Below are 56,547 nucleotides of genomic sequence, written 5' to 3'. Positions count from 1 at the left end.
TCTCCTGGACGAACACCCTCAAGACCAAGATTCTGATGGGCGTCTGGGGTGAGTGCCCAGCGCTCGACCGTTTCTATATTGCGGCATGCCGCGATCTGTTCCCCCGCCGCTCCTCAATCACCAATGCCAGTGGCAAAGGCCTGGCGGCATTGGCGGAACTGGTCGAGGAACTCGCCGTCCCTGCCCTGCCCCTGCGCACCGGACGCCTTGGGCTGCAATACCCCACCGCGCGGATCATGGACATGGCGATGTTTCAATACGGGATCGAACTGGAGCAGGGCTTCAACGATCAAGCTGCCGTGGCGGCTCAGGGCTGACAACACGCTGCAACCCCACCTGACGCAGTTACCGTAACAACCGCTCAGAACACCACCGAGCGGCGATGCTCGGCCGTCGCCACCACCCTGCCGCGCTTGAGCACCATCAGCCGCGCCGGCAGGTCGAGGATCACATCGCTGACACGGTGGGTATCCATCAGCACCAGGTCCGCGTCGTTGCCCACCGCCAGGCCATGGTTCTGCAACCCCAGGGCCTTGGCCGGGTTGCTGGTGAGCATCGGCAGCACCGTGGCCTGGTCGTCCGCCCCGCCCAGGTGGCAGGCGGGAATGGCCAGTTGCGCGATGTGCAGCAGGTCGCCGGTACCGTAGGGGGTGAAGGCATTGCGGATGTTGTTGGTGGCCAGGCACACGTTCACCCCGCCATCGCGCAACGCCCGCACCGGCGTCAAGGTGCGGCGCACATTGTGGCTGTCGCCGCGGGCGCCCAGGTGCAGGTCGGTGGCAGGCAGGCACATCACGCTGATGCCGGCTTCGCGCAGCAGCGCGATGATGCGCGCCTGGCGCGCTGGCTCCACGGCCGCCAGGCTGGTCAGGTGGCCGACGCTGACGCGTCCTTGGTAGCCCGCGGCGAGGGTCCGGCGGGCGACGTACTCGATGCTCATGTGCTCGGCGTCGTCGGCGAAGTCCTGGTGCAGGTCGATGTCCTTGCCGTAGCGCTGGGCCAGGTCGAAGACGAAATCGATGTGCTCCAGGGGCGATACGTCATTGTAGGGAATGCCGCCGACCACATCGGCGCCCCTCTCCATGGCATCGACCATCATCGCTTTCATGCCGGGCAGTTTCAGGATGCCTTCCTGGGGAAACGCCACCACCTGGATATCGATGACATCACGCAAGGTTTCGCGCAGCTTCAGGACCACGTCCAGGCCGGTAAAACCCTGGGCCGGATCGAACTCGGCGTGGGCGCGCACATGGGTGGTGCCGGCCTGCACCAGGGCGCGCAACACCTGCACAGAGCGCTCGCGAATATCGTCGCGGGTCAGGGTGGGCTTGAGCGCGGCGGTGACGGCGATCGCTTCCTTCAAGGTGCCGGAGCGGTTGGCCTTGCGCTGCATGACATTGGCTTTTTCCAGGTGCAGGTGGGCTTCGACGAAGCCGGGGACCAGGACATTGCCGTTGCCCTGGATTTCCTGGTTTGCCGTTGCCGTGATCGTCTGGGCGATATCAGTGATCTTGCCATTGCGCACGGCCACATCCATCAAGGGTTTTGCATCGTCGATGCGGACATTTCTGAAGATCAGGTCCATGCCGTCACTCCTGATAGGGGATCATTAGCGAGCGGCCCGGCCGTCTTGCTGCGGTCGGGCCACTCCCCTAAGGGCGAATCAGAACGGTTTGGTCGGCAGGTACTTGCCATCCAGGGTGATCACCGCGCGGGAACCACCTTCCGGGTCGTCGACCTTCTTCACGTCGAGCTTGAAGTTGATGGCGCTGATGATGCCGTCGCCGAACTTCTCGTGGACCAGTGCCTTGAGGGTGGTGCCGTACACCTGCAGCATCTCGTAGAAGCGATAGATGGTCGGGTCGGTCGGCACGCCGCCTTGGATGCTGCCGCGCAGTGGCACGGTCTGCAGCAGGGCAATGCCATCGGCGTCCAGGCCGAGCTTGTCACCCACCACCTGGGCAGCGCTGGCCGGCAGCGGGTGCTGGCCCAGCAGCGCGGCAGTGACGAAGGCTTCGGACAGCCCGGTGCCGTCGGTGATCTGGGCGAACGACAGGTCCTTGCGGGCCTTGGCCAGGAGGATGACTTCGCTCAGGGCAAGGCGGGCGTTCTGGCTGATTTGCGACTGGATCATGGTGTATCTCCTTGGGTTTGAAAGAGGTTCAGGCAACGTGCCTGGAGGGGTGGGAAACGGCGTTGACGTCAGGGTTCTGCGCCAGGGTCACGAACTGGCCGGTGCGCCCATCGAAGGCATCGATGCGGCCGCTTTCGATGTCGTAGATCCAGCCATGCAGGCGCACGCGGCCCTCTTCCAGGGCCAGGCGCACCGAGGGGTGGGTCTGGATGTTGGCCAGCTGGGCGATCACGTTCTCGCGCACCATGGCCTCGACCTTGGCTTGCGGGCTGTGATGCTGGCGCGCCTCGTTGACCACTCGGGCGGAGTCGGCGTAACGCAGCCAGCCGGCCACGGCAGGCATGTGGTCCAGGCACTTGCAGGTGGCGATGGCGGTCATGGCGCCGCAGTCGGAGTGGCCGCAGATGACGATGTCGGCCACCTGCAGGGCGGCGACGGCATATTCGACCGAGGCCGATACGCCGCCGGGCTCAGGGCCGTAGGAAGGCACGATGTTGCCGGCGTTGCGGATGACGAACAGGTCGCCCGGCTCGCGCTGGGTGACCAGCTCGGGCACCAGGCGGCTGTCGGAGCAGGAGATGAACAGCGCCCGGGGGCTTTGCTGGGTGGCCAGGTCCTTGAACAGCTTGACCCGCTCGGGGAAGGCGTCGCGCTGGAACTTCAGAAAACCGTCGATGATGTCTTTCATGGCTGCTTGCCTCAATGTCGCGGTGTGTTGAGGCAAAGGTTACGCAGCGCATTACATAAGGTAAAAGTCTCATTTATGATGAAGCGCATCAGATTATCTTATGGAAACAGTCATGCTTGCCCGGCACCTCCAGTACTTTCTCGCAGTGGCGCAACACCACAGTTTCACCCGCGCCGCAGCGGCGCTGCATGTCTCCCAGCCGGCGCTGTCACAACAGGTCAGGCAACTGGAGGAAAGCCTTGGCGCGCAGTTGTTCGACCGTTCCGGGCGCAGCACGCGGCTGACCGATGCCGGGGAGGTCTACCTGCGCTATGCCAAGCGGGCGGAACAGGAACTGCTGGAGGCCAGGCGCGCCATCCATGACGTGGGCGACCTGAGCCGAGGATCGCTGCGGGTGGCGGTAACGCCGACCTTCACCAGCTATCTGATCGGCCCGCTGGTCGAGGCCTTCCATGCGCGTTACCCCAACATCACCCTGAACCTGCGCGAAATCGCCCAAGAGCGCATGGAGGAGCTGTTACAGGCCGATGAGCTGGATGTCGGCATCGCTTTCGATGAGGTCCACAGCCAGGACATCGACAGCCGCCCGCTGCTGGTGGAAACCCTGGCGTTGGTGGTCGGTCGCGCACATCCGCTGGCCACTGCCCGCAGCATTGGCCCGCAGGCGCTCAACGACGAGTCGCTGATACTGCTCAGCGCCGAGTTCGCCACGCGCGAGCAGATCGAGCGCTATTTCCGCCAGCACGGTATACGCCCACGGGTGCGGATGGAGGCCAACGCCATTGGCGCAGTGATCGAAGTGGTGCGCCGTACGACACTGTCGACCCTGCTGCCCGCCACCATCGCCCTGGCCCATGACGACCTGGCCGCCATTGCCCTGGACCCACTGCGCCTGCAGCGCACTGCGGTGTTGATGCAGCGCAGGGGCGCCTACCAGAGCGCGGCGGCGCGGGCTTTCATCGAAGTGGCAACGTCAGTGGCGGCACGCCTGGAAACCGGCGACCGCGCAGCCGATACTCAGCTCAGCTGAGCGATCAACACCGCATTGGTGTAGATCAGGCTGCCATCGCTGGCCCGATGCCCGACCAGGTGAAACTGGCCACGCTCGTCGTCGCTCAGATAGACGCGCAGGCGGCAGTCCGACAACGGGCCGTAGCCCTCGGGCAACACCAGGTTCAGGCTATCCATGTCGACATCCACCATCGCCTCGGGCTCGTGGCTCTGTTGCAGGCGCTCCTCGGCCTGCTCCAACTTGCGGTGGTTCACACCCTGGATGTCGAAGTGGATATCACCCACCGGGGTGGACCTGCGATCACCCTCAGCTTTGAACCAGCCTTCGATCGTCAGCGTACTCATGGCGATTCCTCATGCTGTGGAGCATTTTCGATCACTGCTGAGGGGGTTGACCCTGGCGTGGCTGAGAACGTTCCAATCGGTCGCCCGACCGCTCAAGTGCCTTGCGCCAAAGCCGCCTCCATTGCCCTGGCCTGCACCCGCAGCGCCTGGCAGAACGGCTCCAGCACCACTGACGCCGGCCGCAGCTCTGGCCGAATCAGCATCACCTGGTACGGCACCGACAGGCTCAGGCGGCGGATCGCCAGCCCAGCCTGCCCCGCTTCCAGCCCGCTCAGCGGGTTGATGATCGCCACCCCCAGCCCCTGGCGGACCATGGCGCACACCGAGGCGGCGCTGGTGGTCTCGATGATCGTGCGCCGGTTCACGCCGGCCTCGCGGAAATGCCGGTCGAGTTGCTGGCGGTAGCTGTCCAAGCTGGCAAGGTTGATGAAATCGACCTCATGGAAGTCCTGCAACTGGAGTACCGGCTTGGCCAGCAAGGGGTGCTGCGCGGGCAGCACACAGACCATGTCGGCGTTGAACAACAGCTCGCCGACCGCACCCCGCGGCACTTGCGCGGTCTCGGTCAGGCCGAGGTCGTGCTGCTGGGCGACCAGCGACTCCTCCAACAACGGCGACTCCTGGGCGGTGATGCTCAGGCTGACCCCAGGATGGTGCTGGTGAAACGCCTTGCAGGCCTTCGGCAGCAGGGTTTGCGAGAACAACGGCAGGCAGGTGACGGCCAGCCGGCCCTGCTCGAAATTGCGGATGGCCTGGGCGAAGCGGTCGATGCGCTCGAGGCCGACGAAGGCACGCTCGACTTCCTCGATCAGCAACAAGGCCTGGGCACTGGGCACCAGGCGCCCGCCTTCGCGCTCGAACAAACTCAGGCCGGTGACCTGCTCCATGCGCGCCAGCTCGCGGCTGACCGTGGGCTGTGAGGTGAACAGCAGGCGCGCGGCGCCAGTGACACTGCCGGCGGCCATGATGGCGCGGAAAACTTCGATATGACGAATGGAAAGTCGCATGGCTGCAACAAGACCTGTGCGTAACCAGAAATCTGGAGGGGTTGTTACATATCAGATATGAATTACCTTCAGAACAATAGCTATTTTTCTGAATCACTAAAACTGCCTCACCATCGGCGTATCCAAAACAAGGAACGCCACCATGACCACCACCCTCCTGGCCGATGCCGTCCGCCAGCACGGCTCGCCGCTGTGGGCCTACGACGCCCAGACCATCCATCAGCGCATCGACCAGCTCAAGCAGCACTTCGACACCGTGCGCTTCGCGCAGAAGGCCAACCCCAACCTGCACGTGCTGCGCCTGATCCGCGAACGCGGCCTGGTGCTCGACGCGGTCTCCCTGGGAGAAATGGAACGCGCCTTCGCCGCTGGCGCATCGGTGGGCGGCGAGCCGGCCGGCGTGGTGCTGACCTGCGACGTGCTGGACCAACCAACCCTGGCGCGGGTCGTGGAGACTGGCATCGAGGTCAACGCCGGCTCCATCGACATGCTCCGCCAGCTCGGCGAGCGCTCCCCCGGCCACCGGGTGTGGCTGCGCATCAACCCCGGCTTCGGCCATGGTCACAGCCGCAAGACCAACACCGGCGGCGAGAACAGCAAGCACGGCATCTGGCACGAACAACTGCCCGAGGCGCTGGCCTGCGTGAAAGAGCACGGCCTGCACCTGGTGGGCGTGCACATGCACATCGGTTCGGGGGTGGACTACGCACATCTGGAGCAGGTGGCCGGAGCCATGGTCGGGCTGATCGGCCGCCTGGGCATGGACATCGAGGCCTTCTCCATCGGTGGCGGCCTGTCCACCCCCTACCGCGACGGCGACCAGCCGGTGGACCTGCAGCGCTACGCCCACACCTGGGCGGTGGCCCGCTCGGAAATCGAGGCGATGCTCGGCCACTCCGTGCGCATGGAGATCGAGCCGGGGCGCTTCCTGGTGGCCGAGTCCGGCTACCTGGTGGCCGAGGTGCGCGCGGTCAAGCAGATGGGCGAGCGCCACTACATCCTGGTCGACGCTGGTTTCAACGACCTGATGCGCCCGGCCATGTACGGCGCTTACCACCGCATGAGCCTGTTCGATGCCGTGGGCCGACCAGTGAGCCGCCCGCTTCAACCGACCGTGGTGGCGGGGCCGCTGTGCGAGTCGGGAGATGTGTTCACCCAGAACGACGAAGAGCTGACCCCCCAGGACCTGCCCCAGGCCAAGGTCGGTGACCTGCTGGTGATTCACGATGCGGGGGCGTATGGCGCGTCCATGTCGTCGAACTACAACAGCCGGCCGTTGTTGCCTGAATTCCTGCTCGATCAGGGTGAATTGCGCATGATTCGCCGCAGGCAGACGGTAGAGGAATTGTTGCAGCTCGAGCGAATGAACTAGCCGGCAAGGGCAAGCGATTGTTCGCGGCGGGTCGCCGAAAGGCGATGCGCCGTCGAATAAATGTCAAAATGGTGGCTCAAAAACAGATGTGAGATACTCAGCCCGAACTATCGCGTTTTGATGCAGAAGGCCACACAGGATACGCCACAAGGCGCAAGGAGCGCGTTTGCAACCCCACGGCGACGCTACTTCACCAAATCGCATGCCTTCAGCATCCGGATGCGCCACATGCCCACACGGCCACGCCCCAAGCTCACCCTGCGCACGCTGCTGCTGGCCTTCGCGCTGATCTGTGCCATCGCAACCCTGGCCAATACGTTTGTGGTGATGTTCACCACCCAGAAAGCCGAACTGGTGGAAAACGCCCTCCAGACCAACGAAGCCTATGCTGCCCGAATCGCTACCAGTGTGGAGGAGGTATTGAGCTCCGAGCTCGATCGCCTGGGTTTTGCATCCACCGTCATCGGTCGCGCCTTCACAGACCGATCTGCCCTGCACGATGAGGCGCACCGCCTCCTGAGCCAGGACCACAGCTTCAACTCGGTACTGATAGCCAACGCCGAAGGAAAGATCATTGCTTCTGCCCCCAGCAGCCTGCAACTGGACGGCCAGGTGCTGCAACGTCGCTCGCCGCTGACGAGGCGAGAGCCGATGATCAGCGACGCATTCAAGTCCCTTGCCGGCAACCTGGTCGTATTCGTCTCCCATCCCATTTTCAGCCGCAATGGTGAATACCTTGGGCTTGTGGGCGGCAGCATCCGCCTGGAGCAGAAAAACACGTTGCAGGCGCTCATGGACCTGAACATCCGCGAAGATGGCGCGCATGTCTATTTAGTCGACAGCCATCGGCAAGTGCTGTACCACCCTGACCCGGAGCGCATCGGTACGATCCTGGCAACCGACCCTATCGTCGAGGCGGCGCTCCAGCACAGTCACGGCTCGATGCGAGCGATGAACAGCAGTGGCAACGAGATGCTCGCCGGGTTCGCCAGTATCCCCAGCAGCCGTTGGAGCGTGATTTCACAGCGGCCGCTGTCGAACATTGAGGCAACGCTGGAGGCGACGACGATCAAAGTTGCCAAAGGCATCCTCCCACTCGGTGTGTTCGGCCTGCTGTTGATCTGGTGGCTGGGCGTGAAAATTTCCGTCCCGCTTTCCCGTCTGGCGGAGAGCGCCAAGCGTCTGGATGCACCTGAAAGCTACGAGCGCATCCTCGCGGTACCTGCGGATTATTTTGAAAGCTGGCAGATCCGCCGCGCTCTGCTGCTGGGGGCCAACCTTCTGCAAGAAAAGATCGGGCGGCTCAATCAACAGGCACACAGTGACCCGTTGACCGGACTGGCGAATCGCCGGGCGATGGAAGAAACCTTGGCGTTGTGGCAGCAAACACTGAAAACCTTCGCTGCGATCGCAGTGGACATCGACCATTTCAAACGGGTCAACGATACCTACGGCCATGCCGTCGGCGATGAAGCCCTGCGCACCGTGGCCCAGTTGATGAGGCAGGCCTCGCGCCCAGACGATTTGGTCTGCAGGGTGGGCGGCGAGGAATTCCTGCTGCTGCTGCCCAACGGTTCAATTGCTACTGGCGCGGAGGTTGCCGAGCGGCTTCGAACCGTGATCGAAGCCGCGGAACTCGATACCGTCGGGCATATCACGATTTCGCTGGGGGTTGCCCTGTGGAGAGCCGGCGAATCGATATCGGACACACTGGAAAGATCGGACCGGTTGCTCTATCAAGCCAAGGCGCAGGGGCGCAATCGGGTAGTAACGGAAAAAGAACTATCGGCAGTTGCCCAATCATGATCCCATCGCCCGGCCTGTTCACGGGTCGGACGGCGCCACCAGCCGGTATCCCACGCCCGCCTCGGTGACGATGAATCGCGGCGCGGTGGGGTCGTCGCCCAGTTTCTGGCGCAGGTGCCCCACCACGATGCGCAGGTAGTGGGTGTCGTCGACATGGGTCGGCCCCCAGATGTCCTTGAGCAATTGCTGCTGGGTGATCACCCGCCCGGGGTGCCCGGCCAACTGCGCCAGCAGCGCGTACTCCTTGCGCGTCAAGGCTATCTCTATGCCATCCAGGGTAACCTTGCGAAAGGCGAAGTCCACCACCAGCGGCCCGAAACTCGCCGCCGAGGCGAGGTTGCCCACCTGGGGCGCCTGGCGCAGCAATGCCCGCACCCGGGCGAGGAATTCCTGAATACCGAACGGCTTGGTCACGTAGTCGTTGGCCCCGCCGTCGAGGGCATCGACCTTCTGCACTTCGCTGGCACGCACCGACAGCACCATCACCGGCACCGTGCTCCATTCACGCAGCTCGCGCAGCACCTGCTGGCCGTCCATGTCCGGCAGACCGAGGTCGAGTACCACCAGGTCGGGCTTGTTCAAGGCGGCCTGGGCCAGGCCATCGCTGCCGGTGCCGGCCTCGATCACCTTGTAGCCCTGGGACGCCAGGCTGATGCGCAGGAACTTGCGGATTTGCGGCTCGTCGTCGATCACCAGCAGGGTGGCGGCTTGGCTCATGGGGCTTCACTTTCAGTATCGGGTTGGGTCGGCAGCGGCAAGCATAGAGTGATGCGGGTGCCGTGACCATCGATGCCGTCGTCGACCAGGATCCGCCCGCCATGGGCACCGATCATGCCCTGGCAGATTGCCAGGCCCAGGCCGGTGCCCTGCCCGCCCCGATCGCCGCGGGCGGCGGTGTAGAACATGTCGAAGATCTTCTCGCGTTCATCCTGGGGGATGCCGGGGCCTTCATCGGCCACGGCGAAGCACAGTTGCTCATCGCGCACCGAGACCTGAAGTTCCAGGCGGCCTTGCGTTGGAGAGAAACGCGCGGCGTTTTCCAGCACGTTGATCAGCGCCTGCTCGATCAACGCCGCGTGCACGAACAGCAGCGGCAGTTCGGGCGGGACGTCGGTGTGCACGCGCAGGGGGGCCAGCACCACGCGCAGGCGATTGAGGGCGCTGCCGACGATATCGGCCGGGGCAACCCAGTCGCGGGCCAGCTTGAGCGTGCCATGGCCCAGGCGGGTCATGTCCAGCAGGTTCTGGATGTAGCGGTCCAGACGCTCGGCTTCGTTTCGGGTGCCTTCGAGCAGTTCGCGGCGGTCATCCGGGGGGATGGCGTCGCCCAGCGCCAGCAGGCTGTCGATACTGCCGCGCATCGACGTCAGCGGCGTGCGCAGGTCGTGGGACACCGAGGCGAGCAAGGCGCTGCGCAGTTGCTCGGTTTCGCCGTGCAGACGGGCGGCTTCCAGTTGCTCGCCCAGGCGGGCACGGGCCAGGGCCTGGGCCAGGGGTTGCGCCAGGGCCATCAACAGCCGACGGCGCTGGTCGCTCAAGGGCTCGCCGTCGCATGGGCGTATGCCGAGCAGTGCCAGGGGCTGTTCCTCCACGGCCAGCGGCCACCACCACCAGCGGCCGTGGGGCAATGTGTCACTGCCGAAGCCCGCGGCCTGGCCATGTTGCCAGGCCCATTCGGCGGCGGCGCGTTCATTGTCGGTGAAGGCGGGAGCGCCACCGCTGGCCACCTGCAGCAGGCCCTCGGCACTGCGTTCGAGCAGACACACCTGCACGCCCTGCCAGCCATCCATATGCTGGCCGGCAGCACTGAACACCGCTTGGCGGTCGGTGGCAACGGTCAGGCGGCGCGACAGGTCGAGCAACTGGTTGGTCTGCGCCTGGGTTTCGCGCAAGGCCTGCAGTTGGCGACGCTGGCGAGCGGCGAGGTTGCCGGTGAGCGCGGCCATCAGCAGGAAGAACACCAGGGTCAGCACGTCCTCTTCGCGCTGGATGGCGAAGGAGAAGTTCGGCGGGATGAACAGGAAATCGTAGGTGAGGAACGACAGCGCCGCGCACGCCAGGGCCGGCCCCAGGCTGCTGCGCACTGCCACCAGCAGCACGGCGGCTAGGAACACCAGGGAGATGTTGGGCAGCGCCAGCACGCTCGACACCGCCCAGGACAAGCCCGCCGCCAGCGCGGTGGCGAGTAGCGCGAGCAGGTAGTGGCGCCACACCCATACACGCTTTACCGCCGTACGCGCCGCTGGCGGCTGGGCGTCGCGGTCGAGCACGTTGATCTCCAGGCCGTGGCTCTCACGCAGCAGGCGCGCCGCCACGCCGGCGCCGAACAGGCGCCGACGCAACAGGTCACGGGACTGGCCCACCAGCACCAGGCTGGCGCGGCGCTCGGCGGCGTGCTGGATCAGCGTGCGCGCCACTTCGCCGGCGCGCAGCAGCACCACTTCGCCGCCGAGGCGCTCGGCCAGTTGCTGAGCGGCCTGCAAGCGATGGCGGGCCGTCTCGTCACGCAGGCGGCCGTTGTCGACATGGACCACGCTCCATGGCAGATGGCGACGCTGGGCGACGCGACAGGCATGGCGCACCAAGCGTTCGGCCTGCTCGTCGCCATCGATGCCCACCAGCAGCCGGCCGCGCAGGGCCGGGGCTTCCTGACCGCGCTGGCGATAGCCGCTGGCCAGGTCCGCGTCCACCTGGGCGGCGGCGGTCTGCATGGCCAGTTCGCGCAGGGCGGTGAGGTTGGTCTGGGAGAAATAGGCCTCGATGGCCGCCCGTGCCTGTTCGGGTACGTAAACCTTGCCCTCGCGCAGGCGCTCGAGCAGTTCACGCGGCGGCAGGTCGATCAGCACCAGTTCGAAGGCTTCCTGCAACACCCAGTCGGGCAGCGTCTCGCGCACCTGCACGCCGGTGATGTCGCGGACCTTGTCGTTGAGGCTTTCCAGGTGCTGGACGTTGACCGTGGTGTATACGTCGATGCCGGCGGCGAGCAGTTCCTGCACGTCCTGCCAGCGCTTGGCGTGGCGGCTGCCGGGGGCGTTGGTGTGCGCCAGTTCGTCGACCAGCACCAGCGGTGGCGCGGCCTTGAGCAGGCCGTCGAGGTCCATTTCCTCGAGGATCACGCCGCGGTATTCGCTGCGCAGCAGGGGGTGTTGGGTCAGCCCGCCGAGCAAGGCCTCGGTCTCGGCGCGGCCGTGGGTCTCGACCACTCCGGCCACCACGCGTACGCCCTGGCGTTGCTGGGCGTGGGCGGCCTGGAGCATGGAAAAGGTCTTGCCGACCCCGGGCGCGGCGCCGAGGAACACCTTGAGCCTGCCGCGGCCTTCCCGGGGCAGGCCGGCCAACAGCGCGTCGGCGCGGGTGGGGTTGCTCATGCTTCATCCTTCAAAATGTAACAAATGAGGGCCTGCTGCGCAGGCCATCGCCGACAAGCCGGCTCCCACAAAGAACCGCACCTGGCACCCTGTGGGAGCCGGCTTGTCGTGGCGACGAACCGCGGCGATGGGCCGCAAAGCGGCCCCGGCTTCAGTGGCTCGGAGCAAGGCGTTCAAGCGCCTGGTTCAACGCCAGCACATTCACCACCGGCGGCCCGACCAATGGCCGCAGGGTGGCCCCATTCACCAACGCTTGCAAGCGCTCCTCAGAGACCTGCCGAGCCGCCGCCACGCGCGGCAGCTGGTAGGCGATGGCCTCAGGCGGCAGGTGCGGGTCCAGCCCGCTGCCAGAGGTGGTCAGCAGCGCCTGGGGCACCGGCCCCTGCTGCGCCTGGTACTGCTGGGAGGCGTCAGTCTTGACCCGCTCGACCAGCGCCGGGTTGCTCGGCGCCAGGTTGCTGGCGCCACTGGCCACGGTGGCATAGGCGCCCGCCGAAGGCCGCGACTGGAACCAGGCGTCGCCCTTGAACTCCTGGGCGATCAGCGCCGAACCGCGCACCTGGCCACGGTCATCGCGCACCAGACTGCCATTGGCCTGTTCAGGGAAAGCGACCTGGGCAATGCCGGTCACCGCCAGGGGGTATAACGCGCCGGTGACCAGGGTCATCAGCAGGACCAGGCTCAGGGCCGGGCGTATATAAGCGGTCATGTCAGTCTCTCCTCAGACCAGGTGCAGCGCAGTGAGCAGCATGTCGATCAGCTTGATCCCGACGAACGGCACGATGATGCCGCCCAGGCCGTAGATCAGCAGGTTGCGCCGCAGCAAATGGGCGGCGCTGGCCGCCTGCACCCGCACCCCACGCAACGCCAGGGGGATCAGCACGATGATAATCAGCGCGTTGAACACGATGGCCGAGAGGATCGCGCTCTGCGGGCTGGCCAGGTGCATCAGGTTGAGCACGCCCAACTGCGGGTAGATGGCGGCGAACAGCGCCGGCAGGATGGCGAAGTACTTGGCCACGTCGTTGGCGATGGAGAACGTGGTCAGCGCGCCGCGAGTGACCAGCAGCTCCTTGCCCACCTGCACCACGTCCAGCAGCTTGGTCGGGTCGCTGTCCAGGTCGACCATGTTGGCCGCCTCGCGGGCCGCCTGGGTGCCGTCGTTCATGGCCATGCCGACATCGGCCTGGGCCAGGGCCGGCGCGTCGTTGGCGCCGTCGCCGCACATGGCCACCAGGCGGCCGTCGTTCTGTTCCTGGCGGATCCGCGCCAGCTTCTTCTCCGGAGTGGCCTCGGCGAGCACGTCATCGACACCCGCCTCGGCAGCAATGGCGGCGGCGGTCAGCGGGTTGTCGCCGGTGACCATCACGGTGCGGATGCCGAGCTTGCGCAGTTCGGCGAAGCGCTCGCGGATACCGGGCTTGACCACGTCCTTGAGGTGGATCACGCCGAGCAGGTGCTTGTCGACGCACACCAGCAGCGGGGTGCCGCCGCTCTGGGCGATGCGCTCCACTTCACGGGCCAGCGCGGTGGGCAGCTCCAGGCGTTGCAGGCCGCAGAAGGCCAGTACCGCGTCGACGGCGCCCTTGCGGTAGCGGCGCTGCTGGAAGTCGATACCCGACAGGCGCGTCTCGGCGCTGAAGGCGATGGCTTCGTAGTGGTTGGTCGCAGGTTCCGCGAAGTCGTGCAACTGGCGCAGGTACTCGACGATCGACTTGCCTTCGGCAGTGTCATCGGCCAGCGAGGCGAGCAAGGCGCCCTCCCCCAGCTCCTTGGCGGTCACGCCGGAGGCTGCGTGCAGTGCGCTGCAGCGACGGTTGCCGAAGGTGATGGTACCGGTCTTGTCGAGCATCAGCGTGTGCACGTCGCCTGCCGCTTCAACGGCGCGGCCGGAGCGGGCGATCACGTTCAGACGCACCAGGCGATCCATGCCGGCAATGCCGATGGCCGACAACAGGCCGCCGATGGTGGTGGGGATCAACGTCACCAGCAGCGCGGCGAGGAAGATCAGCGGCAACTCGCCACCGGCGAAACGGGCGAACGGCTGCAGGGTCACCACCACGATCAGGAAGATCAGGGTCAGGCCGATCAGCAGGATGTCGAGGGCGATCTCGTTGGGGGTCTTCTGCCGCTTGGCGCCTTCGACCAGGGCGATCATGCGGTCCAGGGTCGACTCGCCGGGGTTGCTGGTGATGCGGATCAGCAGCCAGTCTGAGACCAGGCGGGTGTTGCCGGTAACGGCCGAACGGTCGCCGCCGGACTCGCGGATCACCGGCGCGGACTCGCCGGTGATGGCCGCCTCGTTGACCGCGGCGATGCCTTCGAGCACCTCGCCGTCGCCGGGGATCAGCTCACCGGCCACAACGCGCACTACGTCGTCCTTGCGCAACTGGGTGGCGGCGACGGTCTCGAACGTACCGTCACTCTTGCGGCGCTTGGCGGCCAGCCCCTGGCTGCCAGCCTTGAGGCTGTCGGCGCGGGCCTTGCCACGGCCTTCGGCAAGGGCTTCGGCGAAGTTGGCGAACAGCACGGTGAACCATAGCCATACGGTGATCTGCACGGCCACTGAAGTGCTCACGCCACTTTCAGGGGCGAAGCAAAGCACGGTGGTCAGCATGGCAGTGAGGGCCACCACCAGCATCACTGGGGCGCGTTTGAGCTGGCGCGGGTCGAGCTTGACGAAGGCCTGCACCAGCGCCGGGCGCCACAGGGCGGCGAAACGGGTCTGGTCCTTGGCGCTATGACGCGCCTTCACTTCGGGAATGGGCATGTTCATGGTGTGTTCCTCAGAAACCCAGGCTCAGGTGTTCGGCAATCGGCCCCAGGGCCAGGGTCGGCAGGAAGGTCAGGCCACCGACCAGCAGGATGGTCACCAGCAGCAACGTGGTGAACAGCGGGCCGTGGGTGGGGAAGCTGTTCAGGCCTTGCGGCGCGCTCTTCTTGGCGGCCAGGCTGCCGGCCAGGGCCAGCACCGGCAGGATGTAGCCGAAGCGGCCGATCAACATGGCCAGGCCAATCATCACGTTGTGGAACGGCGTGTTGGCGCCGAAGCCGGCGAAGGCCGAGCCATTGTTGGCGGTACCCGAGGTGTAGGCGTACAACAGTTGGCTGAAGCCGTGGGCACCGGGGTTGGTCACCGCGCCGGCAGGCCCTGGCAGGCTGGCGGCGATGGCGCCGAGCACCAGCACGCCCACCGGCATCACCAGCAGGGTCGCCACCAACAGCTGTACTTCACGGGCCTGCAGCTTCTTGCCCAGGTATTCCGGGGTGCGGCCGATCATCAGGCCGGCCAGGAACACGGCGATCAGCACGAACAGCAGCATGCCGTAGAGGCCCGCGCCGACACCGCCAAAAATCACTTCGCCAAGCATCATGTTGACCATCGCCACCATGCCGGTCAGCGGGTTGAGGCTGTCGTGCATGGCGTTGACCGAACCGTTGGAGGCCGAGGTGGTGGTCACCGTCCACAGTACGGAGCCGGTAGTGCCGAAACGGCTCTCCTTGCCTTCGAGTGGCGCGCTCTGCTGCACCTGGGCGCTTTCCAGGGCCGGGTTGGGCTGGTGTTCCGACCACAGCGCGGTGCTGCCGCCGATCAGGAACAGCGCGAGCATGCAGGCGATGATCGCGCGGCTCTGGCGCAGGTCCTTCACGTAGTGGCCAAAGGTGAATACCAGAGCCACCGGGATCAGGATGATCGAAGCCACTTCGAACAGGTTGCTCCAGGCCGTGGGGTTCTCGAACGGGTGCGCCGAGTTGACGCCGAAGAAACCACCACCGTTGGTGCCCAACTGCTTGATGGCGATCTGGCTGGCGGCTGGGCCCAGCGGGATGGTCTGGTCGGTGCCTTGCAGGGTCAGGGCGTGGACGTAGTCGGCAAAGGTCTGCGGCACGCCTTGCCAGACCAGCAGCAGCGCCAGCACCAGGCAAAGCGGCAGCAGGCCGTAGAGGGTGGCGCGGGTCAGGTCGACCCAGAAGTTGCCCAGGGTGCTGGCCGAACGGCGGGCGATGCCCCGGCACAGGGCGACCAGCACGGCAAGGCCCGTGGCGGCGCTGACGAAGTTCTGCACGGTAAGGCCGATCATCTGGCTCAGGTAGCTGACCGAGGCTTCACCGCTGTAGGCCTGCCAGTTGGTGTTGGTCATGAAGCTGACCGCGGTGTTGAACGCCAGCGACCATTCCTGGCCCGGCAAGTGCTGCGGGTTGAGCGGCAGGCTGCCCTGCAGTTGCAGGACGCCGAACACCATCAAAAAACCGGCCAGGTTGAAGGCCAGCAGGGCCAGGGTGTACTGCTTCCAGCTCTGCTCCTGGTCGGCGCGCACGCCGGCCACACGGTAACAGCCCCGCTCCACCGGGCCCAGGAGCGGCGATAGCCAGGTACGCTGGCCCTCCATGACCTTGAAGTAGAAGCGCCCAAGCCAGGGCGCCGGCAGCAGCACGATGGCGAAGAACGCCAGCAGCAGCAGGTAATCGTAACTGTGCATGGTTGCCCCTTAGCCGCGATCGGCGCGCAGCAGCGCCACCAGCAGGTAAACCGCCAACGCCACCGCCAGAAGCAGTGACAGCCCGTCGAGCATGTACATGTGCAATCTCCCCTAGTTGCGGCGTGAAGGCCGCTTTGGGGAAATTGTCCGAGGGAGGGGCGTAAAGGGGCGAGATGGGGGGTCGGGTCAGGACATAAAGAAAGCGTAAAGATCGCTGATGTATCGCGGGGCAAGCCCGCGATGGAGATCAGCGCTGCGGCGTGTGCTGCGCGGTATTGCGGCTCCAGTCCAGCAGCAGGCTGTACCCCACCGCCAGCAAGGTCGGCCCGATGAACAGCCCGATGAAGCCGAACGCGATCAGGCCGCCGAACACCCCGAGCAGCACGATGACCAGCGGCAGGTTACCGCCGCGGCTGATCAGGTATGGCTTGAGCACGTTATCCACGCCGCTGATGATGAAGGTGCCCCAGATGCCCAGGAACACCGCCATGCCGTAGTCGCCCTTCCAGACCAGCCAGGCGGTGGCCGGTATCCATGCCAGTGGTGGGCCCATGGGAATCAGGCTGAGCATGAAAGTCACCAGGCCCAGCACAATGGCCCCCGGCACGCCGGCGATCAGGAAGCCGATCAGCGCCAGCAGGGCCTGAGCCGCCGCAGTACCGATCACACCATTGACCACCCGCTGCACGGTGCCGGCGACCAGGTCGACGTAGTACTCGGCGCGCTCGCCCACCAGCCGTTGCAGCAGGCGGTGCACGAACGCCGCCAGGCGTGGCCCGTCGCGGTAGAAGAAGAACACGAACACCAGGCTCAGGGTCAGCTCGAGCACCCCGCCGCCGATCTGCGCGCTGCGGGCCAGCAACCAGTTGCCGACCTGCCCCAGGTATGGCTTTGCCGAGGCGAGCAAGGCCGCGCCCTGCTGGTCGAAGGACTCCCACCAGCCAATCAGGCGCTCGCCCACGAATGGGATACCAGCCACCCAGGCGGGCGCGTCCGGCAGGCCATCGACCTGCACATCGCGAATGAACGCGGTGGCATCACGCACATGGTCGGCCAGGTTGAAACCCAGCCACACCAGCGGCATGGCCACCAGCAGGATCCACACCGTGGTCAGCAGACTTGCGGCAAGGGTTTCCCGGCCGCCCAGCACGCGGGTCAACAGGCGCATCAGCGGCCAGCTGGCGAAGGCCAGGATGGCGCCCCACAGCAGCGCCGAGATGAACGGCGCCATCACCCACAGCGCGGCGCCCAGCAAGGTGAGCAGCAGGATCTGGATCAACAGGCGGTCATTGTTGGCCATGGTGGCCCTCACTCAACGGATCAGTTCCAGGTGCAGGCCTTCGGTCGGAGCATCGCCCACCTCCAGCCGGGCGCTGCGCACGCCGGCCTTGACCAGTTGCTCGCGCCAGGCTTCGGCGCCCTTGCCACTGAGGCTGGCGCGCAGGGTGCTGTCGAGGTTCAGGCTGCGGGCCAGCAGCGTCGCCCAGGCGGCCTGGGGCTCGGCCAGGTCAGGGTAGTCGAGCTTGCCGGTGTCGCGCAGTTCGCGCAGCACCGTGGCGGCGGTGGGCAGCAGCTCGCCCAGCGGGTTGCCGGCGACGAACTCCTCGACATGCAGGTAGGCGCGGCGGTTGCCGCGCGTCACGCTGTACAGCGCCACCAGGGTGTCGGCTTCTTCGGCGGAGCGGCGCAACAGGATGAATGCCTGCTGTTCGTCACCACCATTGAGGCGGGCGTTGGCGAACACGTCGTTGGCCCACAGGCTGGCCTCGCCGCAATCGCGGCCCTGGCACCAGAACAACGGGTAGCCACCGTCCTGCTGCAACGCCTCGCGGGCGCTGGTGAAGGCTTCGCGGGCGCTGCGCTCGACCGGTAGCTCGTAGGTCACGGAACTCACCTGGCCGCGACTTTCGACTTTGTCCTCGACCCGTAGCCGGCCGCTGATCTTGCGCAGCGGACCCATGGGGTAGACACGCTCCTGCTCCACTGCCGGGCGTTGGTCAACCACCTTGGCGTCGGGTGGTACCGGCAGGCTGCCGGCCCAGAGCAAGGGGCTGGCGATGGCGAGGCAGGCGGCGACGGCGCCGCGAACGAAAACAGGTGCGCTCATCGACCGCCCTCGCAGGTGGCGGGGCAAGGTGCGTGGATGTCTGGCATGTACATGGTTGTCTCCCTTTCAACCCGCCAAGCCTCGACACTTGTCCGGTGCAAGTCAAGGAATGCCAAAGAAGCGATTGAAACAGTCTGCGACAAGGGCCGCGCCCTCGGCGTCGTTCAGGTGCAGATGGTGCCCGCCCGGCAGGATCACCTGCTCGAAGGGTAGCTGCTCCAGCAAATCCGTGTGGCGCGCCAGCATGCCGTCGGCGGCCACCACCAGGCAGGCCGGGCAGGCGATACGCTTGACGAAGGCCATGGCCTGGTCCTGGTTCAGTCGGGTTGGTGAAGGCAAGGTAAGGCGGCTGTCGCTGCGCCAGCTGTAACCGCCGGGCACCGGCATCAGGCCGCGCTGGGCCAGCAGCTCGGCGGCTTCGCGACTGACCGCGACCATGCCCTTCATGCGCGCCTCGACGCCCTCCTCCAGGGTCGGGTACACCGACTTGCGCTTGCCCTCCAGGCGCAGCTGCGCCTGCAAGGCCAGCCCCAGGCGCTCGGCAGCGTCCTGTTCGCTGAGCGTCGGTGGGATCACCCCGTCGATCAACGCCAGCTGACTGACCCGCTCGGGCAAGGCACCGGCCAACTGCACCGAGATGATCGCGCCGAGCGAATGGCCGAGCAGGCCGAAGCGCTCCCAGCCCAGTTGCTCGGCAACCCGCAACACGTCGTGGGCGTAGTCGGCCAGGGCATAGCCGGCACCGACCGGGCGATGCTCGGAGTAGCCATGCCCGGCCAGGTCCAGGGCGACGATGCGCAGCCCCTTCAGTTGCGGCGCCAGACGGGCGAAGCTGTTGGCGTTGTCCAGCCAGCCATGCAGGGCGATCACCGGCAGGCCGTCGGCCGGGCCGAACAGGTGCGCGGCCAGCTCGATATGGCCAAGTGTCAGGCGGATCTCCTCGACCTGGGCGCTCATGCCTGGCTCCAGCGCTCGAACAGGCCCTTGATCAGGCTGGCGGTGTCGGTGGGCCGCTCCAGCGGGAACATGTGCCCGCCCGGCAGGCTGTGATACTCGCCCATGGCCATGCCGCGCACGGCCAGGGCGTGGTGTTTGCGGATCACCCGGCTCTGGGCGCCACGCACCATCGCCAAGGGCACCTGCAACTGGCGAGGCCTGGCTGGGCTGACATGCGGAATGCTGCGGTAGATGCTGATTTCGGTGGCCGGGTCGAAGCGCAGGCGCAGACCGTCCTCGTCCTGCGCCAGGCCATGCTCCAGGTAGGCTTCCAGGCACTCCGGGTCGAAGTGGCGGAACAGGGTCTTGCCGGTAAAGTAACGGCGGGCACTGTCGCGGTCGGGAAAGGCCTCGCGCCGGCCCAGGGTACGCCCGGCCGGAGTGATGCGGTCGATGAAGCCCAGGCGCTTGGCGGCCTGGATCAGCCATTCGTCGGCGCGGGTCAGCACCGGAGAATCGAGCATCACCACCCCGCGGTAGAACTCCGGGCAACGCAGCGCCGCATGCAGGTGCAGCACGCCGCCGAGGGAGTGGCCGACGCCCCAGACCGGCGCATCCTGCTGCTCAAGGTGATGCAGCAGCTCGTCCACCAGGTTCTGCCAGTTGTCGTTGACCGGAAAGCGCGGATCGTGGGCGTGCTGTTCCAGGTGATGCACCTGGTAATCCGGCGCCAGCGCGGCAAACAGCTTGCCGTAGGTGGCCGAAGGGAAGCCGTTGGCGTGGGCGAAGAAGATCTGCTGCGACATGGCCGCCTGCTCTGCACGGGGATGGATGGCCCATTGTCGGCAAGCGATCGGCTGGCGGCAACGTCCTGAACGGTCATCGCCAGTGACGATCAGGTCATCGCGACTAGAAGCTGGCCATCGAACGGTGCAGGCAGGCACGCATGTAGGCCAGTTGCCACTCGAGGGCTTCGCGGGCCAGCTGGCAGTCCTGCTGGGTTTCCACCAGCCGGCGCAGCGCCAGGCAACTGGATTGCAGCAGGTGCGCCATGCGGATGCCGGACTGGCGCAGTTGCTCGAGCTCGTACTGGCCTTCGAAGCGGCGCAGCAGCTGGTCAAGCTTGGCATCGGCACAGTCGCGCAACAGGCAGTACTCGGCGAAGTCCAGCGCAGCGGGGCTGTCCAGCTTGTCGATCACGCTCTGGGGATTGACGGAGCGCACCAGCTCCAGGCGTTGCCTGCTCATCCATGATTCCTTGCGCGGCGTTGCGATCATGCACGCCGCCACGCTAAGGCCCGCACCACCCGAACGGCAACTGGCATAAATGCCAGTTGCCAGGTGTCAGCCAGCGTGGTTGAGGCTGCGCAGGGTCATCAGGCCGGCCAGTGGCCAGTCGCCCTCCAGCTCGGCCAAGCTGGCCGTGCTCAACGGTGCAGGTTGCTGGCCATGGCCGTGCTCAAGCTGACCAACCAGGTTGCCCACCAGGGGTTGGTGGCTGACCAGCAGGACATGCTCGAGCCCCAGGCGCTCGATCTCGCCGATCACCTGCTGCACGTCGCTCTCTGGCGTCAGCCACGGCACGGTACACACCGGCTCAGAAAAACCGAGGGCGCCGTGCACCAGGGCGGCGGTCTGCTGGGCACGCACATAGGGGCTGGCGATGATTGCCTGCAACGGCTGGCCCAACAGGTGCGCGGCACTGCGCAGCACCTGCTCGCGACCGTGCGCTGTCAGGCGCCGCTCGGCGTCGCTGTTGGCCCTTGGCTCGGCCTCGCCGTGACGCAGCACCCAGAGCTTCACAGCTTGGGCTCCTCGTCACGCACCGGGTGTGGCGCCGGGGCGACGGCGTGGGGCGCTTCGCCTTCCGGGGTGCGCGGGGTCGGCCAGTCGGCGAACGGCCAGGGTTTCTGGTCGCTATGGAAAGTGCCGAAACGGCCGATCTGTGCCAGGTACTGGCTCAGGCTGTCACCGAAGTTCATCAGGCTGGCGCTGGGCGCGCCGTAGATCAGGCGGTAGATCAGTTGCACCAGCACCAGGCCGCCAAGCAGCAGCTCGGCCAGTTGCCAGGCCACCAGGAACACCAGCATCCACAGCACGCGCAGGATGATCGACTCGCGCTGGGCGCGCTCCGGGGTATCGTTCATACGTTTCTCCCTCAGTTGAAACCGCTGGTGGAAATGAAATCGACATCGGTCTTCGGCTCGGCGCGCATCAGGTGCTCGATCACCTGGTTGAGCGTGCGGCCTTCGAACAGGATCGCGTGCAGCCCCGCCACCAGCGGCATGTATACGCCCACTTCCTGGGCCTTGGCCTTGAGCACCTTGAGGGTGTTGACGCCTTCGGCCACCTCGCCCAGGCGGCTGACCGCCTGCTCGAGGCTCAGGCCCTGGCCTAGCGCATGGCCGACCTGGTAGTTGCGGCTCTTGGGCGAGGAACAGGTGACGATCAGGTCGCCAACCCCGGCCAGGCCGAGGAAGGTCATGGGGTTGGCGCCCTGGCTCACGGCGAAGCGGGTCATCTCGGCCAGGGCCCGGGTAATCAGCATGCTCTTGGTGTTCTCGCCCATCCCCAGGGCCACGGCCATGCCGGCGATGATGGCATAGACGTTCTTCAACGCGCCGCCCAGTTCGACGCCGAAGCGATCGCTGCTGGCGTAGACACGGAACGTGCGGCCATGCAGCACGGCCTGCACCTGCTGGCACAGCGTTTCGTCCTCGCTGGCGACCACGGTGGCGGTCAACGCATGCTCGGCAATCTCGCGGGCCAGGTTGGGGCCTGACAGCACGCCGATGCGTGCCTGGGGGGCGATCTCTTCGAGGATCTGGCTCATCAGCTTGAAGGTGTTCGCCTCGATGCCCTTGGTCAGGCTGACCAGGCCCTTGCCACGCAGCAATTCGGCGTGGGGCGCCAGCACGCTGCGCAAGGCGCTGGAGGGCAAGGCGACGAAGATCAACGCGCTGCCCTGCAGGGTGGCGAGCAAGTCGTTGACCGGTTCGACGCCGTCATGCAGGCGGATGCCCTTGAGGTAACGCGGATTCTCGCGGTCGACGCGCATTGCCTCGGCTTGCGCCGGGTCGCGCATCCACTGCCGCACCGGATGGCCGTTCTGTGCCAAGAGGTTCGCCACGGCGGTGCCGAAGCTGCCGCCTCCAAGAACTGCAACAGGTTGCTGTTCAGTCATATCCAATCCGTTAACCAATAAAGTAAGTGGCGACGTGCGCATTATACGGCGCGCATGCGCCAGAGCCAGTGGCAGTACCCGCCCATTCGCAGGGCGGGCCTGTCATGGTGTCGCGGTCACTGGCAAAAGCCGCACGGTCGGTTAACATGCCTGATTCATTTCTGAAACAAGGCCGTTTCGTGTTCCCTGGCACGCCCCCGTACCCCCGCCTGCTGTTGCTGACTGCCCTGCTCGGCGGCCCGGCCGTGGCCGATGACCTGTTCATCGACAACCAGGATCTGCCGCAGGTTCTGACCGCCACGCGCCTGAAACAATCCCCGGCGGCGGTTCCGGGCAGCATGACCGTGCTCGACAACGAGCTGATCCGTGCCAGCGGTGCCCGCGACATCCCCGAGCTGCTGCGCCTGGTACCGGGCATGATGATCGGCTACGGCGCCGGCAACCAGCCGACGGTCAACTACCACGGCAGCAACGTCAGCGACGCCCGGCGCATGCAGGTGCTGATCGATGGCCGCTCGGTGTACCGCGCCGGCCTGGCCACGGTGGACTGGAGCGACATCCCCGTGGCCATCGAGGATATCGAGCGCATCGAGGTGTTCCGCGGCCCGAACACCGTCAGCTACGGCGCCAACGCGCTGATGGCGGTGGTCAACATCCTCACCCGCAACCCGGCCGACAGCCACGGCACGCGGGTCAAGCTGACCCGCGGCCAGGACGGCATCAACGATTACTACGCAAGCCAGGGCTTCGGCTGGGACAGCGGCGACCTGCGCCTGTCGCTCTCCGGCCAGCAGGACGACGGCTTCGACCAGGACCAGTTCGGCCGCGACTACCGCGACAGCCGCCGCGCCAATCGCATCAACATCAATGCCGTGCATACCCTGGCGCCTGACCAGACCCTGGAATGGCAACTGGCGGCCAAGGAAGGCAGCAACCAGCGCCCCTACACCTACCAGCCGGTGTTCGGCAACTACCGCGCTGGCGACAACGCCGATGTCAACGCCAAGGACTACGCCGGCTCCGTGCGCTGGAACCTCGACCTCAACCCCGAGCACAGCCTGTATGTGCAGGGCTCGGCGCAGCATTTCGACCGCCAGCAGGTGTGGCGCGCCTGCGATGCGGCAATTGCTTTCAGCCCCGAACTGACACGCCTGTGGCAGCTCGACCCGAACTTCGCCGAGAAGGTCGCGCGCAACCTGTACACCGGCAACCTGCCCAGCACCAGCGATCCCGTGCTCGGCTCGCTGATGGGCCAGGTGCAGAACCAGTGGGCCAGCGGTGGCCGCAACACGATCTGCGGCGACGTCGACCAGAGCACCCGCGAAACCCGCTATGACCTGGAAATCCAGGACACCCTGAGCCTCACCGACAGCCTGCGCCTGGTCAGCGGCATGAACTACCGCTACGACCGCGCCGATTCGCAGACCTATTTCAACGGCAGCATCGACGACCAGACCTGGCGCCTGTTCGGCCAGCTCGAATGGCGCGCCGACGAGCACTGGATCCTCCAGGGCGGCGCCATGTACGAACACTCGCAGCTGTCGGGCAACTCGCTGACCCCGCGCGTGGCGGTGAACTACCTGATCACCCCTCGCCATGGTTTGCGCGCGGTGTATTCCGAGGCCATTCGCTCGCCGGACATGTTCGAGAACAATGTCAACTGGAGCTACACGGTCAAGAATCTCTCGCCCAATCTGTACGGGCTGCAGAACGGCGAATATTTCGTCAAGACCCGCGGCCCCGGCAACCTCGACCAGGAACGCATGCGTTCGCGAGAACTCGGCTACAACGGCGCCTTCAGCGACATCGACCTGAACGTCGACGTGAAACTGTTCTACGACGAAATCACCGGCATGATCAGCGAGCCGTTGAAAAACAACCAGTTCATCGCCAGCAACGCCAACAAAGCCCGTTTCAGCGGCAGCGAGGCGCAGTTCGACTGGCGCGCCACCCAGCGCGACCGCCTGCGTCTAACCTATGCCTATGTCGACGCCTGGGCCAGCAACCCGGCCGATCGCCGCCTGAGTGCGCGCAACAGCGGCTCGGCCGGCTGGTTGCGCGACTGGGGCGAGGGCTGGTCCAGCGCCCTCTTCTATTACGGCGACGATGCCCTCAACCAGTACCGCTACGAGCGGGTCGACCTGCGCGTGGCCAAGCGCTTCAAGATCCACGGCAGCAACCTGGAACTGGCCGCGCTGTGGCAGCAGCGCCTGGATGACGAACCGGTCACCCTCGAGCAGAACCGCTATGACAGCCGCCACCGCCTGAGCGTCAGCGCGGAGCTGGAGTTCTGATGGTGCGCCTGCTGCGCCTGCTGCTGTTGTGCCTGTGGCCCTTGGGATCGCTGTCGGCCAGCGAGATCCTGCTGGTCGGCGGCGAAGACCAGCCCGGCATCCGCAGCTTCGTCGCAGCCCTGGAAAAGCGCAGGCCCCACGACCAGGTGCGGTTCCAGACCGTCGAACAGTTGCCTGGTCCGGGCAAGCTCAAGGCCGACACCCGCCTGGTGCTGCTCGACATCCCGGCCCTGGAATGGCGCCTGACGGAGGCAACCGGGCCATCGGCACTGGCGCTGCGCATCAGCCGGGTCCAGGCCGAACAACGCCTGGGCGTGTCGCGCCCCGCCTACCTCACCTTGCTGTGGAGCGACCCGCCCCTGGCCCGGCAACTGCGCCTGGCCCGCTACCTGCTACCGCAGGCGCGGCGCATCGGCGTGCTGTATGGCGAACACAGCCGCTTCCTGCTCGACGAGCTGCGCCAGGTCGCCCGCCCGCTGGGCCTGGAGATCGTCGCCCAGGACTGGCCCGACGTGCGCGACAGCCGCCCCTTGCAGCAGTTGCTGAACAACAGTGATGTGCTGCTGGGGCTGGACGACCCCGAGCTGTACAACTCCAAGTCGGCCAAGAACGTGCTGCTCAGCAGCTATGGCCGGCAGATGGCGCTGATCGGCCCGAACGTCGGCTTCGTCCGCGCCGGCGCCCTGGCCAGCACCTACAGCGACCAGGACGATTGGCTGGCGGTGCTCGAGCAGTTGCTCGACCAGCCACCGGCGCGCTGGCCGCGCAGCCTCTACCCCACGCACTTTGGTGTCAGCGGCAACCAGCAAGTGGCCCGCGCCCTGGGCCTGGAAGCGATCGACCCGGACGCCGCCGCCCTGGCCCTTGCCGAAGGAGCCCCCACCCCATGAGCAAGCGCCTGAGCTGGGACATCCACACCCGCACCCAGATCATCAGCCTGGGCCCCGCCCTGTTGCTGACCCTGCTGCTGATCAGCTTCTTTACCTTCGTACGCATCCAGGACTTGCGCCAGGAGCTTAACCACACCGGGCAACTGATCGCCAACCAGCTGGCACCGGCGTCCGAGTACGGGGTGATCTCGGGCAACAACGAGGTGCTCGAGAGCCTGATGCGCGCCACCTTGAGCATTCCCCACGTGCGCTTTCTCGAGGTGCAGGACAGCCGCAACCATATCCTGGTGTACGTCGAGCAGCCCGATGAAAGCCTCAGCCGCGCCCAGCGGGTCGAGGTGTTCCAGGCACCGATCCGCCTGCAGCAGATCCGCCTGGACAACGACTTCCTGCAAGGCAAGACCCCGCCGCCAAACATCGGCGACGACTACCTGGGGCGGGTGATCGTCGGCATGTCCGACGATGCCTTCAGCCAGCGCCAACAGGAGATCGTGATCAAGGCCGCAATCCTCGCATTGTTCGCCCTGCTCTTCACTTTCCTGCTCGCCCGGCGCCTGGCCACCAGCCTCTCCAGGCCGATCAGCGAAATGGGCCATGCGGTCCGCGCCATCCAGCAGGGCGACTTCAACGCGCCCCTGCCGGTGGTCGACGACAGCGAGCTGGGCCACCTGGCCCAGCACATCAACAACCTGGCCAGCGCTCTCGACCAGGCCGCTCATGAACAACAACAGGCCATGGGCCAACTGATCCAGGCTCGCGAAGAGGCCGAGCAGGCCAACCGCGCCAAGTCGGACTTCCTGGCGATGATGAGCCACGAGCTGCGCACCCCCATGAACGGTGTGCTGGGCATGCTGCAGTTGCTGGAAACCACCGAACTGACCGGCGAGCAGGCCGAATACACCGCGGTGGCCAGCGAATCCACAGGGCACCTGCTCAAGGTGATCAACGACATCCTCGATTTCTCGCGGATCGAACGCACCACCCTCGAGCTTGAGCACATCGATTTCAACCTCGGCGACCTGATCACCAGCAGCGTGCAGTCATTCCTGCACACCGCCCAGCAGCGCAACCTCGACCTTCGCCTGCAACTGGCCCCCGGCATGAACCAACTGCTGGTGGTGGGCGACCCGACGCGGATCCGCCAGATCCTGCTCAACCTGGTGGGCAACGCGCTGAAATTCACCGAGCGTGGCGAAGTGGCGATCGAGGCGCGCTGGCAAGTGCTCGACCGCCAGTTGATCTGGCTGACCTGCACCGTGCGCGACACCGGCATCGGCATCGACAGCAACCGCCTGGAGATGATGTTCGTGGCCTTCCAGCAGGCCGACAACACCATCTCCCGCCGCTACGGCGGCACCGGCCTGGGTCTGTCGATCGCCCGCACCCTGGCCGAACGCATGGGTGGCCAGCTGCGCGGCGAAAGCCGTGAAGGGCTGGGCTCGACCTTCACCCTGGAAATGCCGCTGGCACTGGCTGGCGCCGCTAACGCCCTGACCGGGGCCGCGCCAGCGCAGAGCCCTGCGGCTGAAGGCGGCGGGCGGATCCTGCTGGTGGAGGACAACCCGGTCAACCAGAGCGTCATCGAGGCCATGCTGCGCAGCCTGGGCTTCGAGGTCAGCCTGGCCATGGACGGCGCCCAGGCGATCGATCTGGTCGACCAGCAACGGTTCGCCGCGGTGCTGATGGATTGCCGCCTGCCCCAGGTGGACGGATACGAGGCTACCCGTCGCATCCGCCTGCTGCCCCACGGCGAAGGACTGCCAATCATCGCCCTGACCGCCAGCGCGCTGCAGGGCGACCGCGAACGCTGCCTGGCCGCCGGAATGAACGATTACCTGAGCAAGCCGTTCAAACGTACCGATCTGCAGCGCATCCTGCGCCGCTGGTTGCCCGGTCAGGCAGTTGCGACTGGCGATAAATGCTAAAGTGCGGCAGTCTTAAAGACTGGACAGGACCGCCCCAGGGCCGGAAAATAACATTTCAGTGCACACCTGTACTTCTTTTGCCAGGTGCGCTGTGACTTTCACCACAACGCAATAGTCTACCTGTAGGCTGCCGCCTCGAATGCAACGCGCTTCGGGCCGGCCGGGAAGATTCGTCCCCTGCCGCAGGGGGTTATTGAGGAGCTCGCATGACCAAACAACACGCCTTTACTCGGGAAGACCTGCTGCGCTGCAGTCGCGGTGAGCTGTTCGGACCCGGTAATGCGCAACTGCCCGCCCCGAACATGCTGATGGTCGATCGCATCACTCATATCAGCGAGGAAGGCGGCAAGTTCGGCAAAGGTGAATTGGTCGCCGAGCTGGATATCAATCCGGACCTGTGGTTCTTCGCCTGCCACTTCGAAGGCGACCCGGTGATGCCAGGCTGCCTGGGCCTCGATGCCATGTGGCAACTGGTCGGCTTCTTCCTCGGTTGGCAGGGCCTGCCGGGCCGTGGCCGTGCGCTGGGTTCGGGCGAAGTGAAATTCTTCGGCCAGGTACTACCCACCGCCAAGAAAGTCACCTACAACATTCACATCAAGCGCGTCCTCAAGGGCAAGCTGAACATGGCCATCGCCGATGGCTCGGTCAGCGTCGACGGGCGCGAGATCTACACCGCCGAAGGCCTGCGGGTCGGCGTGTTCACCTCCACTGACAATTTCTAAGGGTTATTCGCATGCGCCGCGTCGTTATCACTGGTCTGGGCATCGTTTCGTGCCTGGGCAATGACAAAGAGACCGTCACCGAAAACCTGCGCAACAGCCGTCCGGGTATCCGTTACAACCCGGAATATAAGGAAATGGGGCTGCGTAGCCAGGTTTCCGGTTCCATCGACCTGAACCTCGAAGAGCTGATCGACCGCAAGGTCTACCGCTTCGTCGGCCATGCCGCGGCCTACGCCTACCTGGCGATGCAGGACGCGATCAAGGATTCCGGCCTGAGCGAAGAGCAGATCTCCAGCCCGCGCACCGGCCTGGTTGCCGGCTCCGGCGGCGCTTCCACCCTGAACCAGATGGAAGCCCTGGACACCCTGCGCGAAAAAGGCGTCAAGCGCGTCGGCCCCTACCGTGTCACCCGCACCATGGGCAGCACCGTGTCGGCGTGCCTGGCCACCCCGTTCAAGATCAAGGGCATCAACTACTCGATCTCGTCGGCCTGCGCCACCTCCGCACACTGCATCGGCACCGCCATGGAGCAGATCCAGTGGGGCAAGCAGGACATCGTCTTCGCCGGCGGCGGTGAAGAGGAGCACTGGAGCCAGTCGTTCCTGTTCGATGCCATGGGTGCCTTGTCGACCAAGCGCAACGAAACCCCCGAGCTGGCCTCGCGCGCCTACGACGCCGACCGTGACGGTTTCGTCATCGCCGGCGGCGGCGGCATGGTCGTGGTCGAAGAACTCGAGCACGCCCTGGCCCGTGGCGCCAAGATCTACGCCGAGATCGTCGGCTACGGCGCAACTTCGGACGGCTACGACATGGTCGCCCCAAGCGGCGAAGGCGCAATCCGCTGCATGCAGCAGGCACTGTCCACCGTCGACACCCCGATCGACTACCTGAACACCCACGGCACCTCTACCCCGGTCGGCGACGTCGCCGAGATGAAGGGTGTGCGTGAAGTGTTCGGCGACAAGGCACCGAAGATCAGCTCGACCAAGAGCCTGTCCGGTCACTCGCTGGGCGCCGCAGGCGTGCACGAGGCGATCTACTGCCTGCTGATGATGGAAAACAACTTCATCGCCGGCTCGGCCAACATCGACGAGCTGGATCCGGAAGTCGCGGACCTGCCGATCGTGCGCAAGACCGAAGACGCCAAGCTCACCACCGTGATGAGCAACAGCTTCGGCTTCGGCGGCACCAACGCCACCCTGGTGCTCAAGCGCTGGGAAGGCAAGTGATCGGCTGACACGCTGAACGAGAACGCCCCGACTTAGGTCGGGGCGTTTTTGTTTGTGCCCCGCGGGGGGGCTTACACCGAGAAGCGCTGCACCAGGGTATTGAGGTCCACCGCCAGCCGCGACAGGGCCTGGCTCGCTGCAGACGTCTCCTCGGCCCCCGCCGACGACTGATGCGCCAGGTCGCGGATGGTGGTCAGGTTGCGGTCCACCTCGCGCGCCACCTGGGCCTGCTGCTCCGAGGCACTGGCAATCACCAGGTTGCGCTCGTTGATCTGGCCGATGGCCGCGGCGATCGCCTCCAGCGCCTGGCCTGCGGCATGGGCACCGTCGAGGGTCGAACGGGCCTGGGCATCGCTATGCTGCATGCCCTGCACGGCCCGCTCGGCACCGCTGCGGATGGCCACGATCATCTGCTCGATCTCCTGGGTCGAACTCTGCGTACGGTGGGCAAGCGCCCGCACCTCGTCGGCGACCACGGCGAACCCGCGCCCGGCCTCGCCGGCCCGCGCCGCCTCGATGGCCGCGTTGAGCGCCAGCAGGTTGGTCTGCTCGGCGATCGAGCCGATCACATCCAGCACCTTGCTGATGTCGTGTACCTGCTGGGCCAATTGTCCGACCTCCTCGGCATTGCCTGCCACGCCAGTGGCCAACGCCTCGATGGCGGTAACCGTGGCTCGCACCTGTTCGCGCCCGCGCCGAGCGATCTGGTCGGACTCGCGCGAGGCCTCGGAGGTGGCCACCGCGTTGCTCGCCACCTCCTCCACCGCCGCCGTCATCTGATTGACCGCCGTAGCGGCCTGCTCGATTTCCATGCTCTGTTGCTGCAGGCCACGGGTGGCATCCTCAGTGACCGCACTCAGCTCTTCGGAGGCCGAAGCCAGCTGGCTGGCCGAGTCGGAGATCCGCCCGATGGTCTCGCGCAAGCTCAGTTGCATACTCTTGAGCGCCGCCAGCAGGCGCGCCGGCTCGTCATCCCCCTGCACGGTGATCTGCGGGGTCAGGTCGCCGGTGGCAACCGTCTCGGCGACCTTCAGCGACTGGCCGAGCGGCCGCACGATGCTACGGGTCAAGGCCAGGGCGAGCACCACGGTGAGGCTCAGGGCGATCACCAGCAACACGCCGACCCATACCTTCGCGCCGTTGTACACGGCCTCGGCCAGGTCGGTGGCTGAGTTGGCCTGATGATTGTTCAGTTCGATCAGCTCGTTGAGGGTCGCCGTCATCTGGTCGGCCAACTGGTTCATCTCACCGTTGACCAGCGCCGCCGCTGCCTGGACATGCCCATCGGTTGCCAGTTGCACCACCTGCCCCTGCAAGGTCATGTATTGACGCTCGAGGCCCTGGTAGCGGTCGAACAACGTTCGCTCCTCAGGAAGCACGATCAAGGCATCGTAGTGACTCTGAGCCTTGCTCAGGCCACCCTTGACCTCGTCGATGCGGGCACGGTTCTGCTGCTGGGCGGCCGGGTCGGTGTTGACCAGCAGGCGCAGCGTCAGGGCGCGGATGCGCAGCATGTCCTGGGTCATACGGCCCACCGAGATCACGCTCGGCAACCAGTTGTTGTCGACCTGCTCGGACTGCTGGCGCATGTTGGTCATCTGTTGCAGCGCGAAGCCGCCCAGCGCCACTACCAGCAGCGCCATGATGCCAAAGCCAAGGCCGGCGCGCGGCGCGATATTCAAGCGTCTCAGGCTCATTTCCAGGATCCCTCCCAAGCGTGATATTCCGTTGCTTAAAAAAGGTATCGGGCCGCCTGGAAATTGCGTAAGACGAAAAGGCGATATCAAATCGCTATCTGCGCATGAAACTCGTTATTTCGCGCTTTTTGGCAGCAAATCGACAAAATTCCTGCGGCTCACCCGCTCTGCCACCGCTTCTGGCAACGCATCGAGGAAGGGATCGAAAGCGTGCATCTGTTCGCCGATGCTGCCGAAGCGCCCCACCACATCGGAACCGAGCATGAAGCGCTCGGGAAAGCGTTGGACCAACTCGACCCAGGCCTTGCGTGGCACGCCCTGCTCATCCAGCAGGTAGGGCTCGAGCACGCTCCAGGACAGGTCCACGTATAGGTTGGGATAATCCTCTAGCAATCGTGTGAGCACCGGCAGGAGAAAGTCCATGCGTTCCTGATGCCGGTGAATCTCCATGCTGCTGCCAGCATGAGCCCAGATGAAGCGGGTATGCGGATGGTTGCGCAACGGTTCTTCGATTTCCGCCAGGTACAGCGGGTTGCGCTCGCGCTTGGAGGTGATGTTCGAATGCAGCAGCACAGGGAGGTCGCGCTCGGCCGCGAGGTGGTAGACACGGGTCATGGCCTCGTTGTTGGCCCGCGGCGTATCGCCGCTGGTCAGGGCGGTGAGATCGTCATGACGGGTGAACACCTCGCCGATGCCCTGCCACAGCCCCGGATAAAGCTCGAGCATGCGCTCGATATGGTTGACCGCATTCTTGTCCACCGGGTTGAAGCCGGTAAGGAACGGATGAAAGCGCCTGCGCTGCTCGGCAGGCAGTTTCTCCAGCGCGGCGGCGACGTACAGGTCGGTGGCGCTGTACCAGTAGGCATCGGCATCATCGCCTGCGTAGTAGCGCGGGCGCTTGGGCTCGTCCTCGTGCCATTTCTTCGCCACCGGAATGCCGGAGATCATCGACTGTTCCACCCCGGCCTCGTCCATGGCCTTGAGCAAAGCCGGCATGCCCTCGGTTTCCTGGAAGAAATCCACGTAGTGCAGATGGGCGTCGCTGTAGCGGTAGTCGCGGGCTTGCGCAGTGTCGAGCAGGCTTGCGCTCAACAGCAGGCAGGCCAATGTGCGGGCAATCATCTCAGGCTCCTTTGCCGGTACCGCAAGAGTAGACCGGGCAGCGCGCGCGACGGTTCAGCCACGGACGGCAAAACGCTATGCTTGCAGGCATCCCTCAAGGAGTGTCGCCATGAGCAGCCCCCTGGTCATCCGCCCACGCGCCGAATCGGTCGAGGGCCAGCCGATCCTGCGTCCGCTGCCCTCGGCGCAGTGCCGCAGCGTAGGGCCTTTCGTGTTCTTCGACCATATGTTGGAAACCGACTATGCACCGGGTCATGGCATGGACATTCGCCAGCACCCGCATATTGGCCTTTCCACCCTCACCTACCTGTTCGAGGGTGAAATCCAGCACAAGGACAGCCTCGGCTCGGACCAGCGCGTGCGCCCGGGAGACGTCAGCTGGATGACCGCCGGAGCGGGCGTGGCGCATGTCGAGCGCACGCCGGCCGAGGTGTTCGAGCGCGGCTCGCGCCTGCATGGGCTGCAGGTCTGGCTGGCCTCGCCGAAGTCCGATGAGCAGGGCCCGGCAAGCTACAGCCATCATCCGGCCGACAGCCTGCCGGCCAGTGACAGCCTCGGCGTGCGGATCCGCATGATCGCCGGCACAGGTTTCTGCCTGGCCTCACCGGTACCGGTGCTCTCCCCTACGCTCTACGCTCATGTGCACATGCAGGCGGCCACCACCCTGATCGTGCCGACGGAACACGCACAGCGCGCACTGTATCTGCTCGAAGGCGAGTTGATGCTGGATGACGAGGAAGTCGAGCCATGCAGCCTGATCGTGCTGCCCGAGGGCGAAGAGGTGGTGCTGTATGCCGAGGAAGCGAGCCAGCTGGTGCTGATCGGCGGCGCGCCGCTGGATGGGCCGCGGCGGATGAACTGGAACTTCGTGGCCAGTGACCCGGAATTGATAGAGGCGGCACGGGCGCGCTGGGCAGCAGGGGATTGGCCGGCAGTGGCGGGAGAAAACGGGCGGATCGAACTGCCGCGCTGACGGGGGCCGCTTTGCGGCAGGCCCCTGAACTTTCAGCCTGCGAACACTTCCTTGAGCAAGTTATGCATCGAGCGGAAGGCCCGCTCCGAGGTGCGTCGGTCATACTGCATCTTGCCCGGCACATTGGCGTTCGAGTCGGTGAACGAGTGCACTGCCCCGCCATAGCTGAGCAACTGCCAGTCAACCTTGGCAGCATTCATCTCTTCTTCGAAGGCTGGCAACTGCTCCCGTGGCACCAGTGGATCGGAGGCACCATGCAGCACCAGCACCGAACCCTTGATGCGCTTGGCATCCTCGGGGTTCGGAGTATCCAGCGTGCCGTGGAACGACACCGCTGCCTTCAGATCGGCGCCGGTGCGGGCAAGCTCCAGGGCACAGCAGCCGCCGAAGCAGAAGCCGAAGGTGGCCACCTTGCCAGGCTCCAACAAGGCCTTCGATTGCCCCACCAACTGCGCCAGCGCTTCCTGCATGCGCTTGCGCAGTTCGGCGCGGTCGTTCTTCAGCGGCATCATCGCCGTACCGGCTTCGTCAGCATTGGACGGCCGCACCGACTGGCCATACAAGTCGGCAATCAGCACCACATAGCCTTGCTCGGCCACTTCCTTGGCGATACGTTCGGCGCCCTCGCCGATACCCATCCAGTTCGGCGCCATCACCAGGCCCGGCTGCGGCAGCGCGCCCGGGGCGTAGACCAGGCGGCTTTCGTAAGCCTTGCCTGACAGGTGATAGACCAACGACTCGACGATGACCTTGCTCATTCAGCTCTCCTTGGGCGTTCACGGGTCAGGACAGGATAGATGTATTCGTGGGAACGGCAGACATGAAAAAGCCCGCCGAAGCGGGCTTTTCTTGCCTCAGGTCAAGCCGACAGCTCGACCAGCAGCTTGTTCAGGCGACGCACGTAGGCCGCCGGATCCTTCAAGCTGTCACCGGCCGCCAGGGCCGCCTGGTCGAACAGGATGTGCGAAAGCTCGGCGAAGCGGTCTTCGCTCTGCTCGCCATCGAGCTTCTCGATCAGCGGGTGGCTCGGGTTGAACTCGAAGATCGGCTTGGACTCCGGCACCTTCTGCCCGCTGGCCTCGAGGATCTGGCGCATCTGCAGGCCCAGGTCCTGTTCGCCGATGGCGAGGATCGCCGGCGAGTCGGTCAGGCGGTGCGAGACACGCACCTCGGCAACGCTGTCACCCAGCGCGCCCTTGAGACGCTCGACCAGGCCTTCCTTGTCCTTGGCGACTTCTTCCTGGGCCTTCTTGTCCTCTTCGGAGTCCAGCTTGCCCAGGTCCAGGTCGCCGCGGGCGACGTCGACGAAGGCCTTTCCGTCGAACTCGTTGAGGTAGCTCATCAGCCACTCGTCGATGCGGTCGGTCAGCAGCAGCACTTCGATGCCTTTCTTGCGGAAGACTTCCAGGTGCGGGCTGTTCTTGACCTGAGCGTAGGATTCGCCGGTCAGGAAGTAGATCTTGTCCTGGCCTTCCTTGGCGCGGGCCAGGTAGTCGGCCAGGGCGACGCTCTGCTCGCCGCTGTCGTCATGGGTGGAGGCGAAGCGCAGCAGGCTGGCGATCTTCTCCTTGTTGGCGAAGTCTTCGGCCGGGCCTTCCTTCAACACCTGGCCGAAGTTCTTCCAGAAGCCCTTGTACTGCTCGGGCTCGTTCTTCGCCAGTTTCTCCAGCATGTCCAGCACGCGCTTGGTCAGCGCGGTCTTCATCGAGTCGATGATCGGGTCTTTCTGCAGGATCTCGCGGGAAACGTTCAGCGACAGGTCGTTGGAGTCGACCACGCCCTTGATGAAGCGCAGGTACAGCGGCAGGAATGACTCTGCCTGGTCCATGATGAACACGCGCTGCACGTACAGCTTCAGGCCGCGTGGCGCTTCGCGCTGGTACAGGTCGAACGGCGCGCGGGCCGGCACGTACAGCAGCGAGTTGTACTCCAGCTTGCCTTCGACCTTGTTGTGGCTCCAGGCCAGCGGGTTCTCGAAGTCATGGCCGATGTGCTTGTAGAACTCCTGGTACTCCTCGTCCTTCACCTCGGTGCGCGAACGGGTCCACAGGGCGCTGGCGCGGTTGACGGTTTCCCATTCCTGCGCCGGTTTTTCCTCGCCTTCGGCAGCCTCGGCCTGCTCCTTGGGCAGCTCGATCGGCAGGGCGATGTGGTCGGAGTACTTCTTGACCACGTTGCGCAGGCGCCAGCCATCGGCGAATTCATCCTCGCCCTTCTTCAGGTGCAGGACGATGCGGGTACCGCGCTGCGGCTTGTCGACGGTGGCGACTTCGAACTCGCCCTCGCCTTTCGACGACCAGTGCACGCCCTCGGCGGCCGGCAGGCCGGCGCGACGGCTGAACACGTCGACCTTGTCGGCGACGATGAACGCGGAGTAGAAGCCCACGCCGAACTGACCGATCAGGTGCGAGTCCTTTTTCTGGTCGCCAGTGAGGTTCTTCATGAAGTCGGCGGTGCCGGACTTGGCGATGGTACCCAGGTGCGCGATCACGTCTTCGCGGCTCATGCCGATGCCGTTGTCCTCGAGGGTCACGGTGTTGGCGGCCTTGTCGAAGCTGACGCGAATCTTCAGGTCGGCGTCGCCTTCGAGCAGCTCAGGCTTGGCCAGGGCCTCGAAGCGCAGCTTGTCGGCGGCGTCGGAGGCGTTGGAGATCAGCTCGCGGAGGAAGATCTCCTTGTTCGAATACAGGGAATGGATCATGAGGTGCAGCAGTTGCTTTACCTCGGTCTGAAAGCCCAGGGTTTCTTTTTGAGTCTCCACACTCATGGTCTTCAAAACTCCAATCTGTTGGTTGGTGACGCCTGGCGGCCAGCGGGCCGTTTTTGATGGCGGATGTCCAGCAGATGGGGGCAGCCCTGACTATTTCAAGGGCTTTTCGGGTTCAATCTTGAAATGCGCGCGCGCCGTGGCGATCGGGGTGTCGCGATCGCCCTGCCAAGCGGTAATGGCGACGTTGGTCACCCGCCGCCCCTGGCGCCACAGCTGGCACTGGGCGTAGGTATCGCGGTAAAGGCCGGCACGCAGGTAATCGATGGAGAAATCGATGATCTTCGGAATGCTCGCGCTTTCGCTGTAGATCAGCAGGTAGAGCGCCGCGGACAGCTCCATGAACCCGGCGATCACGCCGCCATGGATCGCCGGCAGCAACGGGTTGCCGATATTGTCCGGATTGGCCGGCAGACGGAACAGCAGGTCTTCGCCCTGGCGCTCGCATTCGATACCGATCAATCCGGCATAGGGGATCAACGCCAGCAAGGGCTGGTAATCACCCCGGGCGTGGGCCTGGTTCAGCTGTTGGCGGATATCGGTGGGGATCACGTGCGCCGCTCCTTGAGGCTGTTACCGAAGCGGATGCCGCCCTTGACGTCCTGCCCCAGGCGCATGAAGGTGCCGACCACCTGGCAGATCGGTTGCGAAGGGTCATCCTGGTAGGCCGTCCCCCGGGTGAAGATGACATCGCGGGTCACCCGGTAGCACTGGGCATGGCCATAGATGTCCTTGCCCGCCTCGGCCGGGTGCATGTAGTCGATGCGCAGGTCCAGAGTCGGGCACACTTCGAAGCTGGGCAGCGCGCAGAGCGTGGCCATGCCGCAGGTGGTGTCCATCAGCGTGGTCAGCACACCCCCATGCACCGCGCCATTCTGCGGATTGCCGACAATGGCCGGCGACCAGGGCAGCACCAGGGTCATGCCATCGGCGTCGGCATGCTGCACCCGCATCTGTAATACCTGGCAATGTTTCAATGCCGACAGAAAGCGCTCGGCCATCGCCATCAATGGAGTCTCGTTCATTGTCCGCCGCCGCATAAAATGGGTAAAAAGTCTATATAGGCTGGGCAGTTATATATCTGTAACCTGCGTTGAACTTATTCGCCAGGGGCGTACTCGAAGGAACATACAAAGTTATTCCACCCAGGAGAAACACCCCATGCGTAAACCTTTTGCTTTTGCTCTGATGCTGGCCGCTGCCATGGGCCTGGCTGCTTGCGATAAAGCGAGCGAAGACAAAGCCCAGGACGCACAGCAACATGCCGAGCAAGCCCAAGAGAAGATGGGCGAAGCTCAGGATAAGATGAACGACGCCGCCAAGGAAAACGCCGAAGCCGCCAAAGATCAGGCCGAAGCGCAGCAGAAGGCCGCCGAGGAAGCCGCGCCTTCCACTCCAGCGCCGGCCACTGCACCTGCCGAGCCTGCCAAGCAGTAATCTCGCTACATAAAAAAACCCGACACTGTCGGGTTTTTTTATGTCTGTCATTTAAAGCTGAAAGGCTTCAGCCGGCACTGTCGGAAGAGTCTCTACTCGCCTCTACCGGTGCACTTTCGGTGGGCGTGAACACCATCACTTCCAGTACATGGGAGTGGAACTCACGGCGATACAGGATGAACACCACGCCCACGCTCATGGCCATGAACAGCCAGGGGCTGATGAACCAGCTCAACATGGCCATGCCGAAGTAATACGAGCGCAACCCCAGGTTGAACTGGTTGGCGGCCAGCGACAGTACCCGCGCCGCCCGGGAGGCGAAAGCCTTGCGCTCGAGTTCGTTGACCTGGCGTTCGCCTATCATCGGCGCCGAGCCCACCAACACTGCGGCGAAGTTGTATTGACGCATGCACCAGCTGAAAGTGAAGAACGCATAGACGAACACCGTCGCCAGGCACAGCAGCTTGATTTCCGACATGCCTTGGGACGCCTGCTGCACCAGCGGCAGGTCGGCCAGCAGCGACAATGCGCGGTCGGACGCACCGAGCACGGTGAGGATGCCGGCAAGAATGATCAGGGTGCTGGAGGCGAAGAACGATGCGTTGCGCTCCAGGTTGCCTATCACGCTGGCATCAGCGATGCGGTTGTCGCGCAGCAGCATGCGGCGCATCCAATCCTCACGGTAAAGGTGCAACACGCTGGCCAGGCACGCAGTATCGCGCCCCTTCCAGGTGGCATAGCGGGTGTAGCCGCCCCAGCAGATGGCGAACCAGCAGACGGCCAGGAGGTTGCCCAGGTTGCTTTGGATGAAGGTCATGCAGGAATCCCTTTAAAGAGAAACAGACCGGTTTTCGACGCCCGGATTCGTTAAAAGACACGCCATCCAGTAAAAATCGTGGGGCAAGTCGCATCGGCGATAGCGTCGGTCCAGGCCACAAAAAACCCCGCGCCTTTCGGCAGCGGGGTTTCGATATCCACCTTTGACGGGGGCCCTTCGGCTTTTGGCCAGCGCCCCGTCCATCAGGCTTCAATCCATCAGGCCAGCGCCTCGCGCGGCTTGCCCAGCATGCGGTCGCAGACCACGGCGACAGCCAGGGTGACCACCGATGGCACCAGCCAGGCCATGCCTTCGTTGCTGAACGGCAGGTGAGCCAGGGCGTCAGGCAGTACGTGGGCGAAGCTGCTGCCCTTGATGGCGTCGACAACGCCGAACACCAGCGACACCAGCATGACCGGGGCCAGGATGCGGGTTGGGGAGTTCCACAGGTCCTTCACGAAGCTCAGGCCCACGACCACGATGCACGGCGGGTAGATCGCCGTCAGCACCGGGATCGAGAACATGATCAGCTTGGTCAGGCCCAGGTTGGAGATCACCAGCGAGAAACCAGCCAGGATCACCACCAGGGCACGGTACGACAGCGGCAGGATCTGGCTGAAGTATTCGGCACAGGCGCAGGTCAGCCCCACGGCGGTGACCAGGCAGGCCAGTGCGATCAGTACGGCCAGGAAACCACTGCCCAGCGACCCGAAGGTGTGCTGCACATAGGCATGCAATACCATCGCACCGTTGGTGGCATCGGCTGCGATGTCATGGCTGCCCGCACCGAGGCGGAACAGGCTGACATACACCAGGACCAGACCCAGGCCGGCAATCAGGCCCGCAATGATGGCATAGCGAGTGATCAGCTTCGGCGACTCGACGCCACGCGAACGGATGGCATTGACGATGACGATACCGAAGACCAGTGCCCCCAGCGTGTCCATGGTCAGGTAACCATCGGAGAAACCTTTGGAGAACGCGGCGGCGGCGTAGGCAGGCTGGGCCTCACCGATCGTGCCGGCCGGCAATGCGAACGCCGCGATGCCCAGCACAGCCAGGGCGATGATCTTCAAGGGCGCGAGGAAACGCCCCACGGTGTCGAGCAACTTGCCCGGGTACATCGACACGGCCAGGACCACGGCGAAGTACACCACGCTGTAGATGAGCAGTGCCAGCGGGCTTTCACCGGTCAGCGGCGCCACGCCTACTTCGAACGACACGGTCGCGGTGCGTGGGGTTGCGAACAGCGGGCCGACCGAGAGGTAGCACACCGCCGCCAGCAGGCCGCCGAAGAACTTGCCGATCGGGCTGCTCAGGGCGTCCATGCCGCCACCGACCTTGGCCAGGGCGATCACGGTGATGACCGGCAGGCCCACGGCGGTGACCAGGAAGCCGAGTGCGGCCATCCATACGTTCGGGCCAGACTGCAGGCCGACGATAGGCGGGAAGATGATGTTGCCGGCGCCTACGAAAAGCGCAAACGTCATAAAGCCAAGCGCCAGGATATCCTGGCCTTTTAACACTTTCATTTAAGGAAATACCACACTGCTGAAATCGGGAGTCGGAGGGGATTTCCCATAGGATGAAGGGAAATGCTGCCCGGCTTGGTGAGCCAGACCCGTTTAGCGTGTCGTTCCCTTTTGGGGTACGGGCACAGAGTGAACGCGTAGCCTACCTGTTTTGCCAGGCAAACGCACTGGCACAGTGCTGCTTGTCCGATGTGCGTATGTGTTTGTCGTCTGGTTGAACGTGTTCGGCGACAATTTATTGCGTATTCAAACGAATGTCTGGGTGAAAACCCTGATAGCGACCACCGAAATTTCCTCAGGTGTACAGCCCAGCTTCCAAGCGATCCCCATCAACGACAAAGGCCACCCGAAGGTGGCCTTTGTGCGCGTGGGGGGTATTGCGTGTTACTTACTTCTTGACTTCCCAGCCAGTCAGCTCGGCCAGGGCCTTGCCGATGTCAGCCAGGGAACGCACGGTTTTCACACCAGCGTCCTGCAGGGCGGCGAACTTCTCGTCCGCAGTACCCTTGCCACCGGAAATGATGGCGCCAGCGTGGCCCATGCGCTTGCCCGCAGGTGCGGTAACACCGGCGATGTAGGAAACGACAGGCTTGGTCACGTTGGCCTTGATGTAGGCCGCGGCTTCCTCTTCAGCGGAACCGCCGATCTCACCGATCATGACGATCGCTTCGGTCTTCGGATCTTCCTGGAACAGCTTCAGGATGTCGATGAAGTTGGAGCCCGGGATCGGGTCACCGCCGATGCCGACGCAGGTCGACTGGCCGAAACCGGCGTCGGTGGTCTGCTTGACAGCTTCGTAGGTCAGGGTGCCGGAACGCGAAACGATACCGACCTTGCCTGGCAGGTGGATGTGACCCGGCATGATGCCGATCTTGCACTCGCCCGGAGTGATCACGCCTGGGCAGTTCGGGCCGATCAGGGTCACGCCCAGCTCGTCACACTTGACCTTGGCGTCCAGCATGTCGAGGGTAGGGATACCCTCGGTGATGCAGACGATCAGCTTGATGCCACCGAAGGCGGCTTCCAGGATCGAGTCCTTGCAGAAAGGAGCCGGTACGTAGATCACCGACGCGTCAGCGCCGGTAGCTTCTACGGCTTCTTTCACGGTGTTGAACACCGGCAGGCCCAGGTGGGTGGTGCCACCCTTGCCCGGGGTGACGCCGCCGACCATCTTGGTGCCGTAGGCGATGGCTTGTTCGGAGTGGAAAGTACCCTGCGAGCCGGTGAAGCCCTGGCAGATGACTTTGGTGTCTTTATTGATCAGGACGCTCATTACTTGCCCTCCGCAGCTTTGACAACTTGTTGAGCAGCGTCGGTCAGGCTGGTTGCCGCAATGATGTTCAAACCGCTTTCTGCCAGTACTTTAGCGCCCAGTTCGGCGTTGTTGCCTTCGAGGCGAACGACGACCGGAACCTTGACGCCGACTTCTTTCACTGCACCGATGATGCCTTCGGCAATCATGTCGCAGCGAACGATGCCGCCGAAGATGTTGACCAGTACGGCCGCGACATTGCTGTCGGACAGGATGATCTTGAACGCTTCGGTAACGCGCTCTTTGGTAGCACCGCCGCCAACGTCGAGGAAGTTGGCAGGCTTGCCGCCGTGCAGGTTGACGATGTCCATGGTACCCATGGCCAGGCCGGCACCGTTGACCATGCAGCCGATGTTGCCTTCGAGGGCAACGTAGTTCAGTTCGAACTTGGCGGCGTGGGCTTCACGGGCGTCGTCCTGCGACGGGTCGTGGAAGGTCTTCAGCTTAGGCTGACGGTACATGGCGTTGGCGTCGATGTTGATCTTGGCATCGAGGCAGTGCAGGTCGCCATCGGCCTTGATCACCAGCGGGTTCACTTCCAGCAGGGCCAGATCGTGATCCTTGAACAGCTTGGCCAGGCCTACGAAGATCTTGGCGAACTGCTGAACTTGCTTGCCTTCCAGGCCCAGCTGGAACGCCAGCTCGCGACCCTGGAACGGCTGAGCGCCGACCAGCGGATCGATGGTGGCCTTGAGGATCTTCTCAGGAGTGTCGTGAGCGACTTTCTCGATGTCCACGCCACCTTCGGTGGAAGCCATGAACACGATGCGGCGGCTCGAACGATCGACTACAGCGCCCAGGTACAGCTCTTTGGCGATGTCAGTGCAGGATTCGACCAGGATCTTGGAAACTGGCTGACCATTGGCGTCGGTCTGGTAGGTAACCAGGTTCTTGCCAAGCCACTGGGCAGCGAACGCCTTGGCGTCTTCCTTGCTGCGAACCAGCTTGACGCCGCCCGCTTTACCGCGACCACCAGCGTGGACCTGGGCTTTTACAACCCACTCGGAACCGCCGATCTTGTCGCAGGCTTCTGCTGCAGCTTCAGGGGTGTCGACTGCGAAACCCTTGGAAACTGGCAGGCCGTATTCAGCGAACAGCTGCTTACCCTGATACTCGTGAAGATTCATGCTTTTTACCGTCTTCGTTAGGTACTGCGCTTCGGCGCTGCGCCATTACTGGCGCCGCACCACCTGTGACCGTTGACCCCGGGTTTTCCCATGTGATCCGGTCCGGCGGACGTTCCGCGGTGAGTCTTGCACGCAAGACCCACGACGGGCAGACCGCCGTGGTTTCTTATAATTAACGCTTCTTACGGTTGGCGACGTGAATGGCACCGCCATTCACCGCCAGCGCTGCTTCATGCAACGCTTCGGACAGGGTCGGATGGCTGAAGACCATCATGCCCAGATCCTCGGCACTGGTGCCGAATTCCATTGCGATCGCGCCCTGCTGTACCAGTTCGGCAGCCGATGGGCCAATCACGTGAACACCCAGGACGCGGTCGGTCTTGGCGTCGGCGATGACCTTGACGAAACCACCGGTATCGTTGGCTGCCATCGCACGGCCGCTGGCCGCGAACGGGAAGGTGCCTACGTTAACCTCAACACCCTCGGCCTTCAAGGCTTGTTCGGTCTTGCCGACCCACGCGATTTCCGGGTGGGTGTAGATGACCGACGGGATCAGGTCGTAGTTCATCTGGGCTTTGTGGCCCTTGATGCGCTCGACGACCATGATGCCCTCTTCCGAGGCCTTGTGCGCCAGCATCATGCCACGCACCACGTCACCGATGGCGAATACGCCCGGAACGCTGGTAGCGCAGTGGTCATCGACGAAGATGTAGCCACGCTCGTCGATGGTCACACCGCTGTCGGCAGCCAGCAGGTCAGTGGTCACCGGACGACGGCCGACCGCGACGATCAGCTTGTCGAAGGTGATCTTCTGCTCGCCTTCGGCGTTGGTGTAGGTGACTTCGACTTCGTTGCCGTTGACTTTCGAGCCGGTGACGCGAGCGCCCAGCTTGATGTCCAGGCCTTGCTTGGTCAGAGTCTTCTGGGCTTCTTTCGACACGGCAGTGTCGGCAGCCATCAGGAAGGTGTCCAGGGCTTCCAGGACGGTGACTTCGGCACCCAGGCGAGCCCAGACCGAGCCCAGTTCCAGGCCGATCACGCCGGCACCGATGACGCCCAGGCGCTTCGGTACAGCCTGGAATTCCAGGGCGCCGGTGGAATCGACGATGACGTTCTGGTCGACCGGAGCCGGTGGAATGTCGATCGGACGCGAGCCGGAAGCCAGGATCACGTTCTCGGCTTCGATGACTTCGGTGGTGCCGTCAGCCTTGGTGACTTCGACTTTCTTGCCGGCCAGCAGCTTGCCATGGCCCTGGATCGAAGTGACGCCGTTGGCCTTGAACAGGGTGGCAACACCGCCGGTCAGGTTCTTGACGATACCGGCCTTGCGGCCAACCATCGCGGCGACGTCCATCTTCACTTCACCCGTGGAGATACCGTGGACGTTGAAGCTCTCTTTGGCTTCCTTGTACTTCCAGGAGCTGTCCAGCAGCGCCTTGGAAGGAATGCAACCTACGTTCAGGCAGGTGCCGCCCAGGGCCAGCTTGCCCTCGGCGTCGGTGTACTTCTCGATACAGGCAGTCTTCAGACCGAGTTGGGCAGCCTTGATGGCGGCAACATAGCCGCCAGGACCTGCACCAATCACCACTACGTCGAATTTCTGGGTCATAAAAGATTCCTTATCAGCTACAAGCTACAAGCCGCGTACCGCACGGCCCCGTCTCTTGAAGAACGGGGCCGGCGGCGCGCAGCTAGTTGATTAGATGTCCAGCAGCAGGCGAGACGGATCTTCCAGCAGGTTCTTGATGGTCACCAGGAAGGTTACCGCTTCCTTGCCGTCGATCAGGCGGTGGTCGTAGGACAGCGCCAGGTACATCATTGGGCGGATCACCACTTGGCCATTGATGGCCATCGGGCGCTGGATGATGTTGTGCATGCCCAGGATCGCGGCCTGCGGCGGGTTGACGATCGGGGTCGACATCATCGAGCCGAAGGTACCACCGTTGGTGATGGTGAAGGTACCGCCAGTCATTTCTTCGATGGCCAGCTTGCCGTCACGGGCCTTCTTGCCGAAGGTAGCGATGCCGTTCTCGATTTCCGCCAAGCTCATCGACTCGGCGTTGCGCAGTACCGGTACCACCAGGCCACGGTCGCTGGAAACAGCGACGCCAACGTCTGCATAACCGTGGTAGACGATGTCGTTGCCGTCGATCGAGGCGTTGACCGCCGGGAAGCGCTTCAGCGCCTCGGTGGCGGCCTTGACGAAGAACGACATGAAGCCCAGGCGCACGCCGTTGTGGGTCTTCTCGAACAGGTCCTTGTACTTCGAACGCAGGGCCATGACTTCGGTCATGTCGACTTCGTTGAAGGTGGTCAGCATCGCCATGTTCGACTGGGCTTCGACCAGACGCTCGGCGATCTTGGCGCGCAGGCGGGTCATCGGCACACGCTTCTCGGTACGGTCGCCAGCGGCGACGACGACCGGAGCAGCGGCGGCGGCAGCGGCCGGCTTGGCAGCTGGAGCCGGGGCCGACTTTTTGTTGGCGACGGCGGCGACGACGTCTTCCTTGGTGATGCGACCGCCCTTGCCGGTGCCGGCAACGGTAGCCAGGTCGATACCGTTCTCTTCAGCCAGCTTGCGCGCGGCAGGTGCGGCAACCGGGTCGTCTTCGCCAGCGTCGGCGGCGACAGCAGCGGCTGGAGCGGCAGCGGCCGGGGCGGCAGCTGGAGCAGCGGCGGCAGCGCCGCCTTCCACGATCGAGCCCAGCACTTCGTCGGACAGGACGGTATCGCCCTCGCCCTTGACGATGGCACCCAGCACGCCGTCGGCGGTGGCCAGGACTTCCAGCACGACTTTGTCGGTTTCGATGTCGACGATCAGCTCGTCACGCTTGACGGCGTCGCCCGGCTGCTTGTGCCAGGTGGCAACGGTGCCATCGGCAACCGATTCCGGGAAGGTTGGGGCTTTGATCTCGATAGCCATTATCTGTGTTTCCTTAAATTCGGTTTCAGGTGCGCGAAGGCGTTAGACAGTGAACGCGTCTTGCAGCAGTTTTTCCTGCTGTTCGGCGTGCTTCGATGCGTAACCACAGGCTGGCGCGGCGGACGCGTCGCGGCCGGCGTATTCCAGGACCAGTGCCTTGTTGTGGCGGCCCAGGATACGGCGCATGTGGTGCTGGCTGCTGTACCAGGCGCCCTGGTTCATCGGCTCTTCCTGACACCACACTGCATGCTTGAGGTTGGTGTAAGGCGCCAGGATTTCGACCAGGTCGTCCTCAGGGAACGGATACAGCTGTTCGATACGCACGATGGCGATGTCTTCACGGCCTTCGGCACGGCGTTTTTCCAGCAGGTCGTAGTAGACCTTGCCGCCGCACAGGACCAGGCGTTCGACCTTGGCCGGATCGAGGGTATCGATTTCCGGGATCACGGTCTGGAACGAGCCTTCGGCCAGGTCTTCCAGGGTCGAGATGGCCAGCTTGTGGCGCAGCAGCGACTTCGGCGTCAGCACGACCAACGGCTTGCGCAGCGGGCGGATGACCTGGCGACGCAGCAGGTGGTAGATCTGTGCTGGAGTGGTCGGCACGCACACCTGGATGTTGTGCTCGGCGCACAGCTGCAGGTAACGCTCCAGACGCGCGGAGGAGTGCTCCGGGCCCTGCCCTTCATAACCGTGTGGCAGCAGCATGGTCAGACCGCACAGACGGCCCCACTTGTGCTCGCCGCTGGTGATGAACTGGTCGATCACCACTTGCGCGCCGTTGGCGAAGTCGCCGAACTGGGCTTCCCAGATCACCAGCGCGTTCGGCGTGGTGGTCGAGTAGCCGTATTCGAAAGCCAGTACCGCTTCTTCCGAAAGGAAGGAGTCGTACAGGTCGAAGCGCGGCTGGCCCGGGAACAGGTTCTTCAGCGGAACGTAGGTGCTGGCGTCCTTCTGGTTGTGCAGCACCGCGTGACGGTGCGAGAAGGTGCCACGGCCGATGTCCTGGCCGGTCATGCGGATCGGGTGACCCTCGAACTGCAGGGTGGCGTAGGCCATGGTCTCGGCGTAACCCCAGTTGATCGGCAAGCCGCCGGCTTGCATCTTCTGGCGGTCTTCGTAGATCTTCGCGACCTGACGCTGGACGACGAAGCCCTCTGGCAGCTCCAGCAGCTTGGCCGACAGTTCCTGCAGGGTCTTGAGGTCGAAGCGGGTGTCGTGACGCGCGGTCCAGGCATGGCCCAGGTACGGGCGCCAGTCGACGAACAGCTCGCGGTTCGGCTCCTTGACCAGGCTCTTGACGACGTGCAGGCCGTTGTCCAGGGCGTTGCGGTACTCGTCGATCTTGGCCTGGGCGCGTTCGGCATCGATGCGGCCGGCACTGATCAGTTGCTCGGCGTACAGCTCACGAGTGGTGCGCTGCTTGCTGATCTGCTGGTACATCAGCGGCTGGGTGCCGTTCGGCTCGTCGGCCTCGTTGTGGCCACGGCGGCGGTAGCAGACCAGGTCGATGACCACGTCACGCTTGAACTGCATGCGGTAATCGATGGCCAGCTGGGTGACGAACATCACCGCTTCAGGATCGTCGCCGTTCACGTGCAGGATCGGTGCCTGGATCATCTTGGCAACGTCGGTGGCGTACTCGGTGGAGCGCGCGTCCAGCGGGTTGCTGATGGTGAAGCCGACCTGGTTGTTGATCACGATGTGCACGGTGCCGCCGGTCTTGAAACCGCGGGTCTGCGACATCTGGAAGGTTTCCATGACCACGCCCTGGCCGGCGAACGCCGCGTCGCCGTGGATCGAGATCGGCAGGACCTTGTCGCCAACGCTATCGTTGCGGCGATCCTGGCGGGCGCGAACCGAACCTTCAACCACTGGCGAGACGATTTCCAGGTGGGAGGGGTTGAACGCCATGGCCAGGTGAACTTCGCCACCGGGGGTCATCACGTTGGAGGAGAAGCCCTGGTGATACTTCACGTCACCGGAGCCCAGCTCGTTCATCTTCTTGCCTTCGAACTCGTCGAACAGCTCGCGCGGGTTCTTGCCGAAGGTGTTGACGAGCACGTTCAGGCGGCCACGGTGGGCCATGCCGATCACGACTTCCTTGGTACCGTAGGAACCGGAGCGCTGGATCATTTCGTCCAGCATCGGGATCAGGCTCTCGCCGCCTTCCAGGCCGAAGCGCTTGGTGCCCGGGTACTTGGTGCCCAGGTACTTCTCCAGGCCCTCACCGGCCGTGACGCGCTCGAGCAGGTGCGCCTGCACATCGGCGGAGAACTCCGGACGGCCACGCACGCTTTCCAGGCGCTGCTGGAACCAGCTGCGCTGCTCGGAATCGACGATGTGGGTGAATTCGGCACCAATGGTGCGACAATATGTCTTCTCGAGCGCCTCGAAGATTTCGCGTAGGCTCGCTTCCTCTTTGCCGATGAACAGGTCGCCGGCACGGAAGGTCGTATCAAGATCGGCATTGGTCAAGCCGTAATGATTGATCGACAGGTCTACGGGCGCAGGACGCTGCCACAACCCCAACGGGTCGAGCTTGGCAGCCTGATGGCCGCGCATACGATAGGCCTGGATCAGTCGCAGCACTTCAACCTGCTTCTTCTCGTGCTCTGTGCTCACGCTCCCGGCGGAAACCGGTTGGGCGCGGCGCTGGTTCTTTGCCAGCAATACGAAATGGTCGCGGATCGTCGAGTGCGATACATCGGTAGCGGTGCTGCCGTCGGCGGGCAACTTCTGGAAGTAGGTGCGCCACTCTTCTGGCACAGCGTTAGGGTCGTGCAGGTAGAGCTCATAAAGCTCTTCCACATATGCAGCGTTACCACCTGAAAGGTGGGCGCTTTCCCACATGCGCTGCATCACGCTTTCTTGCATGCTTGGTCACCCTCGGTTAGGGGACTGATCGGCGAGAGCCACAGCAAACCTGGAAAAGTCCGAACACAGCGACTGAACCACGCCACCTGGATCCTGCTGATTTTCCGGGTACCAGCCCGGAAGCCCCTGCTGGTCTCATATCTTCATAGGTAATGAGCGCGGGCTTTGTGGGCCCTTGCCCGGGTTTTACCTCAGTGCGGGCTCACCACCCGCACCTCGGCTTACTGCAGGTACAACGTTTTGAATCAGGTGCCGCTCTGCAGCAGCATGTTACGTACGTGGCCGATAGCCTTGGTCGGGTTCAGACCCTTCGGGCAAACGTTCACGCAGTTCATGATCCCGCGGCAGCGGAATACGCTGAACGGGTCATCCAGGGACGCCAGGCGCTCCTGAGTCTTGGTGTCACGGCTGTCGGCCAGGAAGCGATAGGCCTGCAGCAGTGCGGCGGGGCCCAGGAACTTGTCCGGGTTCCACCAGAACGATGGGCAGGAGGTCGAGCAGCAAGCGCACAGGATGCACTCGTACAGACCGTCCAGCTTGTCGCGGTCTTCCGGGGACTGCAGACGCTCGATGGCCGGAGCCGGCGTGTCGTTCTGCAGGAACGGCTTCACCTTCTCGTACTGCTTGTAGAAGATGCTCATATCGACCACCAGGTCACGAATGACCGGCAGGCCAGGCAGCGGGCGCAGCACCAGCTTGTTGCCCTTGACCACGCCCGACAGAGGGGTGATGCAGGCCAGGCCGTTCTTGCCGTTCATGTTCATGCCATCGGAACCGCACACGCCTTCACGGCAGGAGCGACGGTACGAGAAGCCCTCGTCCTTTTCCTTGATCAGTGCCAGCACGTCCAGAACCATCAGGTCCTTGCCGCCGGTATCGACGTCGAACGACTCCATCTTGGGCGCCGAGTCGGTGTCGGGGTTGTAGCGATAAACTTCGACTTTCAACATAGCAGCCACCCTTAGTAAGTCCGGACTTTTGGTTCGAAGGCAGGAACTGTCTTCGGCGCAAAGTTGACGCCGCGCTTGGCAACGCGCTTCTCACCCGGGTAGTACAGGGTGTGGCACAGCCAGTTCTCGTCGTCACGGTCTTCGAAGTCTTCACGGGCGTGTGCGCCGCGGGACTCTTTACGGGCTTCGGCCGCGATGGCGGTAGCTTCGGCGACTTCCAGCAGGTTCTGCAGCTCCAGCGCTTCGATACGCGCGGTGTTGAAGGCCTGGGACTTGTCGTTGATCTTGACGTTGGCGATGCGGTCTCGCAGGCCAGCCAGCTGCTCGATACCCTTCTGCATGTATTCGCCGGTACGGAATACACCGAAGTAGTTCTGCATGCAGCTCTGCAGCTCGCGCTTCAGGCTTGCCACGTCTTCGCCGCTGGTACGCTCGTTGAGCTTGTTCAGGCGGTTCAGGGCAACATCGACGTCGGTGTCGCTGGCATCGCGGTACTCGACGCCTTCGGTCAGCGCCTTTTCCAGGTGCAGGCCGGCGGCACGACCGAATACAACCAGGTCGAGCAGCGAGTTGCCGCCCAGACGGTTGGCGCCATGGACCGACACGCAGGCCACTTCACCCACGGCGAACAGACCCGGGATGATGTGGTCCTTGCCTTCGGCGTCCATGGTGATGGCCTGGCCATGAATGTTGGTGGCAACGCCGCCCATCATGTAATGGCAGGTCGGCACGACCGGAACCGGGGCGACCACCGGGTCGACGTGGGCGAAGGTCTTGGACAGCTCGCAGATACCTGGCAGGCGGCTGTGCAGCACTTCCTCGCCCAGGTGATCCAGCTTCAGCAGCACGTGGTCCTTGTTCGGGCCCACGCCGTTGCCGGCGATGATTTCCTTGACCATGGAGCGGGCGACCACGTCGCGGCCGGCCAGGTCTTTCGCGTTCGGCGCGTAACGCTCCATGAAGCGCTCGCCGTGGGCGTTGATCAGGTAGCCACCTTCACCGCGGCAACCTTCGGTGACCAGTACACCGGCGCCGGCGATGCCGGTCGGGTGGAACTGCCACATCTCGATATCCTGCACCGGCACGCCGGCACGCAGGGCCATGCCGATACCGTCACCGGTATTGATCAGGGCGTTGGTGGTGGAGGCGTAGATACGGCCAGCACCGCCAGTCGCCAGCACGGTGGCCTTGGACTTGATGTACATGGTTTCGCCGGTTTCGATGCAGATCGCGATCACACCGACGAACGCGCCGTCCTGGTTCTTCACCAGGTCAACGGCGTAGTACTCGTTGAGGAAGGTGGTGCCTGCCTTCAGGTTGCCCTGGTACAGGGTGTGCAGCAGCGCGTGACCGGTACGGTCGGAGGCTGCGCAGGTACGGGCAGCCTGGCCGCCCTTGCCGAAGTCCTTGGACTGGCCACCGAACGGACGCTGGTAGATACGACCGGTTTCGGTACGCGAGAACGGCAGGCCCATGTGGTCCAGCTCGAAGACCGCGGCAGGGCCTTCCTGGCACATGTATTCGATAGCGTCCTGGTCACCGATGTAGTCGGAACCCTTGACGGTATCGTACATGTGCCAGCGCCAGTCGTCGTTCGGGTCGGCCGAAGCGATGGCGCAGGTAATGCCGCCCTGGGCGGAAACGGTATGCGAACGGGTCGGGAACACCTTGGTGACTACAGCGGTCTTGTGGCCGCCTTGAGCCAGTTGCAGTGCTGCGCGCATGCCCGCGCCGCCGCCACCGATGATGATGGCGTCGAAGGAAATGGTTGGAATGTTAGCCATGAATCAGATACCCCAGAGAATCTGCACACCCCAGACGAAGTAAGCGAACATCGCAACGCCGCATACCGCCTGGAACAGGAAACGAATCGCAGTCGCCGACTTGCCGAACGCCATCGGCGTCAGGTAGTCGGTGGCAATGGTCCACATGCCGACCCAGGCGTGGGCGCCCAGGGCAACGAGGGCCAGCAGACTGAAGATGCGCATCGCATTGTTGGTGAACAGAGCGTGCCACTGGGCGTAGTCGATGCCCGGGTGGGCGGCGAGGTAGCCGATCAGGAAAATGAAATAAGCCGCGAGAACGACCGCCGAGACGCGCTGCGCCATCCAGTCGTAGAGGCCCGAACGCGACAGGTTCGTGACGTTAGTTACCATACCCAAACTCCTGCCAGAACGATCAGCACCACGGAGATGACGATCACGATTTTCGAGCCCAGCTTGCCGCCTTCCAGCGTCTCACCGACACCCATGTCCATGATCAGGTGGCGCACACCTGCCACGAGGTGGTACAGCAGGCCGGACAGCAGGCCCCAGGTCACCAGTTTGGCCAGCGGACTGGTCAGACACGCCTTCACCTCGGCAAAGCCTTCCTCCGAACCCAGCGACTTGCCCAGTGCGTACAGCATGATGGCAAGGCCGAGGAAGAGGATGACGCCGGAAATACGGTGAAGAATGGACGTGTACGCGGTGATCGGGAGTTTGATGGTCCTTAGGTCTAGGTTTACAGGTCGTTGGCTTTTCACGGCTTTTTTCACACTGAAGAGCCCCTAGCTAACAGGGCAAAGTTGTTGGTAAGTGTACTGGTCAGGTACCCACCACCCAGGAGAGCGACGACACCCAGCAGGGCGGGCTTGAAAGCCCCTGGGAGTCGGCTGCCGAGTATAGACAGTTAGGCTGCTTATGACAACGTGAGGGGCTAGCCCAAATAGCGCATTGCCTTTAAGGGACAAAAGGCGTAAACGGGCGAGAATTTCGTGAAAAATCAGGCCTCAGAGGGCGTTTCAACCAGCCTTTAGGCAAATTGACATTCGAATTTATCCCTCTATAGTGGTGCGGGCCCTGCGTGGGGGGTCTGTCTGATGATTTCAAGCATTAATAGGAGGCCACATGGCTGACAAAAAAGCGCAGTTGATCATCGAGGGCGCTGCCCCCGTCGAGCTGCCCATTTTAACCGGCACCGTTGGTCCCGATGTTATCGACGTCCGCGGGTTGGGGGCATCAGGCCACTTCACCTTCGACCCTGGTTTCATGGCGACCGCCTCGTGCGAGTCGAAGATCACCTACATCGATGGCGACAAGGGCGTGCTGCTGCACCGCGGCTACCCGATCGAACAGCTCGCCGAACAGTCGGACTACCTCGAGACCTGCTACCTGCTGCTCAACGGCGAACTGCCGAATGCCGAGCAGAAGGCCCAGTTCGTCAGCACCGTGAAGAACCACACCATGGTTCACGAGCAGCTGAAGTCGTTCTTCAACGGCTTCCGCCGCGACGCCCACCCCATGGCAGTGATGTGCGGCGTGGTCGGCGCCCTGTCGGCGTTCTATCACGACTCGCTGGACATCAATAACCCGCAGCACCGCGAAATCTCCGCGGTACGCCTGGTCGCGAAAATGCCGACCCTGGCCGCGATGGTCTACAAGTACTCCATGGGCCAACCCATGATGTACCCGCGCAATGACCTGTCGTACGCGGAAAACTTCCTGCACATGATGTTCAACACCCCGTGCGAGATCAAACCGATCAGCCCGGTGCTGGCCAAGGCGATGGACCGGATCTTCATCCTCCACGCCGACCACGAGCAGAACGCCTCCACCTCCACCGTACGCCTGGCGGGCTCCTCGGGCGCCAACCCGTTCGCCTGTATCGCCGCCGGCATCGCCGCACTGTGGGGCCCGGCCCACGGCGGTGCGAACGAAGCCGTACTGACCATGCTCGATGAAATCGGCGATGTCTCGAACATCGACAAGTTCATCGCCAAGGCCAAGGACAAGAACGATCCGTTCAAGCTCATGGGCTTCGGTCACCGCGTGTACAAGAACCGCGACCCGCGCGCCACCGTGATGAAGAAGACCTGCGACGAAGTGCTCAGCGAGCTGGGCATCAAGAACGACCCGCAGCTGGAACTGGCCATGCGCCTGGAAGAGATCGCCCTGACCGATCCGTACTTCGTCGAGCGCTCGCTGTACCCGAACGTCGACTTCTATTCGGGCATCATCCTCAAGGCCATCGGTATTCCGACCAGCATGTTCACCGTGATCTTCGCCCTGGCACGTACCGTCGGCTGGATCTCGCACTGGAAGGAAATGCTCTCCAGCCCATACAAGATCGGCCGCCCACGCCAGCTGTACACCGGCTACGAGCAGCGTGACATCGTCGAGCTGAAAGACCGCAAGTAAGCCCTGTCGGCCGAACGCAAAAAAGGCTGCCCTCGGGCAGCCTTTCTTGTTTCTGCGCTACCGGCGCCGATCACTGCTTCTCGGCACGCTCCTTCAACCCCTTCAGGGTATTGAACGGTGCATCCACCACGAACTTGTTGGCCAGCCAGGACGGCACGCTGCCACCTGGCTCGGTGTGCACTTGGTAGGTCACCTCGGTGCTGTCACCCTTGGGCACCAGCTTCCAGTAGCCCTCCACCTGGGCGACACGCACGAAGCCCTTTTCCTCCGGCAGATACTTTGGCTGCTCCTCAAGCTTGCGGGTCAGGCTGCCATCAGCCTCCTGGACAGTGGTCACATGCAGGACGGAATCGCGTGGCGTCACCGGCCATGGTGTATTGAACTGGGTGTAGGTCCAGCTCTGGTCGCCCTCGCTCTTGAGCAGTTTCTGCGACTTGCACTCGTGGATCCAGGCGCAGGCCCCCGCCACGTCCTCCTGCAACGCCTTGACCTTGGCCAGCGGCGCCTTGATCACGGTCACGCCACGGTAGGCCTTGTACTTGGAACCGGCCACCTCGCTGAGGGATACCTTGATCCCCTCCTCGTCCTTGGCCACCTGCCAGTTCTCAGCCCAAGCCGTCGGTGCCAGCACGACACCCATGCCACACAGCAGTGCAATACGCTTGATCGATCTCATCATCTTGTTCCTTGTTGTCGAGGATCCAACCTGTCACGCCGCCGTCATCTGCTCCAGCCACCCGATGATGCGGATAGCCTCGTCACGATCGTTGCCACAGATGTCCGCTTCCGCCTTGAAGCCGCCACACACTTTGGGCCGCTCGGGCTTGCCGAACAGCGCACAGAGGTTTTCGACATTCAGGTGCAGGCAGCGTTCGCCGGCCGGCTTGCCCTGCGGCATGCCGGGGATAGGTGAACTGATGGACGGGGCGATGCAGCAGGCACCGCAGCCCTCGCGGCATTTCATGACAACAGGACTCCCAGGAGCAAAACGGGACGAACGTCCCTGGATACTAACCGCTCAAACGTATGTTTGAAATTGCCGAGCGAATGAAAAAGACGGTGACCCGGCAGTCAGTTGCGGAATTCGAAATCGATCGCCGCGCCGTCGACGTCGCGCCGGCTGTCGTTGCGCAACTGCAGCTGCATTTCGTTGCTGATCAGCCGGCCGTTGAGCTGGAACGGGCTGCTGTCGGATTCCGGCTTGGTGGGGAACATCGACGGCAGCAGAGGTTTGCGCACCACCGGCCCGTCACCCAGGTCCGGCTCGAGGTGCCTGACCATTTCACTCGGCAGGCTCAGGTCGATCTTCGGCTTGGGTAGCGATTTGGCGACAGCCTTGCTGACAGGTTTGGCCTTCACCTTGGACTTGGCCTTTGGTTTGGCCTTGGGCTTGGCTGTCGGTTTGGCTGCAGCCTTGGCCGGCGACTTGTGCACCCCCTGCGCCTTGGTTGCAGGCTCGGCAGCCTGCACCGCTCCGGCCGGCAGCCAGGGCAACGCGAAACACAGGGCAATGACAAGAGGACGAAACAGGTTCATGGGTACCGGGAGCGTAAGCTGCAAAACGCGTATGCTCCCTGTTCCCCGCTCATCTGACAAGCCTACAAAAGTGAACCAGTCGGCTCGCGGCACAATTGCTGGGCCAGCAGCCCCAGGGTCATCACCGCGCGCTCCGCCTCGCGGTTCCAGGGAATGCCGCAATTAAGCCGGATACAGTGGTTGAACTGCTCCGTATTACTGAAGATCAGCCCCGGCGCGATGCTGATCCCCTGCTCCAGCGCCCGCACATGCAGCTCCTGGGTATTGACCCGCCCCGGCAGGCTGACCCAAAGAATGAAGCCGCCGGTGGGCCGGGTCATCTGCGTGCCTTCCGGGAAGTGCTGCTGCACCGCCAGCTGGTAGGCACTGAGGTTCTTGCGATACTCCTGGCGAATGTAGCGCAGATGGCGATCGTAGCCGCCGTTCTCCAGGTAGGCGGCCACCGCCATCTGCGTGACACTGCAGGCCGAGTGCGTAGTGAAGGTCTGCAGGCGCTGGATCTCGTCCTGGTAGCGCCCGGCGATCATCCAGCCGACCCGCACCCCTGGCGACAGGGTCTTGGAGAAGCTCGAGCAGTAGATCACCCGGTCGAGGCGATCGAACGCCTTGAGCGCCTTGGTGCGCCCCTGCTCGAACATCAGCTCACCGTAGATATCATCCTCGACGATCTGTATGTCGAAGTCCGAGGCCAGGCGCAGCAACTGCTTCTGCCGCTCCTCGGGGATGGTGCCGCCCAAGGGATTGCTCAAGCGCGCCGTCAGTACCAGCGCCTTGATCGACCACTGGTTGGCTGCCAGTTGCAGGGCTTCCAGGCTGATACCGGTAGACGGGTCGCTGGGAATCTCGATGACCTTGAGCCCCAGCAGGTCGGCCAGCTGCAGCAGGCCATAGTAAGTGGGCGACTCGGCCGCGATCAGGTCGCCCGGTCGGGTCAGCACCCGCAGCGCCATCTGCAGGGCATCGACGCAGCCGTGGGTCACCACCACCTCACGCGGATCGACCAGCACGCCGGCATCACGCATGCGAATGGCGATCTGCCGGCGCAGCGGTTCGAAACCCGGGCTGAACATGTAGCTGAAGGCACGCGGACTGTGGAAGCGCGTCACCTTGGCCAATTGCTGGTGCAGGGCACGCACGGGCAGGTAGTCCACATGCGGCACCGCGGCGCCGAACGGGAAAACCCCATCGCGCCGCGCCTCGACCAGCACCTGCTGGATGATGCTTGCCCGGGTGACCAGGCCCGGACGCTCGACCCGCGCGATATCCGGGGTCTGCGCCGTCAACGCCGGGGTCTGGTGGACGTAGTAGCCGGACTGCGGCCGGGCACGAATCAGGCCCTGGTCCTCGAGATTGGCGTACGCCTGCAGCACGGTGGCATGGCTGACATTGAGCTGCGCGCTCATCTTGCGCACCGACGGCACCCGCTCCCCCGGCTGGTAGACACCCCGGCGGATGTCATCGGCCAGTTGCTGGGCAATGCGCTGGTACAGCAGCAGGTTGGTCATGGCGTGTTCTCGAAGCGCTGACGGGTCATTGTTCTTGTGTGGCTCACTGCGGGGCCAGAATACCGTAACAGTTACGAAGTGTACTGGGACAGATCGGAGAATAGCCAACAATACAGTTACGTGACAGAGAAGTGATAGCCGACCACGTCGGCGCGCCGACGAACGCTCAAATTACCTTTGATACTGCCGTTGCCGTTGCCGTTGCCGTTGCCGTTGCCGTTGCCGTTGCCGTTGCCGTTGCCGTTGCCGTTGCCGATCAAGAGTCTAGCGCCCTACCCAGCTAGCGACAGCTGCGTCA

53 protein-coding genes (1 of these 53 only partly in view) are annotated in these 56,547 nt (G+C 64.0%); 12 read left to right on the top strand and 41 right to left on the bottom strand.

Translation table 11 applies throughout. The annotated features are described in order from the left end of the window. Positions 1 to 317, top strand: partial view of a hypothetical protein gene (locus tag DFS21_RS23095; RefSeq protein WP_110703499.1) — the final stretch only. The gene continues 409 nt to the left of window position 1, outside the view; the window shows 317 of its 726 coding nt (coding positions 410–726); its start codon lies beyond the left edge, outside the window; it ends in the stop codon at positions 315 to 317. A gap of 44 nt (positions 318 to 361) precedes the next feature. Here the strand turns inward: DFS21_RS23095 and DFS21_RS23090 are convergent, their stop codons facing one another. From DFS21_RS23090 to DFS21_RS23080, 3 genes are all read right to left on the bottom strand, one after another. Then, a complete protein-coding gene (locus DFS21_RS23090; RefSeq protein ID WP_111533212.1) occupies positions 362 to 1,585 on the bottom strand; it encodes an amidohydrolase family protein in 1,224 nt (407 codons plus the stop codon). Positions 1,586 to 1,663: 78 nt separating this feature from the next. Further along, positions 1,664 to 2,134 carry a cyanase gene (cynS, locus tag DFS21_RS23085; RefSeq protein WP_038706489.1) on the bottom strand — a complete coding sequence of 157 codons (471 nt, stop codon included), beginning with the start codon at positions 2,132 to 2,134 and terminating at the stop codon, positions 1,664 to 1,666. A gap of 28 nt (positions 2,135 to 2,162) precedes the next feature. Continuing rightward, the gene (locus DFS21_RS23080) at positions 2,163 to 2,822 is read right to left on the bottom strand and encodes a carbonic anhydrase (RefSeq protein ID WP_110703495.1); all 660 of its coding nucleotides are present in this window, start codon (positions 2,820 to 2,822) and stop codon (positions 2,163 to 2,165) included. Between the two features lie 112 nt (positions 2,823 to 2,934). Between DFS21_RS23080 and cynR the strand changes: the two genes are divergently transcribed. Then, positions 2,935 to 3,852 (top strand): transcriptional regulator CynR, encoded by a 918-nt coding sequence (gene cynR, locus DFS21_RS23075; protein WP_110703493.1) that lies wholly within the window; start codon positions 2,935 to 2,937, stop codon positions 3,850 to 3,852. Here the strand turns inward: cynR and DFS21_RS23070 are convergent. Both DFS21_RS23070 and DFS21_RS23065 read right to left on the bottom strand, forming a co-directional pair. Then, positions 3,840 to 4,178, bottom strand: a complete 339-nt coding sequence (locus DFS21_RS23070) for a hypothetical protein (RefSeq protein ID WP_102683713.1) — start codon at positions 4,176 to 4,178, stop codon at positions 3,840 to 3,842. The genes cynR and DFS21_RS23070 overlap by 13 nt on opposite strands. Positions 4,179 to 4,270: 92 nt before the next feature. Further along, positions 4,271 to 5,185: a LysR family transcriptional regulator gene (locus DFS21_RS23065; RefSeq protein WP_110703491.1), complete on the bottom strand. Its 915-nt coding sequence runs from the start codon at positions 5,183 to 5,185 to the stop codon at positions 4,271 to 4,273. A gap of 142 nt (positions 5,186 to 5,327) precedes the next feature. Here DFS21_RS23065 and lysA point away from each other — a divergent pair, with 142 nt between their 5' ends. Together lysA and DFS21_RS23055 are read left to right on the top strand one after the other, a co-directional pair. Continuing rightward, positions 5,328 to 6,557, top strand: coding sequence for a diaminopimelate decarboxylase (lysA, locus tag DFS21_RS23060; RefSeq protein ID WP_110703489.1), 1,230 nt, complete (start codon positions 5,328 to 5,330; stop codon positions 6,555 to 6,557). A gap of 120 nt (positions 6,558 to 6,677) precedes the next feature. Next, entirely contained in the window at positions 6,678 to 8,363 is a 1,686-nt protein-coding gene (locus tag DFS21_RS23055) for a diguanylate cyclase (protein ID WP_256591530.1), read from the top strand. An 18-nt stretch (positions 8,364 to 8,381) separates the two neighbouring features. On the opposite strand, the gene DFS21_RS23050 is transcribed toward DFS21_RS23055, so the two are convergent. From DFS21_RS23050 to DFS21_RS22985, 14 genes are all read right to left on the bottom strand, one after another. After that, entirely contained in the window at positions 8,382 to 9,080 is a 699-nt protein-coding gene (locus DFS21_RS23050) for a response regulator (protein WP_110703485.1), read from the bottom strand. Continuing rightward, positions 9,077 to 11,731 carry a sensor histidine kinase KdpD gene (locus DFS21_RS23045; protein WP_111533210.1) on the bottom strand — a complete coding sequence of 885 codons (2,655 nt, stop codon included), beginning with the start codon at positions 11,729 to 11,731 and terminating at the stop codon, positions 9,077 to 9,079. The genes DFS21_RS23050 and DFS21_RS23045 overlap by 4 nt, the downstream gene beginning before the upstream one ends. Positions 11,732 to 11,882: 151 nt before the next feature. Next, complete coding sequence (gene kdpC, locus DFS21_RS23040) at positions 11,883 to 12,440, bottom strand: potassium-transporting ATPase subunit KdpC (protein WP_111533209.1); 558 nt, start codon at positions 12,438 to 12,440, stop codon at positions 11,883 to 11,885. Between the two features lie 12 nt (positions 12,441 to 12,452). Then, positions 12,453 to 14,507 (bottom strand): potassium-transporting ATPase subunit KdpB, encoded by a 2,055-nt coding sequence (gene kdpB, locus DFS21_RS23035; protein ID WP_110703477.1) that lies wholly within the window; start codon positions 14,505 to 14,507, stop codon positions 12,453 to 12,455. Between the two features lie 10 nt (positions 14,508 to 14,517). Then, complete coding sequence (gene kdpA / locus DFS21_RS23030; protein ID WP_110703474.1) at positions 14,518 to 16,212, bottom strand: potassium-transporting ATPase subunit KdpA; 1,695 nt, start codon at positions 16,210 to 16,212, stop codon at positions 14,518 to 14,520. A 9-nt stretch (positions 16,213 to 16,221) separates the two neighbouring features. Further along, positions 16,222 to 16,311: a K(+)-transporting ATPase subunit F gene (kdpF, locus tag DFS21_RS23025; RefSeq protein ID WP_011534724.1), complete on the bottom strand. Its 90-nt coding sequence runs from the start codon at positions 16,309 to 16,311 to the stop codon at positions 16,222 to 16,224. Between the two features lie 148 nt (positions 16,312 to 16,459). Further along, positions 16,460 to 17,512: an AI-2E family transporter gene (locus tag DFS21_RS23020; protein ID WP_111533208.1), complete on the bottom strand. Its 1,053-nt coding sequence runs from the start codon at positions 17,510 to 17,512 to the stop codon at positions 16,460 to 16,462. Positions 17,513 to 17,524: 12 nt separating this feature from the next. Further along, positions 17,525 to 18,319 carry a DUF4892 domain-containing protein gene (locus DFS21_RS23015; RefSeq protein ID WP_102684724.1) on the bottom strand — a complete coding sequence of 265 codons (795 nt, stop codon included), beginning with the start codon at positions 18,317 to 18,319 and terminating at the stop codon, positions 17,525 to 17,527. Between the two features lie 102 nt (positions 18,320 to 18,421). Then, positions 18,422 to 19,276 carry an alpha/beta hydrolase gene (locus DFS21_RS23010; protein ID WP_110704429.1) on the bottom strand — a complete coding sequence of 285 codons (855 nt, stop codon included), beginning with the start codon at positions 19,274 to 19,276 and terminating at the stop codon, positions 18,422 to 18,424. Beyond that, positions 19,273 to 20,061, bottom strand: a complete 789-nt coding sequence (locus tag DFS21_RS23005) for an alpha/beta fold hydrolase (protein ID WP_111533207.1) — start codon at positions 20,059 to 20,061, stop codon at positions 19,273 to 19,275. The genes DFS21_RS23010 and DFS21_RS23005 overlap by 4 nt, the downstream gene beginning before the upstream one ends. Before the next feature lie 103 nt (positions 20,062 to 20,164). Further along, positions 20,165 to 20,503 carry a hypothetical protein gene (locus tag DFS21_RS23000; protein WP_102684721.1) on the bottom strand — a complete coding sequence of 113 codons (339 nt, stop codon included), beginning with the start codon at positions 20,501 to 20,503 and terminating at the stop codon, positions 20,165 to 20,167. A gap of 96 nt (positions 20,504 to 20,599) precedes the next feature. Further along, positions 20,600 to 21,058, bottom strand: a complete 459-nt coding sequence (gene sixA / locus DFS21_RS22995) for a phosphohistidine phosphatase SixA (protein WP_111533206.1) — start codon at positions 21,056 to 21,058, stop codon at positions 20,600 to 20,602. Next, complete coding sequence (locus DFS21_RS22990; protein WP_038706498.1) at positions 21,055 to 21,402, bottom strand: DUF4389 domain-containing protein; 348 nt, start codon at positions 21,400 to 21,402, stop codon at positions 21,055 to 21,057. Before DFS21_RS22990 ends, sixA begins: the two co-directional genes overlap by 4 nt. An 11-nt stretch (positions 21,403 to 21,413) precedes the next feature. Continuing rightward, positions 21,414 to 22,439 (bottom strand): NAD(P)H-dependent glycerol-3-phosphate dehydrogenase, encoded by a 1,026-nt coding sequence (locus tag DFS21_RS22985; RefSeq protein WP_110704435.1) that lies wholly within the window; start codon positions 22,437 to 22,439, stop codon positions 21,414 to 21,416. Positions 22,440 to 22,585: 146 nt separating this feature from the next. Here DFS21_RS22985 and DFS21_RS22980 point away from each other — a divergent pair, with 146 nt between their 5' ends. The 5 genes from DFS21_RS22980 (at position 22,586) to fabB (ending at position 29,499) form a co-directional block, all read left to right on the top strand. Further along, the gene (locus tag DFS21_RS22980; RefSeq protein WP_178082054.1) at positions 22,586 to 24,733 is read left to right on the top strand and encodes a TonB-dependent siderophore receptor; all 2,148 of its coding nucleotides are present in this window, start codon (positions 22,586 to 22,588) and stop codon (positions 24,731 to 24,733) included. Continuing rightward, entirely contained in the window at positions 24,733 to 25,623 is an 891-nt protein-coding gene (locus DFS21_RS22975; protein WP_111533205.1) for an ABC transporter substrate-binding protein, read from the top strand. The genes DFS21_RS22980 and DFS21_RS22975 overlap by 1 nt, the downstream gene beginning before the upstream one ends. Then, positions 25,620 to 27,548 (top strand): response regulator, encoded by a 1,929-nt coding sequence (locus tag DFS21_RS22970; RefSeq protein WP_110704439.1) that lies wholly within the window; start codon positions 25,620 to 25,622, stop codon positions 27,546 to 27,548. Before DFS21_RS22975 ends, DFS21_RS22970 begins: the two co-directional genes overlap by 4 nt. Before the next feature lie 206 nt (positions 27,549 to 27,754). Continuing rightward, positions 27,755 to 28,270: a 3-hydroxyacyl-[acyl-carrier-protein] dehydratase FabA gene (fabA, locus tag DFS21_RS22965; RefSeq protein ID WP_102684717.1), complete on the top strand. Its 516-nt coding sequence runs from the start codon at positions 27,755 to 27,757 to the stop codon at positions 28,268 to 28,270. Between the two features lie 11 nt (positions 28,271 to 28,281). Continuing rightward, on the top strand, positions 28,282 to 29,499 hold the full coding sequence (fabB, locus tag DFS21_RS22960) for a beta-ketoacyl-ACP synthase I (RefSeq protein ID WP_046854777.1): 1,218 nt from the start codon (positions 28,282 to 28,284) through the stop codon (positions 29,497 to 29,499). Between the two features lie 71 nt (positions 29,500 to 29,570). Here fabB and DFS21_RS22955 read toward each other — a convergent pair whose 3' ends face one another. Both DFS21_RS22955 and DFS21_RS22950 read right to left on the bottom strand, forming a co-directional pair. Next, on the bottom strand, positions 29,571 to 31,196 hold the full coding sequence (locus DFS21_RS22955) for a methyl-accepting chemotaxis protein (RefSeq protein WP_110704441.1): 1,626 nt from the start codon (positions 31,194 to 31,196) through the stop codon (positions 29,571 to 29,573). Positions 31,197 to 31,310: 114 nt separating this feature from the next. Next, complete coding sequence (locus DFS21_RS22950) at positions 31,311 to 32,318, bottom strand: amidohydrolase family protein (RefSeq protein ID WP_111533204.1); 1,008 nt, start codon at positions 32,316 to 32,318, stop codon at positions 31,311 to 31,313. Positions 32,319 to 32,427: 109 nt separating this feature from the next. Here DFS21_RS22950 and DFS21_RS22945 point away from each other — a divergent pair, with 109 nt between their 5' ends. After that, positions 32,428 to 33,291 (top strand): pirin family protein, encoded by an 864-nt coding sequence (locus DFS21_RS22945; protein ID WP_110704445.1) that lies wholly within the window; start codon positions 32,428 to 32,430, stop codon positions 33,289 to 33,291. 32 nt (positions 33,292 to 33,323) lie between these two features. Here DFS21_RS22945 and DFS21_RS22940 read toward each other — a convergent pair whose 3' ends face one another. The 4 genes from DFS21_RS22940 to DFS21_RS22925 all read right to left on the bottom strand — a co-directional run bounded on the left by DFS21_RS22940 (position 33,324) and on the right by DFS21_RS22925 (position 37,083). Continuing rightward, complete coding sequence (locus tag DFS21_RS22940) at positions 33,324 to 34,049, bottom strand: dienelactone hydrolase family protein (RefSeq protein WP_110704447.1); 726 nt, start codon at positions 34,047 to 34,049, stop codon at positions 33,324 to 33,326. A gap of 101 nt (positions 34,050 to 34,150) precedes the next feature. Then, positions 34,151 to 36,058 (bottom strand): molecular chaperone HtpG, encoded by a 1,908-nt coding sequence (gene htpG, locus DFS21_RS22935; RefSeq protein ID WP_102684712.1) that lies wholly within the window; start codon positions 36,056 to 36,058, stop codon positions 34,151 to 34,153. Positions 36,059 to 36,151: 93 nt separating this feature from the next. Further along, complete coding sequence (locus DFS21_RS22930; RefSeq protein ID WP_110704451.1) at positions 36,152 to 36,610, bottom strand: PaaI family thioesterase; 459 nt, start codon at positions 36,608 to 36,610, stop codon at positions 36,152 to 36,154. Continuing rightward, on the bottom strand, positions 36,607 to 37,083 hold the full coding sequence (locus tag DFS21_RS22925) for a PaaI family thioesterase (RefSeq protein ID WP_111533203.1): 477 nt from the start codon (positions 37,081 to 37,083) through the stop codon (positions 36,607 to 36,609). Before DFS21_RS22925 ends, DFS21_RS22930 begins: the two co-directional genes overlap by 4 nt. Before the next feature lie 136 nt (positions 37,084 to 37,219). Between DFS21_RS22925 and DFS21_RS22920 the strand changes: the two genes are divergently transcribed. Beyond that, positions 37,220 to 37,495: a hypothetical protein gene (locus DFS21_RS22920; RefSeq protein ID WP_046854770.1), complete on the top strand. Its 276-nt coding sequence runs from the start codon at positions 37,220 to 37,222 to the stop codon at positions 37,493 to 37,495. 67 nt (positions 37,496 to 37,562) lie between these two features. Here the strand turns inward: DFS21_RS22920 and DFS21_RS22915 are convergent, their stop codons facing one another. The 11 genes from DFS21_RS22915 to sdhC form a co-directional block, all read right to left on the bottom strand. Beyond that, positions 37,563 to 38,312 carry a DUF599 domain-containing protein gene (locus tag DFS21_RS22915; RefSeq protein ID WP_110704455.1) on the bottom strand — a complete coding sequence of 250 codons (750 nt, stop codon included), beginning with the start codon at positions 38,310 to 38,312 and terminating at the stop codon, positions 37,563 to 37,565. A 218-nt stretch (positions 38,313 to 38,530) separates the two neighbouring features. Next, a complete protein-coding gene (gene brnQ, locus DFS21_RS22910; protein ID WP_046854768.1) occupies positions 38,531 to 39,844 on the bottom strand; it encodes a branched-chain amino acid transport system II carrier protein in 1,314 nt (437 codons plus the stop codon). Between the two features lie 388 nt (positions 39,845 to 40,232). Then, complete coding sequence (gene sucD / locus DFS21_RS22905) at positions 40,233 to 41,117, bottom strand: succinate--CoA ligase subunit alpha (protein WP_004376004.1); 885 nt, start codon at positions 41,115 to 41,117, stop codon at positions 40,233 to 40,235. Next, a complete protein-coding gene (gene sucC / locus DFS21_RS22900; protein WP_023629628.1) occupies positions 41,117 to 42,283 on the bottom strand; it encodes an ADP-forming succinate--CoA ligase subunit beta in 1,167 nt (388 codons plus the stop codon). The genes sucD and sucC overlap by 1 nt, the downstream gene beginning before the upstream one ends. A 172-nt stretch (positions 42,284 to 42,455) precedes the next feature. Next, a complete protein-coding gene (lpdA, locus tag DFS21_RS22895; RefSeq protein ID WP_102684708.1) occupies positions 42,456 to 43,892 on the bottom strand; it encodes a dihydrolipoyl dehydrogenase in 1,437 nt (478 codons plus the stop codon). Positions 43,893 to 43,982: 90 nt separating this feature from the next. Further along, positions 43,983 to 45,206, bottom strand: a complete 1,224-nt coding sequence (gene odhB / locus DFS21_RS22890) for a 2-oxoglutarate dehydrogenase complex dihydrolipoyllysine-residue succinyltransferase (protein WP_110704457.1) — start codon at positions 45,204 to 45,206, stop codon at positions 43,983 to 43,985. A 42-nt stretch (positions 45,207 to 45,248) separates the two neighbouring features. Next, entirely contained in the window at positions 45,249 to 48,080 is a 2,832-nt protein-coding gene (locus tag DFS21_RS22885; RefSeq protein WP_102684706.1) for a 2-oxoglutarate dehydrogenase E1 component, read from the bottom strand. A 245-nt stretch (positions 48,081 to 48,325) separates the two neighbouring features. After that, positions 48,326 to 49,030 (bottom strand): succinate dehydrogenase iron-sulfur subunit, encoded by a 705-nt coding sequence (locus DFS21_RS22880; RefSeq protein ID WP_012315348.1) that lies wholly within the window; start codon positions 49,028 to 49,030, stop codon positions 48,326 to 48,328. 11 nt (positions 49,031 to 49,041) lie between these two features. Next, positions 49,042 to 50,814 carry a succinate dehydrogenase flavoprotein subunit gene (sdhA, locus tag DFS21_RS22875; protein ID WP_023628895.1) on the bottom strand — a complete coding sequence of 591 codons (1,773 nt, stop codon included), beginning with the start codon at positions 50,812 to 50,814 and terminating at the stop codon, positions 49,042 to 49,044. A gap of 3 nt (positions 50,815 to 50,817) precedes the next feature. Further along, a complete protein-coding gene (gene sdhD / locus DFS21_RS22870) occupies positions 50,818 to 51,186 on the bottom strand; it encodes a succinate dehydrogenase, hydrophobic membrane anchor protein (protein ID WP_023628896.1) in 369 nt (122 codons plus the stop codon). After that, the gene (gene sdhC, locus DFS21_RS22865) at positions 51,180 to 51,566 is read right to left on the bottom strand and encodes a succinate dehydrogenase, cytochrome b556 subunit (protein ID WP_023628897.1); all 387 of its coding nucleotides are present in this window, start codon (positions 51,564 to 51,566) and stop codon (positions 51,180 to 51,182) included. The genes sdhD and sdhC overlap by 7 nt, the downstream gene beginning before the upstream one ends. Positions 51,567 to 51,918: 352 nt before the next feature. On the opposite strand from sdhC, the gene gltA reads away from it, so the two are divergent. Further along, positions 51,919 to 53,208, top strand: a complete 1,290-nt coding sequence (gene gltA, locus DFS21_RS22860) for a citrate synthase (protein ID WP_046854764.1) — start codon at positions 51,919 to 51,921, stop codon at positions 53,206 to 53,208. 70 nt (positions 53,209 to 53,278) lie between these two features. On the opposite strand, the gene DFS21_RS22855 is transcribed toward gltA, so the two are convergent. From DFS21_RS22855 to DFS21_RS26790, 5 genes are all read right to left on the bottom strand, one after another. Further along, positions 53,279 to 53,884 carry an START domain-containing protein gene (locus DFS21_RS22855; RefSeq protein WP_110704459.1) on the bottom strand — a complete coding sequence of 202 codons (606 nt, stop codon included), beginning with the start codon at positions 53,882 to 53,884 and terminating at the stop codon, positions 53,279 to 53,281. A gap of 33 nt (positions 53,885 to 53,917) precedes the next feature. Then, the gene (locus DFS21_RS22850; protein ID WP_110704461.1) at positions 53,918 to 54,172 is read right to left on the bottom strand and encodes a YkgJ family cysteine cluster protein; all 255 of its coding nucleotides are present in this window, start codon (positions 54,170 to 54,172) and stop codon (positions 53,918 to 53,920) included. A gap of 107 nt (positions 54,173 to 54,279) precedes the next feature. Further along, complete coding sequence (locus tag DFS21_RS22845; RefSeq protein ID WP_111533202.1) at positions 54,280 to 54,744, bottom strand: hypothetical protein; 465 nt, start codon at positions 54,742 to 54,744, stop codon at positions 54,280 to 54,282. Between the two features lie 62 nt (positions 54,745 to 54,806). After that, entirely contained in the window at positions 54,807 to 56,249 is a 1,443-nt protein-coding gene (locus tag DFS21_RS22840) for a PLP-dependent aminotransferase family protein (RefSeq protein WP_038706507.1), read from the bottom strand. A gap of 116 nt (positions 56,250 to 56,365) precedes the next feature. Next, the gene (locus DFS21_RS26790; protein WP_178082053.1) at positions 56,366 to 56,509 is read right to left on the bottom strand and encodes a hypothetical protein; all 144 of its coding nucleotides are present in this window, start codon (positions 56,507 to 56,509) and stop codon (positions 56,366 to 56,368) included. Positions 56,510 to 56,547: the final 38 nt, after the last annotated feature.

Origin of the sequence: Pseudomonas sp. 2848 (assembly GCF_003253945.1) — a bacterium.
In the GTDB taxonomy this organism is placed as follows: Bacteria; Pseudomonadota; Gammaproteobacteria; order Pseudomonadales; family Pseudomonadaceae; genus Aquipseudomonas.
The sequence above is the reverse complement of the archived record's forward strand: the minus strand, read 5'-3'. Positions and strand labels throughout refer to the sequence as shown.

Coding starts and splice junctions, on each gene's coding strand:
- DFS21_RS23090 (WP_111533212.1), bottom strand. CDS start 1,585: ATGGACCTGATCTTCAGAAATGTCCGCATCGACGATGCAAAACCCTTG.
- cynS (WP_038706489.1), bottom strand. CDS start 2,134: ATGATCCAGTCGCAAATCAGCCAGAACGCCCGCCTTGCCCTGAGCGAA.
- DFS21_RS23080 (WP_110703495.1), bottom strand. CDS start 2,822: ATGAAAGACATCATCGACGGTTTTCTGAAGTTCCAGCGCGACGCCTTC.
- cynR (WP_110703493.1), top strand. CDS start 2,935: ATGCTTGCCCGGCACCTCCAGTACTTTCTCGCAGTGGCGCAACACCAC.
- DFS21_RS23070 (WP_102683713.1), bottom strand. CDS start 4,178: ATGAGTACGCTGACGATCGAAGGCTGGTTCAAAGCTGAGGGTGATCGC.
- DFS21_RS23065 (WP_110703491.1), bottom strand. CDS start 5,185: ATGCGACTTTCCATTCGTCATATCGAAGTTTTCCGCGCCATCATGGCC.
- lysA (WP_110703489.1), top strand. CDS start 5,328: ATGACCACCACCCTCCTGGCCGATGCCGTCCGCCAGCACGGCTCGCCG.
- DFS21_RS23055 (WP_256591530.1), top strand. CDS start 6,678: ATGCAGAAGGCCACACAGGATACGCCACAAGGCGCAAGGAGCGCGTTT.
- DFS21_RS23050 (WP_110703485.1), bottom strand. CDS start 9,080: ATGAGCCAAGCCGCCACCCTGCTGGTGATCGACGACGAGCCGCAAATC.
- DFS21_RS23045 (WP_111533210.1), bottom strand. CDS start 11,731: ATGAGCAACCCCACCCGCGCCGACGCGCTGTTGGCCGGCCTGCCCCGG.
- kdpC (WP_111533209.1), bottom strand. CDS start 12,440: ATGACCGCTTATATACGCCCGGCCCTGAGCCTGGTCCTGCTGATGACC.
- kdpB (WP_110703477.1), bottom strand. CDS start 14,507: ATGAACATGCCCATTCCCGAAGTGAAGGCGCGTCATAGCGCCAAGGAC.
- kdpA (WP_110703474.1), bottom strand. CDS start 16,212: ATGCACAGTTACGATTACCTGCTGCTGCTGGCGTTCTTCGCCATCGTG.
- kdpF (WP_011534724.1), bottom strand. CDS start 16,311: ATGTACATGCTCGACGGGCTGTCACTGCTTCTGGCGGTGGCGTTGGCG.
- DFS21_RS23020 (WP_111533208.1), bottom strand. CDS start 17,512: ATGGCCAACAATGACCGCCTGTTGATCCAGATCCTGCTGCTCACCTTG.
- DFS21_RS23015 (WP_102684724.1), bottom strand. CDS start 18,319: ATGAGCGCACCTGTTTTCGTTCGCGGCGCCGTCGCCGCCTGCCTCGCC.
- DFS21_RS23010 (WP_110704429.1), bottom strand. CDS start 19,276: ATGAGCGCCCAGGTCGAGGAGATCCGCCTGACACTTGGCCATATCGAG.
- DFS21_RS23005 (WP_111533207.1), bottom strand. CDS start 20,061: ATGTCGCAGCAGATCTTCTTCGCCCACGCCAACGGCTTCCCTTCGGCC.
- DFS21_RS23000 (WP_102684721.1), bottom strand. CDS start 20,503: ATGAGCAGGCAACGCCTGGAGCTGGTGCGCTCCGTCAATCCCCAGAGC.
- DFS21_RS22990 (WP_038706498.1), bottom strand. CDS start 21,402: ATGAACGATACCCCGGAGCGCGCCCAGCGCGAGTCGATCATCCTGCGC.
- DFS21_RS22985 (WP_110704435.1), bottom strand. CDS start 22,439: ATGACTGAACAGCAACCTGTTGCAGTTCTTGGAGGCGGCAGCTTCGGC.
- DFS21_RS22980 (WP_178082054.1), top strand. CDS start 22,586: ATGCCTGATTCATTTCTGAAACAAGGCCGTTTCGTGTTCCCTGGCACG.
- DFS21_RS22975 (WP_111533205.1), top strand. CDS start 24,733: ATGGTGCGCCTGCTGCGCCTGCTGCTGTTGTGCCTGTGGCCCTTGGGA.
- DFS21_RS22970 (WP_110704439.1), top strand. CDS start 25,620: ATGAGCAAGCGCCTGAGCTGGGACATCCACACCCGCACCCAGATCATC.
- fabA (WP_102684717.1), top strand. CDS start 27,755: ATGACCAAACAACACGCCTTTACTCGGGAAGACCTGCTGCGCTGCAGT.
- fabB (WP_046854777.1), top strand. CDS start 28,282: ATGCGCCGCGTCGTTATCACTGGTCTGGGCATCGTTTCGTGCCTGGGC.
- DFS21_RS22955 (WP_110704441.1), bottom strand. CDS start 31,196: ATGAGCCTGAGACGCTTGAATATCGCGCCGCGCGCCGGCCTTGGCTTT.
- DFS21_RS22950 (WP_111533204.1), bottom strand. CDS start 32,318: ATGATTGCCCGCACATTGGCCTGCCTGCTGTTGAGCGCAAGCCTGCTC.
- DFS21_RS22945 (WP_110704445.1), top strand. CDS start 32,428: ATGAGCAGCCCCCTGGTCATCCGCCCACGCGCCGAATCGGTCGAGGGC.
- DFS21_RS22940 (WP_110704447.1), bottom strand. CDS start 34,049: ATGAGCAAGGTCATCGTCGAGTCGTTGGTCTATCACCTGTCAGGCAAG.
- htpG (WP_102684712.1), bottom strand. CDS start 36,058: ATGAGTGTGGAGACTCAAAAAGAAACCCTGGGCTTTCAGACCGAGGTA.
- DFS21_RS22925 (WP_111533203.1), bottom strand. CDS start 37,083: ATGAACGAGACTCCATTGATGGCGATGGCCGAGCGCTTTCTGTCGGCA.
- DFS21_RS22920 (WP_046854770.1), top strand. CDS start 37,220: ATGCGTAAACCTTTTGCTTTTGCTCTGATGCTGGCCGCTGCCATGGGC.
- DFS21_RS22915 (WP_110704455.1), bottom strand. CDS start 38,312: ATGACCTTCATCCAAAGCAACCTGGGCAACCTCCTGGCCGTCTGCTGG.
- brnQ (WP_046854768.1), bottom strand. CDS start 39,844: ATGAAAGTGTTAAAAGGCCAGGATATCCTGGCGCTTGGCTTTATGACG.
- sucD (WP_004376004.1), bottom strand. CDS start 41,117: ATGAGCGTCCTGATCAATAAAGACACCAAAGTCATCTGCCAGGGCTTC.
- sucC (WP_023629628.1), bottom strand. CDS start 42,283: ATGAATCTTCACGAGTATCAGGGTAAGCAGCTGTTCGCTGAATACGGC.
- lpdA (WP_102684708.1), bottom strand. CDS start 43,892: ATGACCCAGAAATTCGACGTAGTGGTGATTGGTGCAGGTCCTGGCGGC.
- odhB (WP_110704457.1), bottom strand. CDS start 45,206: ATGGCTATCGAGATCAAAGCCCCAACCTTCCCGGAATCGGTTGCCGAT.
- DFS21_RS22885 (WP_102684706.1), bottom strand. CDS start 48,080: ATGCAAGAAAGCGTGATGCAGCGCATGTGGGAAAGCGCCCACCTTTCA.
- DFS21_RS22880 (WP_012315348.1), bottom strand. CDS start 49,030: ATGTTGAAAGTCGAAGTTTATCGCTACAACCCCGACACCGACTCGGCG.
- sdhA (WP_023628895.1), bottom strand. CDS start 50,814: ATGGCTAACATTCCAACCATTTCCTTCGACGCCATCATCATCGGTGGC.
- sdhD (WP_023628896.1), bottom strand. CDS start 51,186: ATGGTAACTAACGTCACGAACCTGTCGCGTTCGGGCCTCTACGACTGG.
- gltA (WP_046854764.1), top strand. CDS start 51,919: ATGGCTGACAAAAAAGCGCAGTTGATCATCGAGGGCGCTGCCCCCGTC.
- DFS21_RS22855 (WP_110704459.1), bottom strand. CDS start 53,884: ATGAGATCGATCAAGCGTATTGCACTGCTGTGTGGCATGGGTGTCGTG.
- DFS21_RS22850 (WP_110704461.1), bottom strand. CDS start 54,172: ATGAAATGCCGCGAGGGCTGCGGTGCCTGCTGCATCGCCCCGTCCATC.
- DFS21_RS22845 (WP_111533202.1), bottom strand. CDS start 54,744: ATGAACCTGTTTCGTCCTCTTGTCATTGCCCTGTGTTTCGCGTTGCCC.
- DFS21_RS22840 (WP_038706507.1), bottom strand. CDS start 56,249: ATGACCAACCTGCTGCTGTACCAGCGCATTGCCCAGCAACTGGCCGAT.